Origin of the sequence: Roseivirga seohaensis, assembly GCF_001592945.1 — a bacterium.
Lineage (GTDB): Bacteria > Bacteroidota > Bacteroidia > Cytophagales > Cyclobacteriaceae > Roseivirga > Roseivirga seohaensis.
This window is the reverse complement of sequence record NZ_LRPB01000006.1, coordinates 1-57,671: the sequence shown is the minus strand read 5'-3', so window position 1 is coordinate 57,671 and position 57,671 is coordinate 1. Positions and strand designations below refer to the sequence as shown.

Sequence of the window (57,671 nt, the reverse complement as noted above, 5' to 3'; positions counted from 1 at the left end):
GAAAAGGTCTATCGGGTTTCTTGATTTAATTTTGCGCATTTTTATAGACTATAGTACGATGAGGGAACGGGATTTCTATGCCCTCTTTATCGAAGCGAGCTTTAATCGACTTATAAATATCGCATTTTAAATCGAATGCTTTTGAAGGGTCTGCAGACCAAACCTGTGCCCTGAGGTTAATGCTTGAGTCGCCAAACTCAACCAAACGAACTAAAACTGCTGACTGCCCTGACTCTAACTCTTCATTAGTTCTATTGTCAAGAAAATAAGGGTGCTTCATGGCTTCTTCCTGAATAATTCTGATGGCCAAGTCTAGGTTTGAATCATAGCTTATTCCGAACATGATAAAATTCTTAATCTTAGAATCTACAATGTTAAAGTTCTGGATGGTTTCATTTCCAATGACTGAGTTTGGAATAATTAGCCTTCGGTTTTCAAAGTCCCGGATTACCGTGTGTCGTAGGTTAATATCTTCCACTGTTCCGTGGTAAATGTTATTTACTTTAATAATATCATCTACCCTAAAAGGTTTGAAAATCACTAAAAAAATACCGCTAATGATATTGGAAAACGCTGCCTGAGAAGCAAAACCAAGAATAGCCGCAAATACACCCGCACTGGCAAACAAACCTAAACCAATGTCTTCTAATTCGGGAATAGAAAGAAATATAATAATGAGGGCTCCCATGTACACCAAGAAATTCATGGCGTTTTTCAAGAATTTGTACTTGGTGGGGTCCACACGTAAATCCTCACTGGATTTATTAATGAACTTATTCATGATTACCCTAATCATGCGCAATAAAGCATGGGCAATTACAAACACCGTAGCCGCCAATATTAAATTGTTTAAAAGCGGGTGTTCAGTAATGTTGGAGAATAAGTCGTGAAAACTTTTCATTAGGGTTTACTTAAATTTAAAGTAAGTACTGGTAGCTTCGATTTGGTGATTAAGTACTCTGTAATGTTTCCCACCAACAAGGTTTTTATGTTCTCTGTATGGTATGAAAAAAGAGCAATCATATCGCTGTTGAAAAATTCGGCAGCATATAAAATGCCTCTATTTACCGATTTCGCATTAAATATTTCTACTGTATGGTTGTCTAACCCATGCTTTTCTAAGAACTCTACTTTTAGTTTGTTGGCTTGCAGAGTCGTTTTAAAATGCGCTTGGGTGTTTACATAAACCAAGGTGAGTTTAGCATTATATGAGTCTGCAAATTTCAATAAATCAGGCATTGCGGCTGTGTAGTCGTCAGTAAGGTTAGTTGGAATTAAAATGTTTCTAACCTCAAATTTTTCAAGTTCACTATTGATGGTCAATACTGGGTTTTTAGCCATCGCAGCTATTTTTTCTGGATGCGTCCTTCTAAATACCTCATCGAACCTTTCATGCTCATAGTTACCCACAACGGTTAAGTCAAAAGCTTCTTCGGCTACTAGTTTTGCTATTTCATTAGGTGTGTTATGCACCTTTAATTTAGAATGAATGGTAATTCCTCGGTCTTCATATTTCTGTATGAGCCGCCTCATTTTTTCTTCATTTATAGCTAAAATGTCGTCAAGAAATTGTTGCCCCGTTGGTATTTTGCTTTTGTACTCTCCCAGTTCATCTAAATAAACCGAAAGCGCAGCCTTTACAATGTGCATTATGTACACTTCGCTATTCAGCTTTTTTGCAATCTGACAGGCAACGTCTAATGCACGGTGTGATTTTTCTGTAAAATCTATTGGGACGAGAATTTTGCTATACATGACTTTTAGATTTGGAGCAACGATTTATCAAATCTTATATAATCTTCCAAAAAATGAAATTGGAAAACAAGCGATACCATCGGATAGTAAAGTTAATGTAGCTAAAATCTTAATTCCTTTTTATCGTTCCCTTTGAAGCCGTACTTTTGACAAAATTTTCAGCTTTGTATAAATCAATCATTCGTCCCTTTCTTTTTGCCAAATCGGCAGAAGATGCTCATTATTTTACTTTTGGGTGGCTTAAGCGCTTATTTAAAATCCCCGGAGTTTCGGCTATTGCCAAATCGCTTTACGATTTTGAAGACAGTAGATTAGAGGTAGAGGCCTTTGGCCTTAAGTTTAAAAACCCTGTTGGGCTTGCAGCTGGTTTCGATAAGGATGCAAAACTTTATGATGAGCTTTCTGCTTTTGGCTTCGGCTTTATCGAAATAGGTACGCTAACGCCTAAAGGGCAAGAAGGAAACCCAAAGCCTAGGCTTTTTAGGTTGCCCAAAGATCAGAGCTTGATTAATCGTATGGGCTTTAATAATCAGGGCGTTGACGCTGCGGTTGAACGATTAAAAAGAAAAAAGACCACTGTACTGATTGGGGGTAATATTGGAAAGAACAAAATAACACCTAATGAAGCTGCCGTAAATGACTATGTGTTGAGCTTCGAAACGCTATTTCCACACGTAGATTATTTTGTGGTCAATGTAAGTTCTCCAAACACGCCAAATTTAAGAGAGCTGCAAGAAAAGGAACCGCTCAAGCTGTTGCTTATGGCTTTGCAGGCGGCTAATAGGTTAAAACAAATTAGCAAACCTATATTGTTGAAAATTGCTCCAGACCTTACGTTAGATCAACTCAATGACATTGTTGAGATTGTTGAAGAAACGAAAATTGATGGAGTAATTGCTACCAACACAACAATTTCAAGAGAAGGCTTAGCAACAGAAAAGAGCGAAATTGAAAAAATAGGTGCAGGTGGTTTAAGCGGAAAATCAGTGAGAGCTCGTTCTACTGAAGTGATCCGTTATCTTCATCAAAAATCTGGAGGCTCGTTTCCGATTATCGGAGTAGGAGGGATTAATACTGGTGAAGATGCCATTGAAAAATTAAAAGCAGGAGCAACTTTGGTACAGGTATACACCGGATTTATTTATGAAGGTCCGGCAATGATTAAAAAAATCAACAAAGCCATCCTGAAATGGAAGTTTGGCAAGTGATCTTAAGATGTTTTAATCAATCCGTCTAAAGGATTCATAAAATTCATTTATTTTCGTAATTAAAGGGAAGCACTTTTTCATGGCCAAAAACACCTACAAGTCCAATACATTTAAAAACACCAAACAAGATAAGAAGCAGTCCAAAGGATTTAGCCTAAAGGGAAAACTCCGCTTGGGCTTTATAAAGGACCGAAGGGTTCAGCTTACCTTGGGCTTGTTTTTGTTGCTTACCTCCATTTTTATTTTTGTGGCTTGCGTAAGCTACCTTTTTACAGGCAAGGCCGATCAAAGTGTGGTGGAGTCGGTTGGCGAAACAGGATTGATAGCTTCTGGCAGAGAAGCAGCCAACTGGATGAAGCTTTGGGGGGCTTACGCATCGCATTACCTTATTTTTAAATGGTTTGGTATAGCAGCCTTCCTTATTCCTCCATTTTTATTTGTTGGAGGCTATAAAATCGTTTTTGGAAAAGCACTTGTTAATATTCAGCGCGCCTTCATTTTTGTCGTTTTCTTCCTTTTGTGGATCAGCCTTTTGATGGGTTCTATGATCAAAGGTGGTTCTGGTGTGTCTGAGTGGAGTTTCTATAGTGGTGGTTTAGGATATGAACTTGCGGTTATTTTCGATAACCTAATGGGTTTTGGAACAATTTTATTGCTCGTATTTACTTTTTTGGTGTTCGTAATTTTCTTCTTCGACATCAAACAGATTTTCTCTACCAAAAACACTTTGACTAATTTGGATAATGCTGAAGAAGCTGAAAAAGAAACAATCATTACAGAAACTAGAGAAACCGTGAAAGCGGAAGATTTAGATGATGAGTTAGACGAAGACGAGTTAGAGCTGTCAAGTGAGGAAGAGCTAGAGAGTTGGGTGCTTGAAATGAAAGAAGATAAAAAAGCCCCTACTACGGATAATTCAATAGAGCTCGAATTGTCAGATGAAGGTGTAATGGAGGAAGAAGAGGAAACCGAAGAGTTAATCGTTGAAAAACCTTTTGTCGAAAATCGCCCGATTCCTCAAACAGAAAAGAAAGACGAGCCTTCTTTTGAAGTAGAAATAAAAGAGTCGTCAGAAGCATTGGTTGAAAAGGTAGGAAACTATGATCCAACTTTAGATTTGGCCAAATATCAATACCCAAGTATTGAGCTTTTGAAAGAATATGGCCCTGCCAAAATTCAAGTAACAAAAGAAGAGTTACAAGCCAATAAGGATAGGATTGTTGAAACACTAACCAATTTCAAAATTGGAATTTCCAGTATTAAGGCTACCATTGGGCCAACGGTTACGCTGTATGAAATCATTCCTGAAGCAGGGGTTAAGATTTCAAAAATTAAAAATCTAGAAGACGATATTGCCTTAAGTTTGGCTGCTTTGGGTATTCGTATTATTGCGCCAATTCCGGGAAAGGGAACTATTGGTATTGAGGTGCCGAATAAGAACAAAGAAATGGTCTCTATGCGTTCTGTAGTGGCCACGGATAAGTTCATGAACAGTGATAAGGCACTTCCGGTGGTATTAGGGAAAACCATTTCAAATGAGGTTTTTGTAACCGATTTAGCCAAAATGCCTCACTTGCTTATGGCAGGAGCAACTGGCCAAGGTAAGTCTGTGGGATTGAACGCTATTCTCACCAGCTTACTTTATAAGAAACATCCTTCGCAACTAAAGTTTGTATTGGTAGATCCTAAAAAGGTGGAACTAACCATTTACAATAAAATTGAAAGACACTTTTTGGCGATGTTGCCAGATGGCGAAGAAGCCATTATTACCGATACCAAGAAAGTTATCAATACACTGAATTCACTGTGTATTGAAATGGATCAGCGTTATGATTTATTAAAGGATGCTGCTTGCCGTAATATCAAAGAGTACAATCAGAAGTTTGTAGATCGAAGATTGAATCCGGAAAAAGGTCATCGTTATTTGCCATATATTGTGCTTGTTATTGATGAGTTGGCAGATTTGATGATGACAGCTGGTAAAGAGGTAGAAACTCCAATCGCACGTTTAGCGCAGTTGGCTAGGGCTATTGGAATTCACTTGGTAGTAGCAACACAGCGTCCATCGGTAAACGTAATTACAGGTATAATTAAGGCCAACTTCCCGGCAAGGCTTTCATTTAGAGTGACTTCAAAAATAGATTCACGAACCATTCTCGATACTGGTGGAGCAGACCAACTAATTGGACAAGGGGATATGCTCCTTTCTATGGGCTCTGAAATTACTAGAATTCAGTGTGCATTTGTAGATACGCCAGAAGTAGACGACATTTGTGACTTCATTGGAGGTCAACAAGGTTACTCTTCTGCTTATATGCTTCCAGAATTTACGGGAGATGATGCAGATAGCAGTACAAGTACGGTAGATTTATCAGACCGAGACACGATGTTTAATGAAGCGGCTCGACTAATTGTTTCACATCAGCAGGGAAGTACCTCTCTGATTCAGCGTAAATTGAAGTTGGGTTATAACAGGGCTGGAAGGATTATTGACCAATTGGAAGCAGCTGGAATTGTGGGGCCTTTTGAAGGCAGTAAAGCGAGAGAAGTTTTAATTTCAGATGAATATAGTTTGGAACAGTTATTGAACAGCTTGGACGATAACTAATTCCTTAGAATAAGATACAATGAGAAGAATACTAGGATTTTTGATGGTGATGATGGTCAGCAGTATGCTGAATGTGGCGCAAGCGCAAGATCCAAAAGCCGTGTTAGACAAAATGAGTGCAACCTATAAGGCCATGCCCGGTTTTGAAATAGAGTTTGTGCAAAAAGTGATGAGTGAGGCTGAAGTTTTAGATAGATTTTCTGGAAGCGCGGCAGTTTCAAAAGAGAAGTTTATGATCAAATTCAGAGATCAACACATTTACTGTAACGGACCAGTGCTTTGGACATATTTGGTAGAGGCACAAGAACTGACCATTACCAATTTTGAACCTGAAGAAACGTTCATCAACCCAACCAATATTTATGATATTTATAAAAAGGGTTTTACGTATACCTACAAACGCTCCGAGAATTTAGGAGGTGCTTTGGTTGATGTAATTGAGTTGGTTTCTACAGATGAAGACAGTGATTTCACAAATATCATCATGTACATCGACAAAAAGACCAGCTACCTTAAAGCTTGGGATTTGATTGATTATGATGGCATCAAGACCTCTTTTGAAGTAGCTAACTTTAAGCCAAATCAAACTTATGCTGCCGGATTTTTCGAATTCGATTCAAAGAAAAACCCGGTGCAACACACCGAAGACTATAGGAACTAAATGACCAGAGCAGAGCTTTTTGGCCAAATTCAGAAAAAGAACTCCTTTTTATGTGTTGGTTTAGATACCGACCTGAATAAAATACCCAAGCATTTACTAAATACCGAAGACCCGATCTTCGAGTTTAACAAAAGAATTATAGATGCTACGGCTCAATATGCAGTGGCCTATAAGCCTAATATTGCTTTTTACGAGGCATATGGCGTTAAGGGCTGGCAAAGTTTAGAGAAAACAATCGCATACATTCCTAAAGATATCTTCATTTTGGCCGATGCCAAACGTGGTGATATTGGCAATACCTCAAAAATGTATGCCAAGGCTTTCTTCGAAAACATGAATTGTGATGCCATTACGGTAGCTCCTTACATGGGAGAAGATTCGGTAAAGCCTTTCCTTGAATTCGACAATAAATGGGTGATTCTATTGGCACTCACTTCGAATGCTGGTGGAAAAGACTTTCAGAATTTAGAACTTACCCAAGGTGGAGAACTTTACGAAGAAGTACTGAGGAAAAGCCAAGAATGGGGAACTACCGATCAGTTGATGTATGTGGTAGGAGCTACTAGAGCTGAAGCTTTAACAAACATCCGCAAAATTGTTCCTGATCACTTTTTGCTCGTTCCAGGAGTAGGTGCGCAGGGCGGAAGCTTGAAAGATGTAGCCCAATATGGGATGAATAACCAGTGTGGCCTTTTAGTAAATTCTAGCCGAGGAATAATTTATGCTTCTCAAGAGGAAGATTTTGCCGAGGTGGCTGAAGAGAAGGCACGCGAGTTACAGCTAGAAATGCAACAGTATTTATCTGAATTTTTGTAATTTAAGAAGCTAAAAGGCTTTTTAATGTTACCAGAATCCTTTCTACATTTCGTTTGGCGATATCAATACTTTAATACTTCCACTCTTGAGTTGGTTTCTGGAGAGAGGCTGAACATTACAAAGACTGGGAATCTCAACCATTTGGCGGGTCCTGATTTCAAAGAGGCTCAGGTTGATATTGAAGGCATGCAATGGTATGGCTCAGTCGAAATACATGTAAAAGCTTCTGATTGGTATACCCATAAACATCAAGATGACCCCAACTATGACAATGTGATTCTCCATGTAGTTTGGGAAAATGACAAACAGGTACTAAACAGTGAAGGTAACCCAATTCCTACTTTAGAATTGAAAGGCTTAGTAAAGCCAATGGTGTTAGAGCGCTATCAAAGTTTAATAGATAATGAGGATCCAATTCCATGTGCTAGACATCTAAATAATACGAAATCCATCACCAGACTTTCAATGCTGGAAAGGGCTTTGGTAGAAAGGGTAGAAGAGAAGTCGAATGGTTTTGATTCTATTTTGGAAGCAAATGCGCATAACTGGGAAGAGTCGGCTTATCAATGGCTGGCCAAGGGCTTTGGCTTTAAAACTAACGCAAACAATATGTTACGTTTGGCGCAAAGCGTTCCGTTAAAAGTACTTACAAAACATTCTAACCAACTTTTTCAGATTGAGGCCCTGCTTTTTGGTCAAGCAGGTTTTTTAGATGTTGATGTGTCAGACGAATATGCTTATCAACTTCAAAAAGAGTATCGATTTCTAAAAGCCAAATACGAGTTGAAACAAAAAATAGGCTACAATGAATGGCATTTCTCTAAAGTAAGGCCAGCCAATTATCCTACTATAAGAATTGCTCAATTAGCAGCCTTGGTAATTACCTATCCACATATTTTTTCATTCTTTTCAGAAATTGAAAATAGAAAGGAAGCCCTAGACAAATTAGATGTTCTTCAGTCAGATTACTGGTGTACGCATTATGCTATAGATAAGAAGTTGAGCAAGCGTTTGGGTGGGCTGACAAAGAAATCGAAGGAGAATATAATTGTAAATACAGCTATTCCTTTTTTAGCAGCTTTGGCTAAATATAAAGATGATAGCGCTTATTTAGATAGGGCTTTAAACTTGCTTTCCGCTATGAAAGCGGAAAGCAACCACATTACTGAATTATGGAAGAGTTTAGGATGGAATGTGTCTTCTGCTTTTGATAGTCAAGGCTTGATTCAATTACATAACGCTTATTGCCTACCAAAGAAGTGTATAGAATGTAATATTGGAATATCATTAGTGCGGAACCCTGTTACGGATCATGCTTAGAATTTCATTCAAAAAAAGCTAAATTGCCGCCCGAAAAAAGGGATAATTATGGATAATCCAGTAATCATATTTGGTGCGAATGAAATGGGTAAAGCTACCCTCGAAATATTTGAGAGTAACGGAGTTGTAGTATATGGTTTCTTGGATGACGATGTGTCGAAACATGGCCAAGAGATGAGCGGAGTTTCTGTTTTAGGAAAAACCGATGATGATGGCTTTCTAAAGCTGATTGGTAAAAAATGCGAAGGCTTTATAGCAGTAGACGACCGTGACCTTAGAAAGGGTTTGGTAAAACTGATGGTAGAGCGCAGAAAGAAAATGCCTGTAAACGCCATTCATCGCAATGCAGAAATTGCTACTTCGGCACACATCGGCCACGGGAATTTTGTAAACAACGGAGTGGTTATTGGTTCGAATGCTAAAATTGGCAATCACTGTCTATTGAACACCAATTCAACCATTGATTTTAGTGCGAAATTGGGTGATTTAGTTCAAGTGGGTGCAGGTAGCGTAATTGGTAACGAGGCCGAAATTGAAGACAATGTGTTCATTGGCTCTGGCGTTACGATTGTTTCGGGAGTTAAGGTAGGTAAAGGAGCACGAATTGGTGCAGGCTCTGTGGTAATAGCCGAAGTAAAAGCTAATGCTACTGTATTTGGTAACCCAGCCAAGGAAGTTTAGTGAGCTACGATTTTAGAGGTTTGATTTACTAGTTAACCCAGTGAAGCCTAAAACCCAACATTTATAAATAAAACAATTAATTCACCCTACTTGAAATAGGGCACGAGCTATGGAAAAACAATATTCAATTTTACTGTATTACTGCTATGCCGACATCCAGGATTACGAGGCATACAGAGAAGAGCATCACTTATTTTGTGTTGAAAACAATTTGCGTGGCAGAATAATTATTTCACCCGAAGGCCTTAATGGTACCGTTTCTGGTCTGAAAGAAGATTGTGAAAAGTACATGGCTTATGTGCATTCAGATACCCGCTTTGCAGACACCGAATTTAAAGTGGAAGCCCACGATAAAATGGCTTTTGCCAAGCTCCATGTTAGAGTGAAGCCTGAAATTGTACATTCTAGCCTAAGGCACATCAACCCTCGGCAAAAAACGGGTACTTATGTAGAACCCAACGAGTTCAAAGAAATTCTTAAAAACCAGCCAGAAGACACGGTAATTCTCGATGTGCGTAGCGACTATGAACATAGTGTAGGTAGATTTAAGAATGCACTTACCTTAGATATTGAAAATTTTAGAGACTTCCCTGAAAAGGTAAAGGAGATTGAAGGGTTAAAAAACAAGAAGGTAATCACTTACTGCACAGGAGGTATTAAGTGCGAAAAGGCTAGCGCGTATTTATTAGAACAAGGTTTTGAGAATGTATACCAACTTCATGGTGGTATTATTAAGTATGGAATTGAAGCAGGGGGCGAAGATTTTGAAGGGAAATGTTACGTGTTCGATAATCGAATTACGGCTGATGTAAACTCGGTTAATCCTTCCGTTATTTCAAAATGCTATGTCACAGGTGTCCTTACTGATAGAATGGTAAACTGTGCTAACCCAACTTGCAATGCGCACATTCCTATGTCAGAAGAAGCTGGTTGGTTAATGGATGGATGCTGCTCAGAAGAGTGTCGTCAGAGCCCTGAAAGAAGACCATATGATGGAACAGGCTACTATCAGAAGAACACTAATCATTATAACCCATTGAAAGGGGTGAAAAGAGAGCCTGCTAAAATCGACTGATGTGAAGAAAAGGACTATTCCAGAATCAGAGCTTATTTTAACAGGTGAAGGTGCAATTTATCATTTGGGCCTGCATCCAGAAATGGTAGCCGATACCGTCATCGTTGTAGGCGACCCTGCACGAGTAGCTAAAATCAGTAAGTTTTTTGATAGAATAGACTTTCAAATCACCAACAGAGAACTTGTAACGCATACAGGAGAATTAAACGGAAAGCGTATTTCTGTAATCAGTTCAGGAATGGGGACAGATAATGTTGAAATTCTTATGACTGAACTCGATGCGTTAGTCAATGTAGATTTGAAGAAACGTCAGGTTAAGGATAAGTTAAAGCGCCTTAAGATTATCAGAATAGGAACTTCAGGTTGTATGCAGCCAGATATTCCTTTGGACTCATTTTTAGTATCAAAGGCTGCCTTAGGAATGGATTCTTTGATGTCCTTTTATCCTTGGGTGGAATCGGAAGAAGGGCAGGTAATCGGAAACAAAGTGCAAAGGACATTGGATTTATCCATTCGGCCATATCTTTCAGAAGCTTCTACCTTATTGTTAAAAGAGTTCCAAGGGCCTCAAATGTATAGTGGAGTAACCGTAACCGCTCCTGGGTTCTATGCGCCTCAAGGTAGGGAAATAAGGCTTAGGCCATTCCTTCCAGATTATTTGGATAGACTTTCTAAAATCAATACCTCTTTTGGACAAATCACCAATTTTGAAATGGAAACCGCTGGCTATTATGCCATGGCCAAAATGTTGGGCCATGAAATGATTAGCTTCAACGCTTTAATCGCTAACAGGCCTAATCATCAGTTTTCACCTAATGCGGAAAAAACGGTCAACGGCTTGATTGAGTGGGTGATTGAGAGGCTTTAGAAAAACTACTTTTTTGGCTTTAGTTTACCCTGAAGTAAAAGGTTGAACTCTTCACATGTCAAAACCCCGTTAGTAGAATAGGGACACTTTTTGTAAAGGTTATCACCTAGTCTATCCTTTGTTGTAATGATGTCGTCCCCTTTGCAGACAGGACAAATAATACTTTCATGCCCTGAACAACTGATAGTGTTTAAGTAGAAAAATTTGGTATTCGTCTCTACGGTTTCTCCTGTACTTCTATTGGCTCTAAACTCCTTTTCCGACTTATCTAACAAAGCAATTGCCTCTTCTGAATATTGGCCAGAAGAGCCTTTCAGTTCAAGGTATTTACTGAGCCAATCTATACTCTGGCTATAATATTTTAGGTAGAAAGAGTTTTTGCCAAAATAGTAGCAGAAATCAGCAGAAAGCACGGTGATTTGATCTAACGCTACCATAAAGTATTTATCCGCTTCCAAATACTTCTCTTGGTTCATATAAGTAACGGCCGTATCTATATACCTTCTAGGATCTTGAAATAGGTGGCTTTCTTTTTCTTGCCCAACTACGTTTTGTATTAGAATAAAAAGAAAGACTGTAGAAATGAAGAGTTGCCTCATAATGAATGTTTAAACGCCTAAATTAATAAAGTTTAGACACTAAAAAGCCTCGGAATTACCGAGGCCATATGTTTTAACAGTTTTTGTGAACTGTTAGAATTCATTTTTGAATTCTACTTCGTGCTTTTCTTCAACTTTGGTAAAGCAAATTTTTTGCTGGCCAATGTCGCGATGCCAATTCCTGTGGCAACAAGTGCGGCTGTGAATAATAATGTTTTTGTTCTCATTTTCCTTCGTTTGGGGTACTTGTACTCCTAAGACAACCTTTGTGCCAATAATGTTCCTACGCTAAGAATATTATTTTTTTGCCTTTCGTTTACATACTGTTAACAATCTTCAACGCCCAGTCCCTTACTTGAAAGCGACTTATTTTTTATTTGATCACTTTTTTGTGCATAATTCGGAGTACAATAAAAAATAGTTTTCCATTGATCAAGTATCGCTTTTTATCACAGTTAAATGATGTCTATATTTCAATAATCAACCTGTTGACTTATGAAAATTAGAAATTACTTATTTGCGCTGTTGAGTTTTGGCTTCTTTTTGAATCCATTGGCGGCTCAACAAACCGCTCCTCCTCAAACCGATGCTCGATTCTATGATATTATCGAATCGGCTTCGCCAGAAAGAATTGAAGCAGACATCCGTAAGCTGATCAGCTTTGGAACCCGAAATACGTTTTCAGACACTGTTTCTCAAACCCGTGGAATCGGAGCGGCCAGAAGATGGATATTCTCTGAATTTCAGAAAATATCAAAAGAATGTGGAGGCTGTTTGGAAGTTTTCTATCAGAAAGATTTTGTGGAAAAAACGGAAGGAAGTCGTGTTCCTCATTCTGCTTGGGTAGTGAATGTAGTGGCCGTTTTAAGAGGTACTGATTATCCAAATAGTTATGCACTGATGTCGGGTGATATTGATTCTCGTGCATCTAATACCATGAATTTTGAAATTGATGCGCCTGGTGCCAACGATAATGCATCGGGTATGGCTGGAACAATAGAGGCTGCACGTATACTTTCTAAATATAAATTTAAGCACAGTATCGCCTTTGTTGGTCTTTCTGGAGAAGAACAAGGCTTGTTTGGTGGTGCTGGTTTAGCAAAATATGCGCAAGAGAATAACTGGGAAATTGTTGGGGTACTGAACAACGACATGATCGGGAATATTGAAGGAGTTGATGGCGTAATCAGTAATCGTGATTTCAGAATTTTTTCTGAACCAACACCAGCCAATGAAAGCGAAGGTTTGAGACGCGCCAGAAGAACCGTTGGTGGAGAAGTAGATGGTAATTCTAGACAATTAGCCAGATATATTTATAAGCAAGTACAAACCTATATGCCTGAAATGAATCCGATGATGATTTACAGGTTAGATAGATTTGGTCGTGGAGGGCATCACCGTCCGTTCAACGATTTGGGATTTGCCGGGGTGCGTATTATGGAAGCTCATGAAAACTATGTGCGTCAACATCAAGATATAAGAACTGAAAATGGAATTAAGTATGGTGATGTAATTGAGGGCGTAAACTTTGAGTACGCGGCAAAACTGACAGCCGTAAATGCGATTTCGTTGGCTGGCTTGGCTTGGGGGCCAAAACTGCCTGAGGATGTAAGAATTGGTGGCGCTGTTCAGCCTTCTACTACTTTGCAATGGAAAGAATCTAACGATCCGAATACTATTGGATATAAGCTTTATTGGAGATTAACCACTTCACCAACTTGGGATAATTCTAGATTCGTTTCTGGGGTGAATGAATTCACTTTGGAAGGTATAGTGATTGACAATTATTACTTTGGAGTGGCAGCTGTAGCGAAGAACGGAAGCGAATCGCCAGTGGTATTTCCTTACCAGCAGATAAGAAGGAGGTAGAAGAAGTAATTACCTAAATGAATACAGATAGAAAAGCGGCATTGTGCCGCTTTTCTTATGATTCAGTAATTGTGAAACTCGCAGTTAAGCCCACACTGAAGTTTCTGGGAAGTGATTGAACACCAAAAATTGCTCGACTATGGGTGCCTTTTTCTTCTAAAATTTTGACAAACAGATCAGATGCCCCATTCGCAACTTTGGGTGATTCGTCCCAGTTCTTACTTGCTTGAAAGTAAATGTCAATATGGTTTAAACCCACTAACTTATCGAAGCCTACTTTGCTATTGATTTGAGCCAAGACATTCAGGGTGCATAATTCCATAGCATGGTAACCATCTTCCGTGCTGAGTTCGTCTCCTAACCGCCCTTGATATAGATACTCTTCATTTAGAATTGGAAACTGTATAGCCACATAGGCAATATTTGCTCGGATATTAACCGATACATAGTTGCCGCCAGGAGTAGATACCTCTGGAAGCCTAAGCTTGAGTTTTTGTAAGTTTTCTAGTGGGTTCATAGTTCTTTAACCATCTTATAATTGCTGATGCTAACTCCTTCTATCTCTATCCAGTTTTCTTTTACTACTTGGAATCCTCTCTTTTCAAAGAAAGGCCTGGCGGTTTTACTGACATTGGAATAGAGTTCTTTTAAGGGGTATGAACTTGCTTTTTTCTCTAACGCATCTATGAGTAGATTGGCAATTCCCCTTCTCAGGTGGTCATGATGTACGTACATCATATCGATGTAGTTTCCGTTTTCCAAAGAAGCGAATCCGACTATTGCCTGAGCAATGATTGCAACTATAAAATACTGTCCCTCAATTCGTTTTTTCCAGCGTTCCTTGTTTTGTGCAGAAGCTGCCCAAACTCTAATTTGTTCGGGAGTGTAATCATTGATGCAGCTCAGTTCAATTGTACTTTTATAAAGTGCTTGAAGTGCTGGGATGTCGGCTGTTTGGGCTAGCCTTAGGATAAGGTTCATTTCATCAGAAGTCTTAACTAAGTTCTCAAAAATCTATCCGCTTGAGTTTTCCTTCAGAAAAGAATAGAAGTAAGGTGGCATCGACCAAATTCCCTTTACTATCGGCAAAAGGGATGCCGCATACAGTATATGAAGTAGGGTCTTTATAGATTGAGATGGGGCGAGTAGAGGCACAGTCTTCTGGAAAATATGCTTTTGCGTCATCAATGGTAGTTTCTTTTGTAAAGGTCATATCTCCAAGCACTACCTTTGTAATTCGGTTATCGAGCCTAATGACACTCAAATCACAAATATTTGTGCTTGCGTAATATTCATAATAAGTGCCACCTATATACACAAGTGAATCAGCCTCAGACATGTCCATTATTTCTGGAACCGGAATAATGCTGTCTATTGGTATTCCTGATGATTTGATCTCGTCAAGGGTCATTTTTGACTTTAAAACCCCATTCATTTCGAAGAAGCCAAACTTAATGGCTTGAGCATTCAGAAGAGAGGTGAATCCAGTTAAGAATATTATAAGGAGAGCTTTTTTCATTTTTGAGATTAATAGCTATGAATGGGGTGTAAGTAAATTTAGGATGCTGGTTTATAGAAATCGCTTTAAGAATACCGATCCATATCCTTCATAAAGCGTCTTCTGTCTTTACGTTGATTTCTGTTTATAATAAAGAATAGGAGTGGACCTATTAAAAAAGCTGTGAATAAAGGAAGTTGAAATACCCTGGATTGGTTGCTTTTACGGGCTGATCGCTGTTTTAAAAATTGAAGAAAACTAATGGTGTAAACCACCATAATCAGAACGCAAATAAGAATCCATGCCGTAGTGCTCATATTCAAAAATACAAACTTATTGTATTTGCGGCTACACCAAAACTGTCGGATTTACATACTCTAAAGAATAGACCTTATGGCTTCCTTTCTTGCCTTTTACTTCAATTTCATATTCCCCGTTTACTACGCAGCAGGTCTCAAATTTTTTAAATAGCGCTTCGGAAATGAGGAAATCCGTATTGAGCGTTTTGTTCGCTTGTTCAATTCTTGATGCAAAATTTACAGTGTCGCCAATGGCCGCTTCTTTTTGCATGCCTTCTATGCCAATCGTGCCCCAAATTACTTTGCCCGTATGTGCACCTAAACGAATTTTAAAAGAAGAGTTCACCAAGTCATGAACTTCAGTATCAAATTTTTTAATGGCTTTTTGAAGTTCAAAACCCGCATTGATTGCATTTTTTGCATGGCCGGGTTGATGATCTAAACCGAAAATGGCCAAGAAACCATCGCCATAGTAGTCTAATATTCTGCCGTTATTTTTTTTAATAATATTGCCGGCAATGTAGAAATAGCGGTTGAGCACATGAACTACATCATAGGCGGGTGTACGTTCGCTAAATGCGGTGTAATCAGCAATATCTACAAAGAGTACCGAGGCATCAATTACTTCGCCCAAGCTTCGAGGTGCAATAGGATTGCCTGAACTTAAAATGATGTTTTCATCAATTTTGTCTAGAACTAGTCTTCTTGCTTCTACCGGTCCGCATACAGTAGTTTGGCATGCTAATCGGATTTCCAGGCCTAGTTTGAGTGAATTCGCTAGTTGCTTCTCTTTCTCATTTCTAGGGCTTACATTTTCCAAACCTTTGTCGATATAAACTCTACAGGTAGAGCATTTGGCATTGCCACCGCAGGCATGAGCATGGTTAATGCCTTTCTTAAGTGAAGCTTCTAGAATTGTTTCACCATGTTCACAATCAACCGTTAGATTATCAGAATTAAGAATTAGTTCAGCCATAAATAAGATTACATGTATTCAGAAAGCTCAAGCCAGCGCATTTCCTTCTCTTCTAAATCGTTATTTATTCTTTCTAGTTCCGTTGCCCAAGCAGTTAATTCTTCATGATTAGTAGAACCGCCTATTATTTTTTCATTCAGAACCGCTTTTTGCGCTTCTAATTGAGCCATTTCTTTTTCTAACGTATCGAATTCTAGCTTTTCCTTATACGATATTTTTCGCTGTTCTTTTTTAGGCGCTGGTGCTGCGGGCTTCTCAACAACTTTTGGCTTTGGAGCTTCTTTGGCTGCCACTTCTTCTAAACGCCAATCGGTGTAATTTCCGTTATAATCTCTGATGTCGCCTTGGCCATCAAAAACGAAAAGGTGATCGACTAATTTATCAACAAAATACCTATCGTGAGATACAAGCACTAAGCAACCTTCAAAATTTTCAAGGAAGTTTTCTAGCGTGTTTAGTGTAATCAAATCAAGATCATTGGTAGGTTCATCCAGAATCAAGAAATTCGGACTTTTGATTAAGATTTTAAGCAATTGAAGCCTACGCTTTTCTCCGCCACTCAATTTGCCAATGGGTTTGTATTGCACTTCTGGCGGAAAGAGAAAACGAGTCAGGAACTGAGAAACAGGAATACTTTGTCCTTTTCCATATTCCACAAACTCGGCAATTTCTTTGGCGAACTCAATGACGGTTTGAGCATCGTTAAACCTTAATTCTTGCTGACGGTAGTAGCCAATTTTAGTGGTTTGGCCTAAATCAATTGATCCTTCATTGGCTTCTAAATCGCCTACAAGTAAACGAAGGAAAGTTGTTTTTCCACTTCCATTTGCTCCAACAATTCCTACACGGTCCTTTCTTGGAAAAACGTATGAGAAATTGTTGATCAGCTTTTTGTCGCCAAAACCGTGGCTAATTTTTTCGATTTCTAATACCTTTTTACCCTGACGTGACGCTGTTGCACCTAGTTCCATTCCAGTAGCTTTAGCTCCAGAGAAGGCTTTTGATTTGGTTTCTTCAAAGGCATCAACCCTGTATTTGGCTTTTGTGCCTCGGGCCTTGGGTTGCCTTCTAATCCAGTCCAGCTCTTTTCTGTAAAGGTTCTGCGCTTTTTCTATAGAGGATGCTTCAGATTCATGTCGTTCCGCTTTCTTTTCTAAGAAATGACCATAATCGCCTTTATACCGGTATAACTTTCCGTGGTCTAATTCTACAATTTCGTTGGTTACTTTTTCTAAGAAATACCTATCGTGAGTTACTAGAATCAAAGCCATGTTCGCTTGGCTCAAATACCCCTCTAACCATTCAATACTGTCAATGTCCAAGTGGTTGGTAGGCTCATCCAAAATCAATAAGTCAGGTCTTTGAATAAGCACTTGTGCCATGGCCACTCTTTTCTGCTGACCACCCGATAGCTTGCTCACATCGGCTTCCAAATCCTTCAAACCTAGTTTACCTAAAACCTGCTTTACCTGGCTTTCTTGGTCCCAAGCATTCAGCGCATCAATTCGTTCGATAACAGTTTGCATTTCTTTGTCATCGTAGTCGCCACGTTCGGCTTGCAGCATTACTTTCTGATAACGACTTAAAAGCCTAAGGGCTTCGTCATCGCTATCGAATACAGCATCAAGTACGGTTTGGTTGGTTTCAAACTTTGGGTTTTGTACCAATGAGCGCACCACAATGTCGTTTCGGAATACCACGTCTCCGGCATCTTGTTTTTCAACACCAGTAATGATTTTAAGCAGGGTAGATTTTCCTGAGCCGTTAACGCCCACGAGGGCAATCTTTTGGCCTTGGTCGACACCAATTGAAATGGCATCGAGTATTTTTCTGTCACCAAATGTCTTGGTGATATTTTCTAACGAAAGGTAGTTCATTCTTGAATGGAATTCTTAGTGGGCAAAAGTAACTAAAGAAATGGGTAACGATGCTCTTTTAGATTTATCATGAAGAATAAAGTGGGTGGTTTGAGTATTGCACGATCATTAAAGTAAGGCAACCTTCACTGTCAGTGAAAAGGAAAAGCCTATGTAGAACAATTTGATCTATCAACTCATCCTAATATCATAAGGTGCATTCTAGCCTAACGATGCAATGAATGGATGTTCGTTTCATTTTTATTTGATATTCTAAAGTTATGAATTGTGTAATTCAGAAAGTATTAGGAAAAATTAACATTTGAAAAGTAATAATAAAGACTATATTTATAGTTCATAAGGTCAGTCAAAATAACAACAAAATGAAAAAACGTAATCTGATAATCGTTATCGGCATTTTTGTCGCGGTGCTTATTTTTTTTATCACCAAAGTAAATAAAGGCTCCACTGAGTCAGCAGAGGTCTTTGCCAAAGTGCAACGAGGTCAGTTCAGATCTGAAATAACCGCATCGGGTGAGTTATTTGCCAAAAGCTCGGTAGAAATCATGGGGCCAGGAGGTATGCAAGGTGCGGGTATTTATCAAACCACTTTAGAACATATTATTCCTGAAGGAACCGTAGTAAATGCGGGCGATTATGTGGCGCGTTTGGATCAAACGGAATTGGGCACTCGACTTCAACAGAGGAGAAGTGATTTTACCGTTAGTAAATCTGAATTCACTCAAGCTAAATTAGATACAGCTATGGAGCTTCGTAAAGCCAGAGATGTAATGGATAATCTGCTTTATGAAATTGAAAGAAAGAAATTGGTTTTGAAGAATTCTCAGTACGAGCCTCCTGCAGTAGTGCAAGAGAAACAAATGGAACTTGATAGGGCTGAGAAACAATATTTGGTTGAAATGGAGAATTACGAGCTTCAGCGACAAAAATCTGTTGCCAGAATGGCTGGAGCTGAAGCCAAAATGCAGGATGATAAAGCCAAACTCGATGCCTTGCTTGATTTACAAAAGCAATTTACAATTATGGCTCCTGAACCAGGTATGCTGATTTATAAACGTGATTGGCGAGGTAATAAAATGGGGGTAGGTGCACAAATAAATGCTTGGGAACCCGTTGTTGCTACCCTTCCAGATTTAACCCATATGGTTTCAAAAACTTTTGTGAACGAGGTAGATATTAATAATATAAAGAAAGGACAGAAGGTTGAAATAGGATTGGATGCCTTTCCAGATAAGAGACTAACAGGACAAATATTTGAAGTGGCCAATATGGGGCAGCAGCGCCCTAATTCAGATGCCAAGGTATTTGAAATCATGGTGGTGGTAAATGAGTCGGATACTACTTTGAGACCGGGTATGACCACGAGCAATAAAGTAATTGCTGAAGTGCTAGACGATGTTCTTTTCATTCCTGTGGAAGCAGTTCATAGCCAAGGTGACTCTATCACATACGTGATTGCTAAAGACGGCTTGAGTGCAGTGAAGCAAGAGGTGCAATTGGGTAAGTCTAATGCTGATCAAGTTGTAGTAATTGGAGGCATCACTGAAGGTCTTACTCTCTACCTTTCAGATCCTAGCGATATGGACGATAAACCTATTAAGCGTATTTCGGAAGGGGTCAAAGCTATCGCTAAAAAGGATTGATATGCTCCGGAAAATCCTTTCAAATTTGTCAATCGCTTCAGAAGCAGTATTGTCAAATAAAATCCGTAGTGTACTTACTGCCTTAGGAATCATATTTGGTGTGGCTGCGGTAATTGCTATGATGGCCATTGGTTCTGGTGCTCAACAGGAGATTTTAGAGCAAATTGAATTGGTTGGAGTAAACAATATTGTAATCACTCCTATTGTTGAACAAAGCGAGGGAGAATTGGACGAAACCGCTGGAGCAGTAGGTACTCAAAAAGGTAAAAAGAACCTTTCATTGGGGCTCAATTTTATGGACGTTGAGAGTATAAAAAACATGATTCCTGGTATTGATATGGTAAGCCCAGAGATTGTTCTAGAAACCGAGGTATCAAGGCAGGGTTTTAGGCGTACTGCAAAGCTGGTAGGTGTAGAGAATACTTATTTTGAAATCTCAGGCTTTGAGCTCAATGAAGGAGAATATTTCAATAAGGAGCATTTAAAAAAGGGAGTTCCTGTTTGTATTATAGGAAAGGCCATCAAATCGAAATTTTTTAGTAGGGAAGAGCCAATTGGTAAATATATAAAAGTAGGTAGACATTGGCTCAAAGTTATTGGCGTGCTAGAGGAGCGGATCATTTCAGATAAAAGTATGTCCAACCTAGGTATTCGTGATTACAATATGGATATCTATACACCTTTGAGTACTGCTTTAGTGAGGTATGAAAATAGAGCCATGGTGACCAATTCATTAATTCAACAGGCAAGAATGAGTGGTAATCAAGAAAAATCAAATGTCAATTATCATCAGCTCGATAGATTGGTACTTAAGGTGTCTAATACAGCGCAAATGAATTCTATAGCGCAGGTCGTCTCAAAGATGCTAAAGCGTAAGCACAGTCAGGTGGTAGATTATGAAATTAGTATACCAGAACTGCTCTTGAAACAGCAACAACGCACCAAAAATATCTTCAATTTTGTATTGGGTGGAATTGCAGGTATTTCCCTTCTTGTTGGAGGTATTGGTATTATGAACATTATGCTGGCTTCTGTAATGGAACGAATTAAGGAAATCGGTTTACGAATGTCACTAGGTGCTACCAGACTTGATATTGTGTGTCAGTTTCTCTTGGAAGCCATAATGATTAGTTTCTCAGGTGGAGCTATTGGCGTGCTTTTAGGTTTAATCGCTGCCTTTGGTATTGCCGAATTGGCTGAAATCCCAACCATAGTAAGTCCCTTTTCTATTTTACTTTCATTTGGTGTGGCCGTTACAGTCGGAATTATTTTTGGAATTGCACCAGCCAAACGAGCCGCAAATCAAGATCCAATTACCTCCTTGAGGTATGAGTAATCAATAGAAAGAACCAGCCTACAAAAAAAGGCTACCCGAAACGGTAGCCTTTCTTTTAATATTTATTGAGTCAAATACTAAAATTTAATCTTCTGAGCCATTAATTGTTATCATGATTTCTCTGAAACTATTTAAGCCAGACTCTAAATTCTCAATAATTTCATTCGCTAAAATATCTGGGTCTGGCAGGTTGTCTAAGTCGGTTAGACTTTTATCTTTAATCCAAAATATGTCGAGACTGGTTTTATCTCTTGCCACGATTTCATCATAAGAAAACTTACGCCATCTCCCTTCTTCGTTGTCCGAACTCCATGTTTCCGTTCTCTTATTTCGGTTTTCTGGTTTGTACAGTTGAATGAACTCCTCCAAATGCTGCATTGTCATGGGCGACTTCTTTGGCGTATGGTGGATATTGGTTCTATAATCATAAAACCAAACCTCCTTTGTCCAAGCTTCTTTACTGGCTGGTTTATTGGTAAAGAACAACACATTGGCCTTCACTCCCGGTGCATAGAATATCCCTGTGGGTAAACGAAGGATTGTATGTAGTTCTGTTGTCTTTAGCAGTTGGTTGCGCACTTCTTCTCCTGCACCACCTTCAAAGAGAACGTTGTCAGGTAAAACCACAGCTGCCTCTCCATTAATCTTTAGCATGGTTTTAATATGCTGTAAGAAGTTTAACTGTTTGTTAGAAGTCGTTTCCCAAAAATCCTGACGGTTGTAGCTCATGTCTTGCTTTTCCGCCTCACCTTCTTCGTTGGTGATGGTCATGCTGCTTTTCTTACCAAAAGGAGGGTTAGCGAGTACATAATCAACACGGAAGCCATCATCAGAAACCAATGCATCGGTAGACTTAATAGGCGTGTCGCCAATAATGTCTCCAATATTATGGAGGTACATATTCATAAGGCACATTCTACGCGTGTTGGCTACAATCTCATTGCCATAGAAGGTTTTATTCTTCAAGAACTCCTTTTCTTCTCTATCCAGCGAATTGTTTGCAATCACCCAGTCATAGGCCGCTAAGAAGAAACCACCTGTACCACAAGCTGGATCTGCTATGGTTTTGAGTGGTTTTGGTTGAACACAGGCAACAATGGCTTTGATCAAGGCTCTTGGTGTAAAGTATTGACCTGCTCCAGAACTGCCGCTACTGTCCATGGCGTTCTTTTCCAGCAGTCCTTCGTAGATGGTTCCTTTAATGTCGGCTCCCATCATATTCCAATTCTCTTTATCGATCAAATCAATGACTTTTAAGAGTTTGGAAGGGTCTTGAATTTTGTTTTGGCTTTTGGTGAAAATCTGACCCAACATGCCTTTTTCAGTAGATAAACTACGGAGCAATTGGCTGTAAAATGATTCTAGCTCAGCGCCTCTTTTGCCTGTAAGGGTTTCCCAATCGCAAGTCTCTCCCTCTGGAATTTCATTGCCATCAACATCTTTCAGTTTAGGGAAAACCAAGCCTTTGCTGTAGGGTGGCTTATTGAGCTCATCTGCCATTTTAAGGAAAAGCAAATAGGTGATTTGTTCCAAGTAATCACCATAGCCCACGCCATCATCGCGCAATACGCCAGCAAGATTCCAGATTTTTGATATTATAGTTGAGTCGGTCATGTTAATTGTTTACAATGTTTAGAAGTCTGCGAAAGGCATAAATAGTAGGCCTTCTGCCAGCTCCCTTTTGGGCTATATCTAATACCTTGTTTTCAACCAAGGTATTTAATAACCTGGCCACACTAGACCTAGGTATTTGAGAATTTTTCTCAAAATTTCTTGACGAAAATATGGGCTGAACAAAAAGGGAGTCTAAGCACTGAATTGAGAACTGAGAGTGTGTACTGTTGGCAATTTCTAGTTTTACCGTCTCATATAAACTAATTATTTCACGGGTTTTGCGAATATTTTTTTCGGCTTGAACTATAATGGCGTTTAAAAAGAACCTAATCCAGTTGGTCCAGCTTCCGCTGTCTGTTATTTCTTTTAGTGCATCATAATAATCAGATCGATTACTTTCTAGGTAATCACTCAGGTAAAAAACAGGCTCTTGAATAATTTCTTTGTGGTACAGAAATAAGGGAATCAGTATTCTGCCCATTCTGCCGTTACCATCTAAAAATGGGTGAATGATTTCAAACTGCGCGTGAATGATGGCCAATTGTACCAATACATCTTTGTCATCAACATGGATGTATTTTTCCCAGTTGTACAGGGCTTCGAGCATTACTGGTATTGAAGGAGGCACAAATCGAGCATTTTCTATATTTGAGCCAGGGCTACCAATATAGTTTTGTATTCTTCTAAAGTTACCTGGGTCTTTGCTGTCTCCTCTTACACCCTGCATAAGCGCCTCATGCATTCGTTTTATAGAATTGAGAGACAAGGGTCTTTCTTTCATACTATCTCGGCCTTGTTTTAAGGCCACACGGTAATTGATTACTTCCCAAATATCGCCTTTAAGGTGGTCGCTGGCTTTTTCATCTGCTTCAAACTCCAAAACTTCCTCTAAGGTGGCTTGTGTACCTTCAATTTTTGAAGAGAGTACTGCTTCTTGGGTACGAAGTGGTGCCAATAGCACATCGGGGTTAATTACCGATTGCAACAGGCCATCATAACGGGCAACGTACCTGTTGGCTTTACCCATAAGGTCGATAAATTGCCCCCATTCTATGGTTTTTAGCGGCAATTCCTCAGGTTGATAGGGCTTCATATTTTGTGTCTTATGGAAGTAACATAAACTGTTTTGTGTCTCAAATATTGAGGCATGTAAGATACAAAAGGTTTTGTGTCTTACGCATGAGTTATAAATTTTTCATTCTTCGAAGGTCGAATTTTAACGAATGAACTTCCCTTAGGAGGCCGAAACTTTAGTGGAGGAATTCTTAATCCTTTCCAGCAAAACACTTGCTGGCTCATAGTCTTTTGCTTGTTTGCATTTTTCTATTTCTGCTGTGGAAAGCAATGTGCCTTCAAAGGCCTTTTTTAGAATACTTTGGCGCAGGGCTTTGGCTTTCTCTAAACTCTCGGTAATACTTTGCTCTACCTTATCGCAAACGGATAGGCGAGTTTCGATTTCTCGGACGATTTGGTGTTGTTCTTCAATTGAACATATAGGGATGGGGTAATTAGAGAGCTTATCTCCGTTGATATTTGATTGATTAACTCCATCTGTTTTTACAAATGAGCCATAGACTTTTGCAGGATGCGAATTTAGAAAATGATTTAAATACGCTCCTGAAATAATATTTTCAATCTGATTTAAGCGTATTAAGTAACCAGCAAAGATTGCGGGTCTTTCACCCTTGTATTGTACTGTTTTTCCAACCAGCTCAGGACTATTTGTTCGATTAAATAATACATCACCTTCTTTTAATAGGTATTGATTTATTTCTTCTGAATCAGATGAGTATTTTAAATCTTTCCAATCAATCTTCCCATCTTGCATATTCCCCATTCTTAATACAGGTATTTTCCCAGATATATTTGATTTTGAAGATGAACCATATTCTGTTTTTGAACATGTATTTCCAATACAGTCAAAAAACCAAGTTGATGGGAGGTTTAAATTTAAAGTCTTCACGGGGGAATCAAATAGCTTATAGATTGCTGGCTTCCCTGGCTTTTTCCCTTCTTTACCATTCTTCTCCCAATCTTTTACCGCTTGCTTCCAATTCTCAAGCTGTTGTTCATAGTGTTTTTGGCGTTCTTCTTTGATTTGCTCTAACAACTGATCTGCGGTTGGGAGATTGGTTTGTTGTTCTCTCCATTCCCTTGTCAACTCACCCTCAAAAGCCTTTTTCAATACAGCTTGGCGATAGATTTTTAATTGGTCTTGTGCTTTTTTGAGGTCGGCAATGCCTTTGTCTAAATCGGAAAAGAGTTCTTCTATTTTGGATACAATGGCTCGTTGTTCGGGGAGGGGGCAAATCCTAAAAATTAGCTTAGAGAATCTCCCTTTGTTTAGAATAGGAAGTGTAGTTGAGGATGCAGCATTTTTAATTGCCCTCTGAAATGAGGAAGAGATTATTTGGTAATAAATGAACTCACTTGACAAAGGTTTATTAGGGACAATAGCATTGATCTGCTGGTTAAACGCGCCTTCTTTGCGAATAATCCCTGTTTTACCTATCGTTGCGCCAATACAAGTCACCAAAACTGAGCCAGCCTTGGCACTTCTAGATTGTTGAAAACCTAAATCAGATAAATAATCAGAAGATTCCCTGACATAATATCCTTTATTTAAATCAGTGGGTTTATAAAACGGGAAGTCGTAAGAGGAATAGTACTCTGAATTCTTTTTACTCGGTGTTCCGCCAGTAATTACCTTACCCAATTCACTCACTTCAACTTCTACCCAATCTTGTCTCATCCTGCTGTCGTCTTAACTGTGATGTATTTGATTTTTGTGATGGCCTTGATTGTGTTTTATCCTGTTTTCATAATTATCAAAGCGATCACAGTTAAGAATGATGGTGTTTAATTTTAGTAAAATCATGATTAGGCTTTGAATTTCTTGTTTTCGAGTCTGTGAAATTTCAGTTTCGTTTCTCCAAAATTGATCAGTAAGCCTATTTGCAAATTGTAGGCTTCTAAATAATTAATGGCCTGTGCTAAATGCACGTTTTCGAGTTGTGTTAATGCTTTGATTTCTACACTAATTTTATCGGCTATTAAAAAGTCCACTCTGCGTTGGCCCACCAGAATATCTTTGTACATCACATCCATTTCAACTTCACGAGTATGCAATATATTCCTTAAATCAAGTTCGTGCGACAAAGCACGTTGATAAATAACCTCCTGAAAACCGTTGCCCAAAAAGGAATGTAACTCCATGGCCGCTCCAATAATTTGACCTGTCAGTTCTGAATATTTATACTTCTCATTTATCATGTTTTCCTATTTATCATAGTAATCACAGTTCAAGACAATTAGGCGGCCAATACCTCATTTAGCTCATCAATAATATCATTCATTTCGTTTCCGAAAAGCTGATACATTTTGCCTCTACCGCCCTTACTATCAAAAGGTGTATAATCTAGGTCATCCAACTCAATATGGTAACTGCTTACCACATGATCTTTGATCATCTTGAGCCAGTCGAGTTGTTCTTGCGTAAAGCGTTTATGTTGACCTGTATGTTGCTTAAATAACCAATCGTTATAATTTTTTTCAATGGTTTTATCAAAAGATTTTAGTTCGCTATCAATTCCGCAGGCTTTACGAATCAAAGAAACTAATGCGGTGAGTTCATCTTTGGGTTGTTCACTTTTAATATTATCTAAAGTAGCATAAGCATTCCACACATAGTCAGGGGCTAATAATGGTTGCTCTAAACTCAATTTATCAAACACTTCCTTGATCATTTTAAAAGTGATCTCTCTGCGGTTGTAAGGCTGATTATAGAAAATACTTAAGGCTTTTATTTCGTCTTTATTGGCTTCAAGGTAAGCACTAAAGTCTTTTACTACTTCATTGGCTTTGTCTACCGAAGTGGTGTCCCACTCTGATTTAGTAACGGTGTCAATGTTAATACTGTCAATGATCTGGTCATGTTCTCTTCGCACGTTTTCCAGGTAAGTATTCAATTCTCCATTAAAGGTAGATGTGGCCTGTTTAATAAGCTCAGCCTGTGTGGCTTGTTTTGTCTTTTCAATGAGGTCAGGTGTTCTATCTTCAATAGGGATGCTATCAATTTCAATCTGGGCCTTGCTATCTATTTCATCCGAGTCGTAAGCAGTAAGCAATTCTTTGGTGATTTGCTTTAGGTTTTTGCCTCCCGAAAATTCCAACAGCTTCTCTTTCTCCTTTTCAGTGATTTGTTTTTCTAATCGGATTAAGCGGTTGGCCAATGACAAGAACAAATCTTCATCTGCAATACCCATAGCCACAGCACCTAATAAATCCTTCAAGGCCATGGTAGGCTTTCTTTCTAAGGGTCTGCTGTCTGTCTTTTTAGATTTTATAGCACCAACGGCATCCACAATTACAAAGTGGGTTTTACTTTTGGCGGTACGGGAAACCATCTGTAAAGAGTCGCTATTAATGGTTCGGGTTCCTCTGCCTTTCATTTGCTCAAAGTAGTTTACACTTTTTACATCGCGCATAAAGAGCAACACCTCCAAAGGTTTTACATCTGTTCCAGTAGCAATCATATCTACTGTTACGGCAATACGGGGGTAATAAGAATTTCGAAACCTATTCAGCACTGATTTTGGGTCTTCTTCAATCTTATAGGTTACTTTTTTACAGAAGTCGTTGCCTTCGTCAAATTCCTCTCGGATGATTTTTATAATGTCATCGGCATGGCTATCGGTTTTGGCAAAGACCAACGTTTTTGGCACTTCGTATTCTCCGTCTTTGTCCACGCGGTTGGGGTAAATTTCGGTTTTCAGCGCTCGTTTATATTCCTTTATAATATTTCGGATTTGGCTTGGGTTGACCACTTTTCTGTCCAAGTCGTTGCGCTTGTATTCAGTGTCTTCATCCTCTTGCTGCCACCTTTTTTTTCTAGTCAGTTTATCTCGTCTGTCAATAAACCAGCCCGCTTTTATTAAACCTCCTTTTTTAGATATCTCAGTTTCAATGGTGTAAACATCATAAGGCACGTTCACTCCATCAGTCACCGACTCTTCATAAGTGTATTCACTCACCACATTTTCATTGAAGAAACCAAAAGTGCGTTTATCGGGAGTGGCTGTTAAGCCTATCAGAAAAGCATCGAAGTAATCGAGGACTTGTTTCCACAGATTGTAAATAGACCTGTGGCATTCATCAATTACAATAAAGTCGAATTGCTCAATCGGTACTTTAGGCGTGTACTCTACAGGAACTGCCTGCTTTTTATTTAACTGCTGTTTAACCCATGAGTTTTCTTCTGGGTTAACGAGTTCTGCGCTTTCATCCAATTCCTCGCCTTTCAGAATGGAGTAAAGGCGCTGAATTGTGGAAATACAAACTTGACTATCAGAAGCGATGTAGCTAGATGTTAGGCGCTGTACATTGTAAAGCTCCGTAAATTTTCTGTTGTCATCATTGGGCTGAAAAGTCATAAACTCTTGCTCTGCCTGTTCGCCCAAGTTTTTGGTGTCCACTAGAAATAAGATGCGCTTGGCGTCTACATGCTTTAAAAGTCGGTAAATAAAAGTGGCGGCTGTAAATGTCTTTCCTGCACCAGTGGCCATTTGAATCAAGGCTTTTGGGCGATTCTTTTTAAAGGAGTGCTCTAGGTTGTTCACTGCTTTAATCTGAGCAGGCCTTAGCCCTGTGGGGTCTAAAGGGGGAGTTGCTAAAAACCTTTCTCTAAGGCTTTTTCCTTGCTTAATCCATTCGGCCAGAGTTTCGGGTTTATGGAAACTAAAAACGTTTCTGCCTCTTGGTTTTGGGTCTCTGTAGTCGGTAAATCTTGTAATTGTTCCAGTACTTTCATAAACGAATGGCTTTTCACTTTCTAGAATGAACTTGCCAATCTTAATGGCGTCCTTGGCATACCTGGCCGATTGATCTTCAACTTGTAATAGCTTATAGCCCAAATCTTCGGCCTTTGCTTCTATTACCCCAACGGCTTTAGAATTCACAAAGAGTATGTAATCCGCAGAACCAGACTCGGTGTTGGTCTCTCTGAGTGCTATGCCAATTCCCGCAGATAAATTGACAGTATCTTTCGACTGAACGAGCCATCCTGCCTCTTTGAGCATTTGGTCAATTCGATCTCTCGCAATTTGTTCAGGGTTTTGGTTAGTGTAATCTGGCATTTAATGAGCGCTATTCATTTGGCAAATCATTCATGAGAATTTACTGCCAGTCTTGTTAATGTTCTGATTGTCGTTAGAACACCTATCGACCACCCAATCTACTATTTTTTCCTTTAATTAGTCTAGTACTTTTTACGAGTGAAATGAGGGTACAAAAAAAAGGCTACCGTTTCGGGTAGCCTTTCAATTTTATGTTTTGTTGAATCTTAGTTCAACTCAGTCACTACTTCAGTAATTTCTACTGCTGGTTCTTCAATAATAATTTCTTTTACTTCAGCTTTAGTGTCGTCAGCAGACTCTGAATGACCAGCACCCAATAGAGGGGCAATCACCAAACCAACCAAACAAGTAAGCTTAATCAAAATGTTCATTGATGGACCAGAAGTATCTTTGAATGGATCACCCACAGTATCTCCAGTTACAGCAGCTTTGTGAGCGTCAGAACCTTTGTAAGTCATTTCTCCATCAATCATAACACCAGCTTCGAAAGATTTCTTAGCGTTGTCCCAAGCACCACCAGCGTTGTTTTGGAAGATCGCCCAAAGTACACCTGATACTGCAACACCTGCCATATAAGCTCCTAGTGCTTCTGGTCCCATGATAAACCCTACAAGAATAGGGAAGATGATGGTAATAGCTCCTGGCAACATCATTTCTTTAATAGCTGCTTTGGTAGAAATTTCAACACACTTACCGTACTCTGGAGTGGCAGTGCCTTCCATAATGCCTGGAATTTCTTTGAACTGTCTTCTTACTTCTTTTACCATTTCCATGGCCGCTTTACCTACAGATTCCATAGCCAAAGCAGAGAAAATTACAGGAATCATACCTCCAATAAACAAGGCAGCGAGTACATCGGCTTTGAAAATATTGATACCATCAATACCAGTGAAAGTAACGTATGCAGCAAAAAGTGCTAGAGCTGTTAATGCTGCAGAAGCAATGGCAAACCCTTTTCCAATAGCAGCAGTTGTATTTCCTACTGAATCCAAAATATCTGTTTTCTCACGTACTTCAGAAGGAAGCTCACTCATTTCGGCAATACCACCTGCGTTATCCGCAATAGGACCGAAAGCGTCAATGGCTAATTGCATTGCAGTGGTTGCCATCATAGCAGAAGCAGCAATACCTACACCGTAGAAACCAGCCAATTCGTAAGCACCCCAAATGGCACCCGCAAAAAGAATAATTGGTCCGAAGGTAGACTTCATACCTACAGATAAACCTGCAATAATGTTTGTAGCAGCACCAGTAGATGAGTTTTGAATAATGCTCATTACAGGTTTTTTTCCAATGGCAGTGTAGAATTCAGTTAGGTAAGAAATTAAACCACCAACTACTAAACCTACCAACACAGCTCCGAATACACGGATAGAAGTAATTTCTAAAATACCTTCGCCAAAGAACTTCATTTGCATAGTTTCAGGCAAAAGAAGGTCGATAAGGAAATAACAACCGATAGCGGTTAATATGATTGAAATCCAGTTACCACGGTTCAAAGCGGCCTGAACTTCTGCTTCTTTAGCGTTGTTATTTTTGATTTTGATAAACATAGTACCGATCAACGAGAAGATGATCCCGGCACCTGCAATTACCAATGGGAGCAAGATTGGACCGATACCACTGAATTGGTCATCAACTGATCCGCCCATATCTCTAATGATGTAGTTACCCAACACCATTGAAGCCAATACTGTAGCCACATAAGAACCAAAAAGATCGGCACCCATACCGGCTACATCACCTACGTTATCACCTACGTTGTCAGCAATAGTAGCAGGGTTTCTTGGATCATCTTCAGGAATACCTGCCTCTACTTTACCTACAAGGTCAGCGCCAACATCGGCTGCTTTAGTGTAGATACCACCGCCTACACGAGCGAAAAGGGCAATTGACTCAGCCCCTAGAGAGAAACCAGCAAGGGCTTCTAATACGATTGTCATTTGATACACACCGCCATTCGCCATGTCGCTATCCATAAAGAAAGCAAACAATAGAATGAAGAGCATACTTAGTCCAAATACGGCTAAACCAGCAACACCAAGTCCCATTACAGTACCGCCAGTAAAGGCAACTTTTAAGGCTTGACCTAAACTGGTTCTAGCAGCTTGGGTAGTTCTTACATTGGCAGCAGTTGCGATTCTCATACCGATGTTTCCGGCCAATGCAGAGAAAAATGCACCAATGATAAAAGCAAAAATTATGAAGTAGTGTGTGGTTTCAACCAAGGTAGAGATTACTCCTAAAAGTATACCTGCAACCACTACAAATATGGCGAGTACTCTGTACTCAGCGCTGAGGAAAGCCAAAGCTCCTTCGCGGATGTACTTGGCAAGGTTTTGCATTTTTTCATCCCCTGCATCTTGCTTGTTTACCCAGTTCGATTTAACGATCATTACTAACAAGCCGACTAGCCCGAGAATTGGGACTAAATAAATCAGATTTGACATTTTTAATTATCAGTTTTATAAAAGACGTGCAAAGATAGTAGATGCCTTTACAAAAAGAAAAACTATGTGAATTAAAGAATAGCGATCATAACATGGCTTTAAAGCCTTCAATAAGCAATTTAAAGATGCCATTCGGGATAAAGCTCAAAATGAAACTGGTAATTTGAAGACCAACAATTAAAAAAAGTGGCAGGTGATGTTTTTAATCAAGTCTTTTTGGAGGGATATCTGGTTTAGCGTATGCCAACCTATTAATGGAATTGGTATCATGGTAGCTGTCCAAGCCTGTCATGGCCAACGTGTTGGCGGCTTCAATATTTAAAAAGCCATCAGATGTAATGAGTTCCTCTTCTATAATTAACTCTTTAATTTCTCCGATTACCAAAATAGTTTTATTGGCTGTTATTAAGTGTTGTTCTTTAAACTCCAAGCCTATTTTTATTTTGCTTTCAGCTACAAATGGTGCAAAATGGTTGCTTGAATAATGTTCTGTTAGGCCCGTGGCCTCAAACTCACTTTTTTCCCAACGGGCGCTAGTCCAGTGAGCTTGTTCCATCATAGCTTTATGAACAAGGTTTATAGTATATTCTTTCGTTTCTAGAATGTTTTCTAAAGTATGACGAGGGACAGAATGAGGTCGAAAGAGTACGCCCATTAAAGGAGGGTTAGCCCCTACATGCATTACCTGAGTAAATAAACCCAAATTAGTAATTCCTAATTTAGACTTTGTGCCTATTAAATGCGGGGTTTTAAAACCCGAAAGACAATTGATCAGGTTGGTTCTAAAACGCTGTTCTAACTTAAGAATATCTGAAGAAGAAAGTTGCATTTAAGTTCTTAAAGTTGACATTCCTCCATCTACTCCAATGATTTGGCCTGTTATCCAACTTCCTTCATCTGAAAGAAGTAAAGTGGTTAAATGGCCTAAGTCAGCCGGTTGCCCAAACCGACCAATAGGATGTCTTTTATTAGAAGCTTCTTTCTTGTCGTCTGTTGCCAATAACCGTTCTGCTAGAGGGGTATCGGTTAATGAAGGTGCCAACACATTCACCCTAATATTCATTCCGGCCCATTCTGCAGCAAGTGATTTGGCCAATCCTTCTACCGCCCCTTTTGCAGCAGCAATAGAGGAGTGAAAGTTCATGCCTATGTTTACCGCTACTGTGCTATATAGAATTACCGAAGCTCCTTCGGCTTTCTTAAGCCGCCCCATGCAAGCTTGTAATACTTTTATGGCGCCAAAGAGATTGATATTCATGTCTGCTTGAAAGTCTTCAAGCCTAATTCTATGAAATGGCTTTAAGTTGATAGACCCTGGTGCATATACTACTCCGTGTAAAACTTCCGGAAGTTCGTCAAGCTCAGTGCTCATTTGGTTAACATCCAAAGAAATATAATTAGCGCCTTGAAGCTTTGGGTCATTTCTGCCAGCCACAAAAACATTAGCACTTTTTTGTAAGCTCAGTTCCGCAACGCTTTTACCAATGCCCGAACTAGCACCTACTACAAGTATATTCTTGCCTGATAGACTCATTAAGATTTAGTGTTTATGTAGCTCATCAACTCTTTCTTCGTAGAGTTTTCTTGGAATTTACCGTGAAACTGAGCTGTTACAGTGCTGCTGTTTACATCTTTCACACCTCTTGACTGAACGCAAAGGTGATCGGCATCGATGATTACCGCCACATCTTCTGTTTCAAGCAAAGTTTTGAGCTCGTTTGCTATTTGCACGGTGAGCCTTTCTTGAACTTGCGGACGCTTTGCGTAATACTCCACAATACGATTGATCTTCGATAGGCCAATTACTTTTCCGCTTGAAATATAGGCTACATGCGCTTTTCCAATAATGGGCACAAAATGGTGTTCACAATTAGAATAGAAAGTGATATTCTTTTCTACCAGCATCTCATTGTACTGATACTTATTCTCGAAAAGCGTCACTTTAGGTTTATTAGCGGGGCTTAGTCCGCTAAAAATTTCTTTGATATACATTTTGGCTACGCGTTTAGGCGTACCCGAAAGACTGTCATCACTTAAGTCAAGCCCCATGATTTCCATGATCTCCTTAAATTTCTTTTCAATGAGCTCTTGTTTTAAGTCATCGTCCATATCGAAAGCATTCGGAACCATTGGCGTTTCATAAGAAGTACCTACGTGCTCATCTCCAATTTCTTCAATTCTACTAAGTACGTTAAGCGGGGTACTCGACAAAGTTCCGTTCTGTTTCATAGAGTCTTATTTTCAATTCTAATTTTTGGTCAATTTCTGGGCGCAATAAGTTGTAGATTACCAGTGCGATGTTTTCTGCTGTTGGATTCAGGTTTTTGAATTCGGTTACATCTAAGTTTAAGTTTTTGTGATCGAATTTATCTGTAACATGAGTTTTGATAATATCCTTTAGAATTTTCATGTCGCATACATAACCTGTTTCTGGGTCTTGCTCGCCTACAACTTTTACAATGAGCTCATAATTATGGCCATGGAAAGAGGGGTTGTTACATTTCCCGAAAACCTCATCATTCTTCTCTTCACTCCATTTGGGATTATAAAGTCGATGAGCAGCATTAAAATGCTCTTTACGATAAACAGCTATTTTCATTTTGGTAATTTAAAAATGAGTAAGAAGTGTGCTTACTACTTTTTTGTTTCGGGATGCCAACATTGGGTTCACCGATTTTGTTCAAAGAACGATATAAAATAATTGAACAAAAAATCTAAAATCTAATAAATGAGTTAGTTAATGAGGTAAGAGGCTTTGTGTACATTAAATCTTCAGCTTTAACTCTGGAGCCAATTGTTTGCTGTCAGACCGTTTAGCATGATTCTTTCGCTGAATATTCCCAACCATGTTAGTCACTCTATTTCGGCTCAGAAGTCTAGGTAAAAAAGCACTTAATTTATTCCATACGCCAGGAACAGCCACAGGCTGACCTTTAATCATGCATGAAAACGCAAAGAGCGCTACGTCTTCGGCAGAAGCAATGTTGAATTTAATGTTCGGGTCATCATTACCGTTGGCTTTGGCAAAACCCGTTTTTGTCATGCCAGGACATAATACCGTGGCGGAAACGCCAGTTCCTCTCAGCTCATTGGCCAATGCTTGAGTGAATGAAAGTAAATATGCTTTTGAAGCATGGTAAGTAGACATCAGTGGACCTGGTACAAAGGCAGCTACGGAAGCATTATTTAAAATGTAGCCTTTTTTTCTCTGTATCATGCCAGGAAGCAGCAGCTTGGTAAGGTGAGTGGTCGTTACCATGTGTACGTTGAGCATGGCTTCATCCTTTGCCCAGTCGGTTTCCAGAAAGTGCCCAAAATTACCAAAGCCGGCATTGTTGAAAAGGATTTCAATAAGCAGTTTCTGTTCAATAATGTATTGATGAATTTTCTCTGCAATGCCCTTCTCTGCCAAATTACAAACCAGTAGGTGAATGTCCGTTTGAGGGAACATGATAGAAAGCTCTGCTTTTTTTTCTGCCAATAATATTTCATTCACATCAATAAGGAGTAATGAATAATTGGCTTGGGAGGCGATTTTGGCAAATTCAAATCCAATACCACCGGCAGCTCCGGTAATTAAAGCAGTAGTTTTCATACGGTCAATCCTTTGCCAAACGGCATGGGTTAGCGAGAATAATAGTCAGCAAGAATAACCATTTTCTTTTTTTAAGTCTAAAATCCTGCTGTTAAATTGTTAGGGTGGAAACCTTATCCCTCCTCATTTTTATTAAAAAGTAGTTTCTCGATTTGAATATCTCTCCCACATTTAAAATGGCCTTTCGGACATTCTTTGAAGCCATGCAGTCCGCAAGGTCGGCAGTCTAGCTTTTCTGAAACTTCAGCAATTCTAGCGTTTTCGGCCAAAGGCCCAAAACCAAATTCAGGAACAGTAGAACAGTAAATAGCTATGGTTTTGGCATTCATGGCAGAAGCCAAATGCATGGGGGCGGAGTCGTTTACATAGTTCATTACCGCATCTTTAATCAGTGCAGCCGACTGAAGTAAATTCATTTTTCCGCAAAGGTTCTGCGCCTTTGGGTTTCCGCCTTGCGCAATGATTTCATCACAAAGAGCCTCATCATTAGGCGCTCCAATCAAATAGATATTGCCAGAGAATTCAAGTGATTGAATCAATTCCACCCATTTCTCTTTTGGGAATTGTTTGGTAAACCAAACCGAGGCTGGTGCCATGCAGACAAAAGGTTCGGTTTTATAAGCGGCTACTTTTTTAAAGTCGGAAGGTGATGGATAAAGTACCGGACGCTGAAGTTGGCCATCGGTAATGGCTTTGATTAGCTCATTGTTGCGTTCCACCTCGTGCGTTCCTTCTTCAATTTTATGAGTTACCTTTTTAGTAAAAGCCCAAGCAAAAGGGTTTTTATCGAAGCCGATTTTCTCCTTCGCGCCACTAAAAGCAGTAAGCATCCCTGAATTGGCAAAACGCTGAACGTTCACCACCAAGTCGTAGTTGCCCTTTCTAATTCTGCCAAGGAGCTTAAAGAGGTTACGGTATTTCCTTCCTTTTTTATCCCAAACCAGCACCTCTCCAAGTTTCGGGTGATTGTTCAACAGGGCTTCATTGCCCTTGCGTAACAGAAAGTCTATTTTGGCTTTTGGATAATATTGGTGCAGTTTTTCGATCAGCGAAGTCGCCAGAATTACATCACCAATAAAGGCCGTTTGAATGATAAGGATCTTTCCGTAGGTCATAAGCTGGCAAATATAGTGCTTTCTTCAACTCTCCAAGGATTTTGAACCCTTGGAGAGTTGGGGGGCTTACGGGCTACACCAGAAACTTAAGGTACTCTTTTCTGTTAAAACTTATACCTTTGTGGTTTTAAGGAGATGCTGCGATGGTCGATTATAATGTTTTTACTTTACCCAATGGCATTCGTGTAGTGCACAAAGAGGTGAGCAATACCAAGATTGTCCACTGCGGATTTGTGTTGGATATTGGTAGCCGCGATGAGCGAAAAGACCAATTGGGGATTGCCCATTTTTGGGAGCATATGGCTTTTAAAGGCACCAAAAAACGAAAGGCCTACCATATTCTAAATAAGCTCGATGCTGTTGGCGGAGAGTTGAATGCTTACACCACCAAAGAGAAAATCTGCTTCTATGCTTCTGTGTTAGATAAGCACATGGAGTCGGCTTTTGAGTTGCTACAAGACATCACTTTCGATTCTATTTTTCCTGAAAAACAAATTGAAAAGGAACGAGGAGTGATTTTAGAAGAAATGTCCTTGTACCACGATAGCCCAGAGGACGCCATTCAAGATGAATTCGATCGTGTTGTTTTTGGAGATCATCCGTTGGGTAAAAATATTTTAGGCACTTCTGATAGCGTAAAATCTTTTCAGAGAGAAGATTTCAAGACTTTCTTGAAAACCAATCTCAATACAGAACGAATCGTTTTTTCTTGCGTAGGCAATGTGTCATTAAAGAAAATTCAGAAACTAGCCACCAAATACTTCGAACCAATACCACATCACATAGGGCAGAGAGAACGTGTGCTTTTTGGTGACTATGTTCCCAATACCGAAGTCATTACTAGGAATATTACTCAAGCCCAATGTGCCATTGGTTGCACAGCTTACCCCATTGGTCACCCCAAACGACTTCCTTTTTATATGTTGATGAATATTTTGGGCGGTCCGGGCATGAATTCTAGGTTGAACTTGGCGCTTCGCGAAAAATACGGCTTTGTATACAGTATAGATGCCAGTTATCATCCTTTTTCAGATACAGGTCTCTTTTCCATTTTCTTCGGTACAGAAACAGGCCAAGTGGAAAGGGGACGAAAGTTGGTATTAAAAGAATTACAGAAATTAAGAGAAGTCCCTTTAGGTACGATGCAACTGCATATGGCCAAAGAGCAAATACTTGGTCAATTGGCCATGAGCGAAGAAAATAATACAGGCTTAATGCTGATGATGGGCAAAAGTATTTTGGATAAAAACCGAATTGACAGCCTAGAGTCAATCTTCGAAAAAATTAGAGCGGTGTCTTCATCTGATCTTATTGAAGTAGCCAATGAGCAGCTAAATGAAAATCAATTGAGCCATTTAACCTTTTTACCAGAGAACTAATGGAGTTTATTCCCGAAGATATTCAGAAATACGTTGAAGCTCACACCGATCCCGAATCAGAGCTTTTGATGGATTTGAACCGCGAAACCCACGCCAAAGTGATGATGCCACGTATGCTTTCGGGGCACTTACAAGGCAGGGCTTTGTCGATGATCAGCCATATGATCAAGCCATCTCGAATTTTAGAAATCGGCACCTATACTGGCTATTCTGCGCTTTGTATGGCTGAAGGCTTGGCAGAGGGAGGAAAGCTAATTACGCTCGATAAAAATGAAGAGTTGGAAGAAATGGTGCGCGGCTATTTCGAAAAAGCGGGTTATACAAATACCATAGATTTTAGAATAGGGAATGCTATTGAACTGATTCCTGAAATTGAAGGGCCGTTCGACCTAGTTTTTATTGATGCCGATAAAGCTAATTACTACAATTACTTTAAATTAGTGTTTGAAAAAGTTCGCTCCGGAGGCTTTATAATTGCTGACAATGTGCTTTGGAGTGGAAAAGTTGTTCAAACGGAAAAGAAAATCGACAAGGATACGCAAGCAATCTTAGATTTTAACCGTTTGACCCATGAAGATGATCGTGTTGAAAATGTACTTTTGCCGATCAGAGATGGGTTAATGGTTTTAAGGAAAAAATAAACGTGGTAAAATACATAGCGTCAATCATCATCTTTTTGATGGCTTCGTTGAGCATATTCGCGCAAGCCCCAATGGTTGTCCCTTCTGAAATGGAGTTTGCAGGCGTTAAACTCAAAATTACCAACAGCGCAAAAAAGGAAATTGAGGAAACACTCGATTTGCTTACGCGAAGTCAATATCACTTTCAGTTATTGGTAGATCGCTCTAACCTCTATATGGGAATGGTGGAAGAAGTTCTGAAAAAAGAAGGAATTCCTGACGACTTCAAGTATTTGGCCATTCAAGAAGGTCAGTTTATATCCGATGCTGTGTCTACTTCAAATGCGGTAGGTTTTTGGCAGTTCAAAAAAGCTTCGGCACAAGAACTCGGGCTTAGGGTAGATGGGGTAGTGGATGAACGCAAGCATATTATTGCATCAACTGTAGGTGCTACCAAGTATTTCAAAAGAAGTAATTTCGTTTTCGACAACTGGCTGTGGACAATGCAGTCGTATTTACAAGGCTTGGGCGGGGCACAAAGAAGTATTCCCGAGAAAGATTACGGAGCAAAAAAGGTTGAAATTGATGGTAAAACACATTGGTATTTAAAAAAATACATTGCCCATAAACTGGCTTTTCAAGATTATGTAGGACGAGGAAGAAAGAACCCTGAATTACAATTGGCTACTTATGAAGGGCGAGGTAAAACTTTGCGCGATGTAAGTAGAGAAGTAAATGTTGATTTAGAAGAATTAAAAAATCTGAACAAATGGTTGGTGGGTTCAAGAATTCCAGATGAGAAATCGTACAAAGTAATTTATCCTGTTAAGTCAGGTAGCCGCCCCATAGCCCAAAATACAGAAGAACCTAAACGTGAAGAGGTGAAAAAGACCACTCAATCTTCCCAAGCAGGTGTAACAAAACAACCCACTAAAGAGAGTAATAGTAATCGAAGTACATATTCTGGTGTTCGACCAGTTGAAGGAAATATCGGTATTTTTCCTCGTATAACAGGAAATATAGCAAGCGCATATGAACCCGATCAAATCGAAATGAACGGAATTGATGCTATTCGTGCACGATCAAACGATAATGTAAAAACACTGGCAAGTAGGGTAGGAAAGAGTGAATCGAAAATAAGAAAATACAACGATCTAGGCGATAACAGCAGGCTGAAAAGCGGAGCTTATTATTACGTTAAGAATAAGAAAAATAGGGGTAAAGTGCATTACCATATTGTACAGCCAGGCGAAACCCTTTGGAGTATTTCTCAAGATTACGGGATAAAATATAAAAAACTTCTTCAGAAAAACAGAATGAGAGAGGCCGAACAGCTTAAAGTGGGCAGAGTACTTTGGCTGAGATTTATTCGTCCTGCCAATATCCCAATAGAGTATACAGATGTGATTCTTCCTAAAGACGATCCTACCCCTGAAGATAAAATGATCAAAGAGGTGACTCCGCCAGAGCAACCGATTAAAAAGCAGACTCAAATTATTCCTGAGAAAAAAGTGAAAGTAGAAGAGGAAGAAACGGTGGAGGAAATTGAAATGGCGATTACAAAGAAGGCCCTAATTGCTACTTCATCTGATACTATAATTACGCATGTAGTTCAACCAAAGGAATCCTTTTTTGCTATTTCTCAAAAGTATGGCATTGAATTGGATGACATCATCGACTGGAATGGACTCAACGTAATGGATGGACTTCAGATAAACCAAGAGCTTAGACTTGTAGTACCTAAAGCTTATTTTTTGAAAAAGACGGATTTAAAACCAACAGCAACGGTTAGGGAAATTTATCATGAGGTTGAAAAAGGAGAGACGCTCTGGGGGATATCAAGAAAATATGGAGTAACCATTGAGAATATTCTTAAATGGAATAATAAAACAGACAATAACCTTGATTTGGGTGAGCGTCTGAAAATTCTACAAGACAACTGAGGACTACTTAAAATCATTGAATAGTTTTGGGCGGATTTTGGAGATGAAGAGAAGAATGAATCGTTACCTACTAGTTATATTTATTTTACTTACCTCAATTTCGATTGTTAATGGGCAAGACGAGATTGAGTTTTTGTTGCCTCCTGACTCTGAACCACCACCAGCTGATACCATCAATTACTGGAAAAGTGGAGGAACCTTCAATTTTAACTTACAACAAGTAGCCTTAACCAACTGGGCTGCTGGTGGTGAGTCTTCAATTGCGATTGGTACTAAGTTCGAGACCTTTGCTAATTACGAGAAAGAGGGGGCAGTTTGGCAAAACCGATTTAAAGTTAGTTATGGTTTAATTAGAAATGGAGATGCGAGAAATCGCTTTGTTAAAACCGATGACCAAATTATTATAAATTCTAAATACAGTCAGAAATTTACCGAAAAGGTGCTTTTGACTACTTCGATAAACTTCCAGACCCAGATGGACGAAGGATATAAGAATAAAAAAGTAGCAGGTACAGATCAGATTGAGCGGACGTTGATATCTAACTTTATGGCGCCAGGTTATTTACAGGCCTCTTTGGGACTTTCATATAGAGATGAAAAAACTGTAACCGCTACTTTGGCTCCTTTTACTGGTCGTTTTACCTTCGTATTGAATGATTCTTTGTCTAACGCAGGAGCATTTGGGATTAACCCAGGAGATCAAATTAGACCAGAAGCAGGTATTAGTTTAACAGGTACTTATAAAAAAGATGTAGTCGAAAATGTTTCTTTTTTAGGGAATTTCAATCTGTTTTCTAATTATGAAAAATTCCCCAATACAGTAGTAAACCTCGAGGCTTCGTTTAGGCTAAAGGTGAATAATTATCTTTCTACCAATATTAGTTCTCAGTTGATTTACGATGACGACATTACGCTCACTAGAAATGATGGCACCAAAGGGCGCGATATTCAAATAAAGAATGTAATCAACGTAGGAGTTACGCTAGGTTTCTAGCTAAAACTCCGGATCTAAACCCAGTCGTTCTTGTAAATCTTTTAAAGCAGGGTACTTCTTTTTAAGATGTTCAAACTTCTCTTTATCAGTATATAGCATTTTTTCTCTTGCCACATCAACAATTTCTGATTTGAGAAGAATGCTGTCGTTTTCAAGGCCATCTCTCAAAGTCATTAAAAGGTCACCTCTAAATTTTTCAAAACTAGCCTCTGAAGCTCCGTTGGATATTTTAATGGTAACAATGTTGCCTTCCAGTTCATAGGGTTCTTGCAAAAGTAATAACTCTAACTTGTTATCTTCTGCCTCTCTTTTAGCTTTAAAAGCATTCCAAACTTTATCTAAATCATCAAGAGTAAAGCTCTTATTTCGGTTCGAAACTGGTTCTGTAGGAGTTTCACCTGCTGTTGGTTCTTCTTTTTTATTAAGTTGATTTTTTAAATCGGAAAGAGAAGGAATACTAATCGTTTTTGAAGGCGCCCTTTTTGGAGCGGGAGCTACAGGAGGTTGCTCCGAATTTGTTTGAGCAGCAGGTGTTTCTGCTCGAACATCCTTTTTAATAGGTTCGGCTTGTGGTGTTTTAACAACAGGAGTCGATACGCTGTCTACTTGTTTTGGAGCATACTCACCTTTTTTATCAGCAACCTCTTCAGTTAGGATTTTTTTTTTGAAGCGTCTTCTGGAGTGACGTGTGCCAAACGAATAGCAGATGTTAAGTGCGCCATTTTAACCAGAGCCAGTTCAACATGAAGCCTCTGATTTTTGCTTCCTTTATAACTCAAGTCGCATTGGTTTGCAATGTTGAGTGCCGTGAGTAAGAATGAAAGCGGTGTAGCATCAGCTTGTGCTTTATAGCGCTGCTTAATATTGTCAGAAACCTGAAGTAGCTGAATGGTGGCATTGTCTTTACACACCATCAAATCTCTTAAATGGCTAGCGAGCCCCACAATAAAATGATGGCCATCAAACCCATTTTTCAGAATCTCATCAAAAGTCAGTAATACATTAGAAGTGTCTTCTTTAAATAAGTAGTCTGTCATTCTGAAGTAATAATCGTAATCCAGAATGTGCAGGTTTGAAATTGTATTTTGATAGGTTACTTTCTGCCCGTGCGAGAAAGTGACAATCAGGTCGAAAAGAGAAAGAGCATCGCGCATAGCACCATCTGCCTTTTGAGCAATCAGATGCAAAGCCTCGTCTTCCGTGTCAATTCCCTCTTTATCAGCAATCATTTTTAGCTGGGTAGAAATATCACTGACTTCAATTCTATTAAAATCGAAAATCTGACAACGAGAAAGAATCGTAGGGATTACCTTATGTTTTTCAGTAGTCGCCAAAATGAAAATGGCGTATGATGGTGGCTCTTCCAAGGTTTTCAAAAAAGCATTGAATGCTTGATTAGAAAGCATGTGAACCTCATCTATAATATATACCTTGAATTTTCCTTGTTGCGGAGGGTAGCGTACCTGATCGATTAGATTTCTAATGTCATCTACCGAGTTGTTCGAAGCCGCATCAAGCTCATATATATTAAAGGTGTCGTTGCCTTCTAAAGGGTTGTCAATGTTTTGGTCATTGATCATTCGGGCAACAATTCGAGCACAAGTAGTTTTACCAACCCCTCTTGGTCCGCAAAAAAGCAAAGCTTGCGCTAACTGATTATTATCGATCGCATTTTTAAGTGTAGTGGTAATGTGCCCTTGGCCAACTACTTCTTCAAAGCCAACAGGTCTATACTTACGTGCGGAGACAACAAAATTTTCCATCGCTGCAAGATATAAATCTTCGTTAAGATGTTTCAAAAAATGACTTCAAAGATTTCTCGACTTTTCCATTAAATTTGCGCCCGGATAAATAAGAGGTAGTTAAGTCTCTTTTTTTCTTTCAACAGAAAATGTTTCAATAGTTAATCCCAGTGCCTAATTCATGAGCAAATATTGGGAAGAGATGAGCTAAGGAATTAAAAACTGCTAATTTATTTACAGGGCAACGTTGGAATTAAAAAAGCAAACTTCTATCTTTGTGTCCCTTTTCAAGCTAAGGAAGAGGTAAAGTATTAAAAGTCAATTAAATATACCGAAGTGGATACACTAAGTTATAAGACGGTTTCGGCTAATAAAGCTACTGTAGAGAAGAATTGGGTAATCGTGGATGCGAGCCAAATGTCGCTAGGTAGATTATCAAGTGAAGTTGCAAAAATGATCAGGGGAAAACACAAACCTGGTTATACCCCAAATGTAGATTGCGGTGATAACGTGATTGTAATCAATGCCGACAATGTAAAGTTGACAGGTAAAAAATGGGATGACAGAGTGTATCTGCGATATACTGGTTACCCAGGTGGTCAAAGAGAAACAACTCCAAGACAACTAAAGGCCAAGTCATCTAGATTGTTAGTGGAAAGAGCAGTTCGCGGCATGTTGCCAAAAACAAGATTGGGAAGAGCCCTTTTCAACAACCTATATGTTTATGAAGGTGCTGAGCATTTACATGAGGCTCAAAAGCCACAGGAAGTTAAATTATCAATAAGCTAGTTAATGGAAATAGTTAACAAAATTGGAAGAAGAAAGACCTCTGTTGCAAGATTGTACATGGAGTCTGGAAAAGGTGAATTCAATATCAACGGAAAATCATTGGAGAGTTATTTTCCTTCTGATGTTCTTCAGATTATTGTAAAGCAGCCTTTGATGCTCGTGGAGCAAAATGGGAATTTCGATTTCAAAGTAAACGTTAATGGTGGCGGACCAAAAGGTCAGGCTGAAGCAATTAGACTTGCCATTTCTAGAGCGCTTTGTGAAATTGATGCTGAAAACAGACCTTCTTTGAAGAAGGAAGGTTTCCTTACTAGAGACCCAAGAATGGTTGAACGTAAGAAGCCAGGAAGAAGAAAAGCGAGAAGAGCATTCCAGTTCAGCAAGCGTTAATAAGAATTATTATACAAACTTATATATGTCTAACAAATTAGAGTACAAAGACTTACTTGATGCTGGTGTCCACTTTGGTCACTTAACGAGAAAGTGGGATCCGCGTATGGCGCCATACATCTTCATGGAGAGGAATGGTATCCATATTATCGATCTTAATAAAACTCTTAATTGCCTCGAAGAAGCATCATCTGCAATTAAGAACATTGTCCGCTCAGGAAGAAAGGTAATGTTTGTAGCTACTAAGAAACAAGCCCAAGGGATTGTTGCTGAAGAAGCCGCAAGATTGAATATGCCTTACGTAACCGAAAGATGGTTAGGTGGTATGTTGACCAACTTCGCAACGATTAGAAAGTCGTTGAAGAAACTTCAGGGTATCGATAAAATGATGAAAGAAGAGTCTTATAAAAACCTTGCGAAAAGAGAAAGGTTGATGAAGACTCGTGAAAAAGAAAAGCTAGAAAGAGTATTGGGCGGTATTACCGATCTTACTAGACTTCCTGCTGCCTTATTCATCGTTGATATCAAAAGAGAGCACATTGCAGTAAACGAAGCTAAAAAGCTTAATATCCCTGTATTTGCTTTGGTTGATACTAACTCTGATCCTAACAAAGTAGATTTCCCAATCCCTGGTAATGATGATGCCTACAAGTCTGTAGAAACTATCACTAAGGCTATTGGTAGAGCTATTGAAGAAGGATTGCAAGAGCGTAAGACTGAGAAAGAGGAGAGAGATAGAGAGAAAGCAGAGCAAGAGAAAATAGCTGCTGACAAGGCAGAGACTAAAAAAGAAGAAGCTTAAATCGATTAAGATTAACTCATATAAAAAATTGAACATTGAAGCTTTTTCGGTGTTCAATTTTTGTTTTAAACCGATAAGTTTGAGTAGCTTAAATAACTCAGATTTTAGGGTGCTAACTGATTTTAGGAATAATATTTAAAATATATACAAATGGCTATCACAGCAAAAGAGGTTAACCAATTAAGACAAATGACCGGTGCCGGCATGATGGATTGTAAAAAGGCATTAGTTGAATCTGAAGGAGATTTCGATAAAGCAATTGAAATTCTTCGTAAGAAGGGTCAAAAATTATCTGAAAAAAGAGCAGACAGAGAAACTTCTGAAGGTTCTGTATATGTAAGATCTAGCGAAGATGGCTCTGAAGCTATCCTTATTGCTTTTACATGTGAGACTGACTTTGTGGCAAAAAATGCTGATTTCCAAGCTTTAGGAAATGAGATTGCTGATGCTGCAATGGCCAACAAACCAGCCGACCTTGAGGCTTTAAGAGCACTTAGCTTAGGTAACTTAACTGTTCAAGATAAAGTAACTGAGCTTTTGGGTAAAATAGGTGAGAAGCTTGAAGTTTCAGTTTACGAAAAGCTTTCTGCTGACCAAGTGGTTTCATACATCCACTCAACAGGTAAATTGGGTGTTTTAGTAGCTTTAACTGGTGTTGGTAGTGCTGATGTATCTGAAGCTGGTAAAGACGTTGGAATGCAAATCGCAGCTATGAATCCAGTTGCTGTTGATAAGGATGGTGTCGATTCTTCGATCATTGAGAAGGAAATTGAGATTGGTAAGGATGTAGCAAGACAAGAAGGTAAGCCTGAGGCGATGCTCGATAAGATTGCTGAAGGTAAATTGAACAAGTTCTTCAAAGAAAACACTTTGTTGAGCCAAGCTTTTGTTAAAGATCCAAAGGTGAATGTTCAGGAGTACCTAAATTCAGTAAACAAAGGTTTAACTGTGTCTGCTTTCAAAAGAGTTGCTATAGGTTAATTCCTATTACTCATATAGAATTAGGAAAGCCCATCTATGATGGGTTTTTTGTTTTTATAGGTGTTCTTTCTACGGTCTATTTGTTTAAGTGTGCCTCGACAGTCTCTAATAATTCTGTCAGGTCAAAGGGCTTACATATATATGCATCAGCTCCAAATTGAAGTCCATGAACTAACTCCTGACCATGGTTTTTAACCGAAAGGAATATGATGGGGGTTTTTTGTATTGCTACATCGTTTCTTATTTCATTTAGCATTTCATAGCCATTCATTAATGGCATATCAATATCGCTTAAAATAAGATCTGGTTTTTCTGATTTTGCAAGAGAAAGCCCCTCAATGCCATCTTTGGCTGTTATCGTTTGATAACCCTCCAATTCCAGTATCTCACTGACATTGTCTAGAATTATAGCGTTATCCTCAACTAGTAGTATCTTTTTCATATTTTGGCTTCTTGAATTTAAGCCTTTTGGCGTTAAAACCTTTAGGTTTTAGAAACTTCAATTAGGTATTTTTTTATTGTAATGAAATGTGATAACGTTTACTGATTTTTGTACAAAGAGAACCACGCATCTACTTGAAATGGATTGAACGATTTAGTTCTTAACTGAAAGTGTATACTGAAATCAAAAGCTTAATCATTCTCGTTTCCCTAGAGCCTGGAATTTCTTATTAAATGAATCTTTTTATTAATATTGCAGCTTCTTGGGGTATTAGCTCAGTTGGTTTAGAGCGCTGCCTTGACAGGGCAGAGGTCACTGGTTCGAATCCAGTATGCCCCACTTAAATGTGACTAATATAAATGTCACTGGTTCGCCCCGAAGTTTAGGGGCAGTATGTCCCACTTAAAAAAAACCAGTCATTCGAAAGAGTGACTGGTTTTCTGTTTTTAAAGTCTAGCAAGTCCTTATTCACTCCGTAAAGCATCTACTGGGTTTGAGGTTGCTGCTTTAATAGACCTGATAAATACTGTGAGTGATGCGAGTAAAAAAGTGCCAATCACAATAGATATTGTTGCGAGAAAAGACACTTCAACATGGTAAGCAAAGTTGTTAAGCCATTTGTTCATCACAAAGTAGGCGAGAGGCACGGCAACTAAACTAGCAAAAACTATCAGCCTATATATTTGCTTGTTGAAAAGGTGAATTATTTGGAGAGCGCTCGCGCCAAGTACTTTTCTTACGCCAACTTCTTTGGTTTTGGATTGTACTATAAATGTAACTAAGCCATAAAGCCCTAAGCACGAAATAAGGATAGCGATGGTGGTGAATACTCCAAAAATTTTCCCTAGTCTAATTTCCGAGGAGTAGAGGTTGTTGAATCGAGTATCTAAAAATTGATACCCAAAGGGGTTGTCTGGAATATGTTTTTCCCAGACTTTTTCAATGTCATCGATGGTTTGTTGAATATTATCAGTTTTCAGTTTTATTAAAGCGTAACCTCCATTTAAACCATTAAAAGACTCGTAAGCAAACAACATAGGTTTTATGGTTTCATGAAGCGATTGAAGATGGAGGTCTTTTACTACACCCTTGATTTTTACATTCTCAATGGTAAATAAATATGAGCCCTTCAAGGGGTCTTCCAAGTTGAGAGGGTTAGTTGTTTCGATGAGTTTCGCCAAACTTTCATTGATGATTACTTGCCCTTCATTTTCGGAAGGTTTTTCTAGGTTGAAATTTTCTCCACTTAGAAACTCTAAACCAAGCATTTGAGCATAGTTATCATCCACATTGTGTTGGTAAATAATCTCCCCGAGGTGGGAGTCTGCACTACTCACTCTGTAGTCATTCCCTCCTGGTGGGCTTGTGGTAATGGAGGTATTAATGACTTCTGGTAATGCTTTTAGTTCTGTTTTGAAAAGGTTGAATTTGGAAGTGAACGCACGATCAATGACCAAGATTTGGTCAGGTTCATAGCTTAATTTTTGATTGGTCATAAAGTTGACTTGATTGCGTACTACGGTCGCACAAACAATCATAGCAATGGCTATAACAAATTGAAAAACAACTAGACCTTTTCTTAGACTAGCGCCCTTGGTTGAGTTGGCAATGTTGCCCTTGATAAACTCGGTAAATTTGAAACGTGAAACCAAAAACGCTGGATAAAGCCCCGCAACTATAGCTATTAGGAGTGTTGTGGCTAAAATGGAAACCCAAAACCATGGATCTGACCAATAGTTGAAGATCAATTGGTGGGCAATGGTTTGTTCGAAATAAGGGGTACATAATGCTGTAACGAGTAGTGAAAGAAGAAGGGATGAAAAACAGAAGAGGAATGACTCAGCTACAAATTGATAAATGAAACTCAGCTTTCCTGCTCCGATTATTTTTCGTATACCCGCCTCTTGCCCTCTCTGTAATGCTCTAGCTGCAGAAAGATTAGTATAATTAATGATGGCCAAGGCAAGAATAAAGACGGCTACAATGGTAAAAATGATGTACATCTGCTTGTCCGAAGGTTTGATAATGTTATCGGTTACCTTTCTGTCATATTTAGCTTGCTGAAATGAAGAAAGCCGAAAAGTGGTAGTCTTCATCCAGTCCCCTTGAACCAGCGGAATTATGGTTGTATTGATGATTCTCGCTACGGATTCTGCCTTTTCATTAGGGGCTAATTTGATATAAGTAGTAGATAGCGTGGATAATGGGTTTCGAATATTGTCTCTACTTCCATCTTTGTAATTAAGAAAACTAAATTGAATACTTGAATGTGGGGGAGGGTCTTTTACCACTGCAGTAACTATAAACTTATTGTCGTAATTGCTGGTAGTTACGATTTCATTCCCAATGGCAGATGTCGTTCCAAATAACTTAAGGGCAGTCCTTTCAGTAATGATAATATCTGTAAGCTGTTTCAAAGCCCCTTTCTGTACCCCCTCAATGAAAACTTGTGGAAAGAAATCGAAAAATGTTGAGTCAGTACTAATACGTTCTTCCTCATAGAAGTTGCGCTTTTTTCCATCATCGATAATTACGTCTATGGGTAGTTTGTTCATTCGGACCTGATTGGTCACTTGCGGGATGAGTTCGACCAGTGCTGGCCCCAAACCAGAGTGAACCCTACCATTAAAGCCTTCACTGGCTCTGGTTTCAGAGAAACTTTCTACTCGGTAGATGAGTTCTTTGTCCTTTAGGTCGAAATCTTTTTTTAACTCATCTACAACAAATAAACCCAGAATTAGACCACTAGAAAGACCAATACAAAGCCCAACAATGTTAATGATGGAAAATGATTTATGTCTGACCATACCCCTAAATGCTGTTTTTAAATAATGTCGAATCATGGTAATAAAGCTTAAAGGGTGAGTAGAATTGCTTTGGTAATCAAAAAGGTAACTTCGAAATGAACGGATGACAGTCCAGTAGTAAAGTCTCTTGGCCTTGTTATAGCCATACGTTTGAATCTGGTCTTGGAATTCCTCAAATAAGTCACCTTCAATTTCTTCTAGCCTGTGTTCGGCACAAAAGAACCGGAGGATTTTCAATGGTAGTTTTGGTGGCTGCTGCATGGCTCAAGAATTTTGAAAAAGCGTTTGAGGCATATTGTTCCAAAGCGACTCCCGTATTTCTTTGATTTGCTGTACAGCCTGAAGCCCATAAGGAGTAGGTTTGAATATACGTTTGCGTTTTCCGCCTCTTTTTTGACTTGCTTCGCCCAGCTCGGACGATAGAAACCCTTTTTTTTCCAGCCTATATAATGAAGAGTGAATAGCGCTTAGGTTGATGTTGCGCTCTGTGTGTTTTTCTACTTCGTCTTTCACCAAATTTGCATAAGCATTTTCGTTTAGCACACAGGTGGCTAATAATACCACTTCTTCAAATTCGCCTAAAAAAGTACCTTTCATGGTTATAAGATATTATTTATATGAATGTAAGGAAAATAAATTCCCTGTGCTAATTAAATATATAAATGTAAGGAATATAAGGTTTGATTCTTAAGTAATATGGGAGAGAAGTGTTTAAACTCATCGTACTTAGAGTGGATATTACCTTGAGTCAGCTCTGTTTTTATTGCGCGTTTTTTTAAAATTTGAGCAATCTCACTCTTTCTGTCTTCTCTAAAAATATTTTTTCAACGGTCATGTTACTTTTTGAAAATGTTGCGTCTCATGATCAAAACTAAAACCATGTATGCCTTCGGGCAACAATCAACAATTAAAAAGAGAGAATAAACAATTATGAAAATTACAAACAAATTAATCGGTGCGTTAATCATTGGTATGGTGGCTGTGACTTCTTGTGCAGATGTGCCTCAAACTGAAATTGATGCTGCTACTGCTGCTATCGAAAATGCTAAAGCTGCTGGTGCAGAGGTGTATGTAACCGAACAATACAATGCTTTGAATGACTCTATGGCGGTAGCTATGGCTAGCTTGGAAGAGCAAAAATCTAAGTTTTTCAAAAAGTACACTAAAACAGTTGAGAAACTGACTCAAGTAACTGCTATGGCGAACGAAGTTTCTGCTAACACTGAAGCCACTAAAGAAGCTGTGAAAGCTGAAATTTTAGCTTCAATGGAAGAGGTTCAAACTTTGGTGGCTCAAGGTAGACAGTTGATTACTGAAGCGCCTAAAGGCAAAGAAGGAACAACTGCTTTAGAGGCTATTAAAACTGAATTAGACGTTGTTGAAGCTTCTATTACTGAGTCAAACACAATGTTTCAGAATGGTGAGTTGAAACCGTCATTAGAAAAAGTGAAAGTTGCTAAAGAAAAAGCGAGCTCAATCAATACTGAACTAACTGAGGTGATCAGCAAATACAAGGCTGCTCCAAGAAGAAAATAATTTTAGTAAAACGATAAAGGCAAAATCCCCTGAAGGTACCAAAGCCTGAAGGGGATTTTCATTTTCAGAATAGATATGAAATTTAAATGGCTGGCCATTGCGCTGCTTACCGTACTAACTCTCATAGTATTACTATTTCCTTCTTTTATTTTTCCTCAGCCTCCTTTGTCTGAATTGATTGAGGCACGAGAAAGGCTATCGGAAGCGGAGAAAAATCAGGCGTCTGAATATTCCCCAGATTTATATAAAAAGGCAATGTCTCTTTACGATTCTGCCATGGTGGCTTGGGCCAATGAAAATGATCGTATTTTCTTTATGAAGGACTTTTCATCCACAAAACAACTTGCTTCTAAAGCATCTGAAACGGCAATTCTAGCCAAAAGTACAGCTCAAAATATGAGTAAAAAAGTATGGTCGAATTACAGCAAACGACTCGATTTAATTGATGATCAGTTTGAACGCTTCGATCTAAAGTATAAAAATATTCCACTGAACGAAGTTTCGGTGAAACAGCTGGCGCAAACTCGCTTGCTTTATCATGAAGTATCTGCTGCGTATGAAAAGGAAAATGCAGGATACCTTAAAGAAAACCTCAGCACACTAGAAGCTAATTTGACACAACTTATTAGTCATGCTGAAACTACTATGATAGATTTTTTCAAAGATTATCCGCTATGGAAACAGTGGGCGGCCGCTGGAATTGAAAGGTCAAAAAAGAGTAATGAAACCGTTTTCATTATCGACAAAATGGAGAGGCTTTGCTATGTATACGCAAAGGGCAAGCTGACACATACTTTCAATATGGAGCTTGGCGCAAACTGGATGGGCGATAAGATGCTTTCTGGAGATAAAACTACACCTGAAGGCGTATATAAAGTGGTGAAGAAAAAAGGGAATGGGCAGACCAAATATTACAAAGCTTTACTGCTAAACTACCCGAACGCTGATGATCAGAAGCGCTTTAAAGAGAACAAAGCCAAAGGCATTATTCCTAAAAATGCTTCCATTGGCAACTTAATCGAAATTCATGGCGATGGTGGAAAAGGATTGGACTGGACCGATGGCTGTGTTGCGCTGAACAATAACGATATGGACAAACTTTTTGCTTTGGCCTCTGAAAACACACAAGTAATTATAGTGGGATCGCTCAAACCGCTTCCGACAAAATAATGGAAAAGAAAAGGAACCTAAGAAAATGGATAATACTAGAGAGTACACCTGTGCTTCTGTTTTTAGTATTGGCCAAAATACAGACCATCATGGTAAGTATTTCCACCCAAGAGAATGTGACAAAAGTAGATAAGGAAACCGAAGTCACTTTGCTGACCGACATGCAGAATCAATTAGCAGTTTTAGATAAAGAGCTATCGGCCAATATCCCTAGAAACAACTATTTAGTAGTGAACAGTACGGTTAATGAATTCTACTTGTACAAGGGAACGAACCTGATCAAGAGCGATATCTGCTCAACAGGAAGTTATATTCTCTTAAAAGGCAACGATAATAAAAAGCAATGGATGTTTAAAACGCCAAAGGGTGAATTTAAAATACTGAATAAGACCAAGGACCCAGTATGGAAAAAACCCGATTGGGCTTTTGTTGAAGAGGGTTTACCTGTTCCTTCTCCAAATCATTCGTCCCGTTTTGAATATGGAGTTTTGGGCGACTATTCGTTGAGCATTGGAGATGGTTACTTAATTCATGGCACATTGTATCAGCGATTTTTGGGATTGCCGGTAACGCATGGCTGTATTCGTTTGGATGACGCCAACTTAGAGTTGGTGTATAAGTCGCTGCCCATCGGCTCAAAGGTTTTTATTTTCTAATTGAATGGAAGCGCAAGAAAGAAGCCTGAACAAAGGTAGGAAGCCAATTTTGTTATACATCGCTTTAGTGATGATGCTAATCGTCATAATTTTTGGCCTGGTAAAATACGCCATGGCTCCAGTACATAAACTGGCAGAGTGGAAACAAACTCAAGAAACAATAGCGGTTTATGATGACGCCAAATTGGACTCAATTCAACGCTTGATTGCTTTTAGAAATGCCTTGTTAAGTCTTCCTAAAAAGGATTCTATTCATTTAATCGTTAATGTGCCCGACAGCAGCCTGGGCTTGTTTATCAATGGCGTATTGATTTACAATGTGAAAATGACCCGAATGAAGCTAGACCCAGTGCTCAGAAAATTACCTCAGAGTATGTATGTACAAACCTTTTCGAAACCGCTGTCTGTAGCCGCGTCAGAAGCTAGTATTGTAAAGGAGCCTATTATAGAAAAAGTAGCACCTAAAACCCCAGAAGAACTAACGGCTTCTGTTACTTCGCCCGACACTTTGGTGCACCAACCTGTTTTCATCAAGTTAATTACCGACAACGGAATTCATTTTCTTATTACGCAAAATGAGAACCTGACTTCAGTAGATAAAAAGGCCAATCGTAGCTTTTGGCGGGGTAGAAGAACGGAAAGAGCGAAGTCCTTTTTCGCTGCGATGGTTAAATTTCAACCCTATGAATATCAACCTACGGTAATTTTAGAAGCCAATGATAAAGCATTGACAGCCATTTATAGAGCTTTACCAGAACAGCCTAAAGTGGTGGTTTATTATGAGTAGAAACTAGCAATTATTATTTCATGCGCTAAGGTAACTCAGGTCGACAAGTTCACCCTTTCTTCAATACTCTTCTTACCAATGGTCCTAAGGTTAAACCTTGACCAATAATAGAGAAGACCACAATGATATAGGTAACCGTAAGAAAAAGCTCGCGTTCCATGTTGGGTTCCAATGAAAGTGCCAAAGCAATTGAAATCCCGCCACGAATTCCGCCCCAAGTCATAATTAGGTTGGTTTTTGGAATAAAATCTAGTTTCTTTTTAAATAACATTACCGGACCCGCCAATGCCAAATACCTAGCAATTAATGTAACAGGAATAGCGATTAAGCCGAAGGTAATGTATTCACCATTGATGGTAATGATCAATAATTCTAAGCCAATTAGTACAAATAGGATTGCGTTGAGCAAAACATCGAGCAGTTCCCAAAACTTATCTACATAGTTTTGAGTAGTTTCTGACCAAGCAATTTTAGGCGACTTATTCCCTATAAAAATACCAGCTACTACTACCGCCAAAGGCCCTGAAACGTGAATTAAATGCGCCAATGAAGAAAGTCCCATCACAAGGGCCAGAGTAATCATTACTTCGGTTTCGTAATGGTCAATCACTCTCATTAATTGAAAAACCAACCAACCAGCTAACAAGCCGAGGGCAATTCCGCCCACTACTTCTTCAAAGAAGAGCAAGCCTACTTCACTGGCTTCAATAGCGCCTACTCCTTGTTGTGCAATTTTAAATATTACCAAAAAAATGACCACGCCAACCCCATCATTAAACAGTGATTCGCCAACAATTTTAGTCTCTAATTTCTTTGGCGCATTGGCGTCTTTCAGAATTCCTAAAACTGCAATAGGGTCGGTAGGGGAGATAAGTGCACCAAAAAGTAGGCAATAGATATAGTCGATTTGATGCCCTAATGCCTGCACAATGTAATACATGAGCGTACCGACAATGAAAGTTGAAACCAACACACCCATTGTGGCAAATAATGCAATTGGCATTCTTTGCTTCTTTAGTCCATCAATTTTGGTGTGCAGTGCTCCCGCGAAAAGCAAAAAGCTTAGCATAATATCCAGCAAAGCGGTTTCAAAATCTATGGAGTCAATAATTAAATTGGCTTCTTCTAAAATGAATGGGTTGAAATTGCCAGCAATGGTAATCACCAATGTAAAACAAATGGCAATAATCATTAAGCCAATGGTGAAGGGCAGTTTTAGAAATTTTGTATTGATAAAGGCAAAAGCAGCCGAAAGAACTGTGAGAATGGTAATAACGGTAAATATGCTCATTGACTTGATGTATGTTTTGTCTACAATGGCAAAATAAAACCTTTAATCGAATTGTGTGATAAAGAAGTGGAATTATCGAAACGATTATTGTGACATTACGAGATTATAAACCGACTTAGGAAGAATACTTAAAGCGAAACCTTCTATTAAACCACCTGCGTACAGAGTAAGGTGGTCTTTGTAGGGTGGTCGTTCAAACACGTATTCAACTGAGTCTGTTGAATTATCACTGCTTCCTCTATTATTTTTTCTTGCAATAAGATTACCTAAACCAGACTGTAACCAACGTTCATTATTTTGACTGTCTGTAACTTTTAATTTTAACCCCTCAAAATCTGATCGCATGATTCCCCAGTTTTTTAATTGGTTACCTGTCCCTTCAAAATCAAGTTTATTGATTCGGCCCTCTGCTAACTTTACTCTTGTAAGGTTGGCAATTAGGGGATTAAGGCTAGTGAGTTTCATTGCTCCTATATGTCCATTGTAAGTATGGTTATTAGGGTCGTTTAAAGGTAGCTTCGCCTGAAAGGTAAATGGGGCATCCTCCATGAATACACCTTTAAAACTAGCTGTGACTACATCTCTTTTACTCTTTTCTGTGTATAGGTTCACGATTGTGGCATTCAATTGGGTAAGCATTAAATTCCCTGGTTGTAGTTCCTTATCACTGTGTATTTTATAATCAATACTGCCGTTCTTCAAATACACACTGTCTATTTCAACCGGTATGGAAAGGTTTAATAATGACTTATGAAATAATTCCTTGTACTGCGTTTCATCCAATGGAATACTCTTGTTTCTCACAAGGTCCAAGTTCAGGTTAACCAAATGCAAGGCACTACCTTTAATGGAAGAAAGGTCTTTCAATTCCTTGAAATTTCCCGACTGATAATTGAGGGTGTCTAAGGATATATTGAAAATGGTTTTTCGAAACGGACTCTCTAAGGTCATTTTATAAGGATCCCTTTTTGCAGTTATTTCTACACCGAAACACTGAAGTAATTCGTCACGGTAGTTAAAATTGATGCCGCCAATTCTGTAGTCGTAGTCAGAGTCTTTTGGGCTCAATAAAATCTCATTTAAGGAAAAAGCTACCTGTTCAACTTTTGATGTTTTAACGATGTTTTCAGTAGAGTTAAGATCAATCATTAAGTCCTCCATTTTTAGGTTAACATTCTTTCCAGCATAGAGTGTGTCGGCTAAATTTCTATTGAAAACGAAGGAGGCATTTCCATCGCTGAGTTCGAAGTTTGCTACTTGAATGTTTTTAATTGTGTTCTCTCCAGACTCTTCACTATTGTTTTCTGTCAAATTTTCTTTTTCCGGTATAAAGAAAAGTAGCTCAGGTTTGTCAATAGCTACTTTTTTTAGGTCAATCACAGAGTCGAAGAATAGGTTACTTATATTGATGTTGTCTATCTTAAATGAGTTGGTTTTGAAGAAAACAGCAGGGTATCTCATCATCATGAATTTGTTCGCTGTATCCGTTTCAAATTCTACTTTCTCAAACTCTATATTAAAGCCATTCCACGATAAAGAGGTGTAGCTGTTTTCAAACGATAGGGTATAAAAATCCCCAAATGTATCATTGATTTCCTTTTTTAAACGGTTGTTTATGATGCCTTTTAAGAAGAATGAAACGAAGATTGACAGTAGGAAAACCACTGTCAATACAGTGATTCCCGTAATCTTAAATATTCTAAGCCAAGTTTTTGATGGTTTTTCCATAGTAGATACCCTTTTAAATTACACAAAGCGTTCCAGAATGTTTTGGTGAGGGGGATGAGTTTCTTTCTATTCTGAAACAGATGCTTACAGCATGACTTAACTTTAGTGTTTGTAGGATGAGAAGGGGCTGAACCAAAGCCTAGCTTGCTCAACTGTTAAACTCAATACTTAAACACTAAAAAGAAACTGGCGCCTTGGCCTGATTCTGATTTGACGGTGAGGTCGCCTTTATGCTTTTTCATGATTTGTTTAGAAAGGCTCAGGCCAATTCCTGAGCCCTGTTCTTTGGTAGAAAAGAAAGGGATGAAAATTTGATCAATCTTGCTTTCGTCAATTCCCATTCCGTTATCGGTCACTTCAATTACTTTTTCTGATTCTCGCAAATAAGTTTTTAAAGTGATTAGAGGGTTTTCAGTATCCTTCAAAGCATGCTTTGCATTGGTGATCAGGTTAATCAGTACCTGTTCAATTAATTTTCTATCAATGGAAAGTTCGAAGGTACTTTTGAGGTGGAGCTCCATTGTGATATTCTCCTTCTGAAGCTCTGGCTTCATGAGCTGCGCCATGTTTTCAAGTAATTCTGTCGCGTCAACACGTTCTTTATCTAAGTTTTTCACGCGGGTGAGTTTGCGGTAGTCGTCCACAAAATGGAGTAAACCCTCACTTCGCCTCTGAATGGTTTCTAGGGAAAAGCGAATATCGGCCAAATCTCCTTCAGAAATTTCATCAATTGATTTTTCTAAGTTTTCGCCTTTGTGCAGCATCATTTGCATGGTTTCCGTAAGCGAAGTAATCGGAGTGACGGAATTCATTATTTCGTGCGTGAGAATACGGATAAGCTTATGCCAAGCCTCAATTTCTTTTTGTTCAATCTCCGACTTAATGTTCTGGAAAGTGATAATGGAATATCTGAAATTTAGAATTTTCAATCGAGTGACATGGGCCGAAATTTGAAGTTTATCGCCTTTCACATTCAGTTCAACTAACTTTCTTTCATTATCATCCATTTCGGAGAATTCACGAGAAAATTGGGGGGAAAGCTGTTGCAGTTGTTTCCAGTAATTGGGAACACCAACCCCCAAAAGGTTTTGAGCAGTTTTGTTCATCAGCTCAATTTGATGTTCCTCTTTTATGGTAATTATTCCCACGTTTACATTGTCGACAATCACTTTTAGAAACCTGAATTGTGCTTCCTTTTCAACCGAAACCTTTTTAAAGGCCTCAATAATTTCCACAAAAGCATCCTGTAATTCCTGAAAAGATTTGCCGTGTTTTTTTCCTTTAAATGAAATTGAAAAATCAGAATAGCGAATGGCCAATAGAAGTTTTGCCAATTCTCTATTGGTGAAGGTGATGAAGCGTATCAACTCAGCCACCTGAATAATTACGATAGAAAGCAGAATGATTTGGTTGAAGAACAATTCAGTTTTGGCGAAAATAAAAGCCAAACCCGTTAGCGTTAGCATCAGTAACGTAATCCGAACTATAACAAGAAGGCTGAATCGCTTTGAAACCATCTTTTTTAGTTAAGAGTATATTGGTTATTAGTTAAGAGTGAATTGGTCATTGTTTTTTTATTTACTGATTGCTGATTCCCGTTTTCTGATAACTGATAAC

At 38.9% G+C, this 57,671-nt stretch carries 52 protein-coding genes and 1 tRNA gene (1 of these 53 running past the window's edge); 24 read left to right on the top strand and 29 right to left on the bottom strand.

Translation table 11 applies throughout. The features are described from left to right. The 3 genes in view from corA to AWW67_RS03980 are tightly spaced (each overlapping or abutting the next) and all read right to left on the bottom strand, a layout consistent with a single transcriptional unit that may run on beyond the window. Positions 1–39 carry the beginning of a magnesium/cobalt transporter CorA gene (corA, locus tag AWW67_RS03990; protein WP_062300409.1) on the bottom strand. It extends 1,077 nt beyond the left edge of the window, so the window shows 39 of its 1,116 coding nt (coding positions 1–39); its start codon is at positions 37–39; its stop codon lies off the left edge, out of view. Then, positions 26–901 (bottom strand): mechanosensitive ion channel family protein, encoded by an 876-nt coding sequence (locus AWW67_RS03985; RefSeq protein WP_062300408.1) that lies wholly within the window; start codon positions 899–901, stop codon positions 26–28. Before AWW67_RS03985 ends, corA begins: the two co-directional genes overlap by 14 nt. Continuing rightward, the gene (locus AWW67_RS03980; RefSeq protein WP_062300407.1) at positions 901–1,755 is read right to left on the bottom strand and encodes a universal stress protein; all 855 of its coding nucleotides are present in this window, start codon (positions 1,753–1,755) and stop codon (positions 901–903) included. The genes AWW67_RS03985 and AWW67_RS03980 overlap by 1 nt, the downstream gene beginning before the upstream one ends. 164 nt (positions 1,756–1,919) lie before the next feature. On the opposite strand from AWW67_RS03980, the gene AWW67_RS03975 reads away from it, so the two are divergent. From AWW67_RS03975 to AWW67_RS03940, 8 genes are all read left to right on the top strand, one after another. Next, positions 1,920–2,963, top strand: a complete 1,044-nt coding sequence (locus tag AWW67_RS03975; RefSeq protein ID WP_062300533.1) for a quinone-dependent dihydroorotate dehydrogenase — start codon at positions 1,920–1,922, stop codon at positions 2,961–2,963. 79 nt (positions 2,964–3,042) lie between these two features. Beyond that, positions 3,043–5,571 carry an FtsK/SpoIIIE family DNA translocase gene (locus tag AWW67_RS03970; protein WP_062300406.1) on the top strand — a complete coding sequence of 843 codons (2,529 nt, stop codon included), beginning with the start codon at positions 3,043–3,045 and terminating at the stop codon, positions 5,569–5,571. Between the two features lie 19 nt (positions 5,572–5,590). Beyond that, a complete protein-coding gene (gene lolA1, locus AWW67_RS03965) occupies positions 5,591–6,232 on the top strand; it encodes an outer membrane lipoprotein periplasmic chaperone LolA1 (RefSeq protein ID WP_082793970.1) in 642 nt (213 codons plus the stop codon). Then, the gene (gene pyrF / locus AWW67_RS03960; RefSeq protein ID WP_062300404.1) at positions 6,233–7,048 is read left to right on the top strand and encodes an orotidine-5'-phosphate decarboxylase; all 816 of its coding nucleotides are present in this window, start codon (positions 6,233–6,235) and stop codon (positions 7,046–7,048) included. It begins immediately after the preceding gene. 24 nt (positions 7,049–7,072) lie between these two features. Continuing rightward, the gene (locus tag AWW67_RS03955) at positions 7,073–8,368 is read left to right on the top strand and encodes a DUF2851 family protein (protein WP_062300403.1); all 1,296 of its coding nucleotides are present in this window, start codon (positions 7,073–7,075) and stop codon (positions 8,366–8,368) included. A gap of 48 nt (positions 8,369–8,416) precedes the next feature. Beyond that, entirely contained in the window at positions 8,417–9,049 is a 633-nt protein-coding gene (locus AWW67_RS03950) for a NeuD/PglB/VioB family sugar acetyltransferase (RefSeq protein ID WP_062300402.1), read from the top strand. 109 nt (positions 9,050–9,158) lie between these two features. Further along, complete coding sequence (trhO, locus tag AWW67_RS03945) at positions 9,159–10,124, top strand: oxygen-dependent tRNA uridine(34) hydroxylase TrhO (RefSeq protein WP_062300401.1); 966 nt, start codon at positions 9,159–9,161, stop codon at positions 10,122–10,124. A 1-nt stretch (position 10,125) separates the two neighbouring features. Then, positions 10,126–10,992: a nucleoside phosphorylase gene (locus tag AWW67_RS03940; protein ID WP_053222778.1), complete on the top strand. Its 867-nt coding sequence runs from the start codon at positions 10,126–10,128 to the stop codon at positions 10,990–10,992. 5 nt (positions 10,993–10,997) lie between these two features. Here the strand turns inward: AWW67_RS03940 and AWW67_RS03935 are convergent, their stop codons facing one another. Next, positions 10,998–11,591: a hypothetical protein gene (locus tag AWW67_RS03935; RefSeq protein WP_062300400.1), complete on the bottom strand. Its 594-nt coding sequence runs from the start codon at positions 11,589–11,591 to the stop codon at positions 10,998–11,000. Between the two features lie 495 nt (positions 11,592–12,086). On the opposite strand from AWW67_RS03935, the gene AWW67_RS03930 reads away from it, so the two are divergent. Continuing rightward, on the top strand, positions 12,087–13,460 hold the full coding sequence (locus AWW67_RS03930) for a M28 family peptidase (protein ID WP_082793969.1): 1,374 nt from the start codon (positions 12,087–12,089) through the stop codon (positions 13,458–13,460). Between the two features lie 55 nt (positions 13,461–13,515). Here the strand turns inward: AWW67_RS03930 and AWW67_RS03925 are convergent, their stop codons facing one another. From AWW67_RS03925 to AWW67_RS03905, 5 genes are all read right to left on the bottom strand, one after another. After that, positions 13,516–13,977 carry a RidA family protein gene (locus tag AWW67_RS03925; protein WP_062300399.1) on the bottom strand — a complete coding sequence of 154 codons (462 nt, stop codon included), beginning with the start codon at positions 13,975–13,977 and terminating at the stop codon, positions 13,516–13,518. After that, entirely contained in the window at positions 13,974–14,441 is a 468-nt protein-coding gene (locus tag AWW67_RS03920) for a GNAT family N-acetyltransferase (RefSeq protein WP_062300398.1), read from the bottom strand. Before AWW67_RS03920 ends, AWW67_RS03925 begins: the two co-directional genes overlap by 4 nt. Positions 14,442–14,466: 25 nt before the next feature. After that, positions 14,467–14,979, bottom strand: a complete 513-nt coding sequence (locus AWW67_RS03915) for a hypothetical protein (protein ID WP_062300397.1) — start codon at positions 14,977–14,979, stop codon at positions 14,467–14,469. A 327-nt stretch (positions 14,980–15,306) separates the two neighbouring features. Beyond that, the gene (locus tag AWW67_RS03910; RefSeq protein ID WP_062300396.1) at positions 15,307–16,233 is read right to left on the bottom strand and encodes an adenylate/guanylate cyclase domain-containing protein; all 927 of its coding nucleotides are present in this window, start codon (positions 16,231–16,233) and stop codon (positions 15,307–15,309) included. 8 nt (positions 16,234–16,241) lie between these two features. Beyond that, positions 16,242–18,110, bottom strand: coding sequence for an ABC-F family ATP-binding cassette domain-containing protein (locus AWW67_RS03905; RefSeq protein WP_062300395.1), 1,869 nt, complete (start codon positions 18,108–18,110; stop codon positions 16,242–16,244). Positions 18,111–18,472: 362 nt separating this feature from the next. Between AWW67_RS03905 and AWW67_RS03900 the strand changes: the two genes are divergently transcribed. Together AWW67_RS03900 and AWW67_RS03895 are read left to right on the top strand one after the other, a co-directional pair. After that, complete coding sequence (locus AWW67_RS03900; RefSeq protein ID WP_062300394.1) at positions 18,473–19,753, top strand: efflux RND transporter periplasmic adaptor subunit; 1,281 nt, start codon at positions 18,473–18,475, stop codon at positions 19,751–19,753. Between the two features lies 1 nt (position 19,754). Then, positions 19,755–21,089, top strand: coding sequence for an ABC transporter permease (locus AWW67_RS03895; RefSeq protein ID WP_062300393.1), 1,335 nt, complete (start codon positions 19,755–19,757; stop codon positions 21,087–21,089). 84 nt (positions 21,090–21,173) lie between these two features. Here the strand turns inward: AWW67_RS03895 and AWW67_RS03890 are convergent, their stop codons facing one another. The 12 genes from AWW67_RS03890 to AWW67_RS03835 form a co-directional block, all read right to left on the bottom strand. Beyond that, positions 21,174–22,703: a class I SAM-dependent DNA methyltransferase gene (locus AWW67_RS03890; RefSeq protein WP_062300392.1), complete on the bottom strand. Its 1,530-nt coding sequence runs from the start codon at positions 22,701–22,703 to the stop codon at positions 21,174–21,176. A 1-nt stretch (position 22,704) separates the two neighbouring features. Beyond that, positions 22,705–23,796: a Fic family protein gene (locus AWW67_RS03885; RefSeq protein WP_062300391.1), complete on the bottom strand. Its 1,092-nt coding sequence runs from the start codon at positions 23,794–23,796 to the stop codon at positions 22,705–22,707. 141 nt (positions 23,797–23,937) lie between these two features. After that, positions 23,938–25,455, bottom strand: coding sequence for a restriction endonuclease subunit S (locus tag AWW67_RS03880; RefSeq protein WP_082793968.1), 1,518 nt, complete (start codon positions 25,453–25,455; stop codon positions 23,938–23,940). Positions 25,456–25,583: 128 nt separating this feature from the next. Then, complete coding sequence (locus tag AWW67_RS03875) at positions 25,584–25,976, bottom strand: GxxExxY protein (protein WP_062300390.1); 393 nt, start codon at positions 25,974–25,976, stop codon at positions 25,584–25,586. Positions 25,977–26,014: 38 nt separating this feature from the next. After that, the gene (locus AWW67_RS03870; RefSeq protein WP_062300389.1) at positions 26,015–28,837 is read right to left on the bottom strand and encodes a type I restriction endonuclease subunit R; all 2,823 of its coding nucleotides are present in this window, start codon (positions 28,835–28,837) and stop codon (positions 26,015–26,017) included. A gap of 206 nt (positions 28,838–29,043) precedes the next feature. After that, positions 29,044–31,287 carry a sodium-translocating pyrophosphatase gene (locus AWW67_RS03865; protein ID WP_062300388.1) on the bottom strand — a complete coding sequence of 748 codons (2,244 nt, stop codon included), beginning with the start codon at positions 31,285–31,287 and terminating at the stop codon, positions 29,044–29,046. A 202-nt stretch (positions 31,288–31,489) separates the two neighbouring features. Continuing rightward, entirely contained in the window at positions 31,490–32,116 is a 627-nt protein-coding gene (locus AWW67_RS03860; protein ID WP_062300387.1) for a flavin reductase family protein, read from the bottom strand. Next, positions 32,117–32,821 (bottom strand): SDR family NAD(P)-dependent oxidoreductase, encoded by a 705-nt coding sequence (locus AWW67_RS03855; RefSeq protein ID WP_062300386.1) that lies wholly within the window; start codon positions 32,819–32,821, stop codon positions 32,117–32,119. Next, positions 32,821–33,516 carry a GTP cyclohydrolase I FolE gene (gene folE, locus AWW67_RS03850; protein ID WP_053222770.1) on the bottom strand — a complete coding sequence of 232 codons (696 nt, stop codon included), beginning with the start codon at positions 33,514–33,516 and terminating at the stop codon, positions 32,821–32,823. Before folE ends, AWW67_RS03855 begins: the two co-directional genes overlap by 1 nt. Beyond that, positions 33,479–33,886 carry a 6-pyruvoyl trahydropterin synthase family protein gene (locus AWW67_RS03845; protein WP_062300385.1) on the bottom strand — a complete coding sequence of 136 codons (408 nt, stop codon included), beginning with the start codon at positions 33,884–33,886 and terminating at the stop codon, positions 33,479–33,481. The genes folE and AWW67_RS03845 overlap by 38 nt, the downstream gene beginning before the upstream one ends. Before the next feature lie 165 nt (positions 33,887–34,051). Further along, positions 34,052–34,882 (bottom strand): SDR family NAD(P)-dependent oxidoreductase, encoded by an 831-nt coding sequence (locus AWW67_RS03840; protein WP_062300384.1) that lies wholly within the window; start codon positions 34,880–34,882, stop codon positions 34,052–34,054. A gap of 113 nt (positions 34,883–34,995) precedes the next feature. Beyond that, positions 34,996–35,997, bottom strand: coding sequence for a glycosyltransferase family 9 protein (locus AWW67_RS03835; protein WP_062300383.1), 1,002 nt, complete (start codon positions 35,995–35,997; stop codon positions 34,996–34,998). A 143-nt stretch (positions 35,998–36,140) separates the two neighbouring features. On the opposite strand from AWW67_RS03835, the gene AWW67_RS03830 reads away from it, so the two are divergent. The 4 genes from AWW67_RS03830 to AWW67_RS03815 are packed head-to-tail and all read left to right on the top strand — an operon-like array spanning position 36,141 to position 40,933. Beyond that, positions 36,141–37,376, top strand: a complete 1,236-nt coding sequence (locus AWW67_RS03830) for a M16 family metallopeptidase (protein ID WP_062300382.1) — start codon at positions 36,141–36,143, stop codon at positions 37,374–37,376. Further along, positions 37,376–38,017: an O-methyltransferase gene (locus AWW67_RS03825; RefSeq protein ID WP_062300381.1), complete on the top strand. Its 642-nt coding sequence runs from the start codon at positions 37,376–37,378 to the stop codon at positions 38,015–38,017. Before AWW67_RS03830 ends, AWW67_RS03825 begins: the two co-directional genes overlap by 1 nt. A gap of 2 nt (positions 38,018–38,019) precedes the next feature. Further along, positions 38,020–39,939, top strand: coding sequence for a LysM peptidoglycan-binding domain-containing protein (locus AWW67_RS03820; protein ID WP_141655373.1), 1,920 nt, complete (start codon positions 38,020–38,022; stop codon positions 39,937–39,939). A gap of 43 nt (positions 39,940–39,982) precedes the next feature. Next, on the top strand, positions 39,983–40,933 hold the full coding sequence (locus tag AWW67_RS03815) for a DUF3078 domain-containing protein (RefSeq protein ID WP_062300379.1): 951 nt from the start codon (positions 39,983–39,985) through the stop codon (positions 40,931–40,933). Here the strand turns inward: AWW67_RS03815 and AWW67_RS19295 are convergent, their stop codons facing one another. Further along, positions 40,934–41,389 (bottom strand): DUF8439 domain-containing protein, encoded by a 456-nt coding sequence (locus AWW67_RS19295; protein WP_511474432.1) that lies wholly within the window; start codon positions 41,387–41,389, stop codon positions 40,934–40,936. Positions 41,390–41,583: 194 nt separating this feature from the next. After that, the gene (dnaX, locus tag AWW67_RS03805; RefSeq protein WP_053222757.1) at positions 41,584–42,696 is read right to left on the bottom strand and encodes a DNA polymerase III subunit gamma/tau; all 1,113 of its coding nucleotides are present in this window, start codon (positions 42,694–42,696) and stop codon (positions 41,584–41,586) included. Between the two features lie 315 nt (positions 42,697–43,011). Here dnaX and rplM point away from each other — a divergent pair, with 315 nt between their 5' ends. The 4 genes from rplM (at position 43,012) to tsf (ending at position 45,637) form a co-directional block, all read left to right on the top strand. Then, complete coding sequence (gene rplM, locus AWW67_RS03800) at positions 43,012–43,464, top strand: 50S ribosomal protein L13 (protein ID WP_053222756.1); 453 nt, start codon at positions 43,012–43,014, stop codon at positions 43,462–43,464. A gap of 3 nt (positions 43,465–43,467) precedes the next feature. Continuing rightward, on the top strand, positions 43,468–43,854 hold the full coding sequence (rpsI, locus tag AWW67_RS03795) for a 30S ribosomal protein S9 (protein WP_062300378.1): 387 nt from the start codon (positions 43,468–43,470) through the stop codon (positions 43,852–43,854). Between the two features lie 25 nt (positions 43,855–43,879). Continuing rightward, positions 43,880–44,656, top strand: a complete 777-nt coding sequence (gene rpsB, locus AWW67_RS03790; RefSeq protein ID WP_053222754.1) for a 30S ribosomal protein S2 — start codon at positions 43,880–43,882, stop codon at positions 44,654–44,656. Between the two features lie 150 nt (positions 44,657–44,806). Further along, a complete protein-coding gene (gene tsf, locus AWW67_RS03785; RefSeq protein ID WP_062300377.1) occupies positions 44,807–45,637 on the top strand; it encodes a translation elongation factor Ts in 831 nt (276 codons plus the stop codon). 76 nt (positions 45,638–45,713) lie between these two features. On the opposite strand, the gene AWW67_RS03780 is transcribed toward tsf, so the two are convergent. Then, the gene (locus tag AWW67_RS03780) at positions 45,714–46,079 is read right to left on the bottom strand and encodes a response regulator transcription factor (RefSeq protein WP_062300376.1); all 366 of its coding nucleotides are present in this window, start codon (positions 46,077–46,079) and stop codon (positions 45,714–45,716) included. A gap of 264 nt (positions 46,080–46,343) precedes the next feature. Here AWW67_RS03780 and AWW67_RS03775 point away from each other — a divergent pair. Next, positions 46,344–46,418 (top strand) — tRNA-Val (locus tag AWW67_RS03775). Between the two features lie 125 nt (positions 46,419–46,543). On the opposite strand, the gene AWW67_RS03770 is transcribed toward AWW67_RS03775, so the two are convergent. Together AWW67_RS03770 and AWW67_RS03765 are read right to left on the bottom strand one after the other, a co-directional pair. Then, entirely contained in the window at positions 46,544–49,147 is a 2,604-nt protein-coding gene (locus tag AWW67_RS03770) for an FtsX-like permease family protein (protein WP_062300375.1), read from the bottom strand. Between the two features lie 3 nt (positions 49,148–49,150). Then, positions 49,151–49,483 (bottom strand): PadR family transcriptional regulator, encoded by a 333-nt coding sequence (locus AWW67_RS03765; protein WP_062300374.1) that lies wholly within the window; start codon positions 49,481–49,483, stop codon positions 49,151–49,153. A gap of 333 nt (positions 49,484–49,816) precedes the next feature. On the opposite strand from AWW67_RS03765, the gene AWW67_RS03760 reads away from it, so the two are divergent. The 4 genes from AWW67_RS03760 (at position 49,817) to AWW67_RS03745 (ending at position 53,035) form a co-directional block, all read left to right on the top strand. Further along, positions 49,817–50,422 carry a hypothetical protein gene (locus AWW67_RS03760; RefSeq protein WP_062300372.1) on the top strand — a complete coding sequence of 202 codons (606 nt, stop codon included), beginning with the start codon at positions 49,817–49,819 and terminating at the stop codon, positions 50,420–50,422. A 75-nt stretch (positions 50,423–50,497) separates the two neighbouring features. Beyond that, a complete protein-coding gene (locus AWW67_RS03755; protein ID WP_062300370.1) occupies positions 50,498–51,592 on the top strand; it encodes a L,D-transpeptidase family protein in 1,095 nt (364 codons plus the stop codon). Continuing rightward, positions 51,592–52,248 (top strand): L,D-transpeptidase, encoded by a 657-nt coding sequence (locus tag AWW67_RS03750; protein ID WP_062300368.1) that lies wholly within the window; start codon positions 51,592–51,594, stop codon positions 52,246–52,248. The genes AWW67_RS03755 and AWW67_RS03750 overlap by 1 nt, the downstream gene beginning before the upstream one ends. A 4-nt stretch (positions 52,249–52,252) precedes the next feature. Beyond that, positions 52,253–53,035 carry a hypothetical protein gene (locus AWW67_RS03745; RefSeq protein ID WP_062300366.1) on the top strand — a complete coding sequence of 261 codons (783 nt, stop codon included), beginning with the start codon at positions 52,253–52,255 and terminating at the stop codon, positions 53,033–53,035. Between the two features lie 49 nt (positions 53,036–53,084). Here the strand turns inward: AWW67_RS03745 and AWW67_RS03740 are convergent, their stop codons facing one another. The 3 genes from AWW67_RS03740 to AWW67_RS03730 all read right to left on the bottom strand — a co-directional run bounded on the left by AWW67_RS03740 (position 53,085) and on the right by AWW67_RS03730 (position 57,520). Beyond that, positions 53,085–54,326 carry a cation:proton antiporter gene (locus AWW67_RS03740; protein ID WP_062300365.1) on the bottom strand — a complete coding sequence of 414 codons (1,242 nt, stop codon included), beginning with the start codon at positions 54,324–54,326 and terminating at the stop codon, positions 53,085–53,087. 84 nt (positions 54,327–54,410) lie between these two features. Then, entirely contained in the window at positions 54,411–56,054 is a 1,644-nt protein-coding gene (locus AWW67_RS03735) for a DUF748 domain-containing protein (protein WP_062300363.1), read from the bottom strand. 161 nt (positions 56,055–56,215) lie between these two features. Next, complete coding sequence (locus AWW67_RS03730) at positions 56,216–57,520, bottom strand: sensor histidine kinase (RefSeq protein WP_260311302.1); 1,305 nt, start codon at positions 57,518–57,520, stop codon at positions 56,216–56,218. Between the last annotated feature and the right edge of the window lie 151 nt (positions 57,521–57,671).

Coding starts and splice junctions, on each gene's coding strand:
- AWW67_RS03985 (WP_062300408.1), bottom strand. CDS start 901: ATGAAAAGTTTTCACGACTTATTCTCCAACATTACTGAACACCCGCTT.
- AWW67_RS03980 (WP_062300407.1), bottom strand. CDS start 1,755: ATGTATAGCAAAATTCTCGTCCCAATAGATTTTACAGAAAAATCACAC.
- AWW67_RS03970 (WP_062300406.1), top strand. CDS start 3,043: ATGGCCAAAAACACCTACAAGTCCAATACATTTAAAAACACCAAACAA.
- lolA1 (WP_082793970.1), top strand. CDS start 5,591: ATGAGAAGAATACTAGGATTTTTGATGGTGATGATGGTCAGCAGTATG.
- pyrF (WP_062300404.1), top strand. CDS start 6,233: ATGACCAGAGCAGAGCTTTTTGGCCAAATTCAGAAAAAGAACTCCTTT.
- AWW67_RS03955 (WP_062300403.1), top strand. CDS start 7,073: ATGTTACCAGAATCCTTTCTACATTTCGTTTGGCGATATCAATACTTT.
- AWW67_RS03950 (WP_062300402.1), top strand. CDS start 8,417: ATGGATAATCCAGTAATCATATTTGGTGCGAATGAAATGGGTAAAGCT.
- trhO (WP_062300401.1), top strand. CDS start 9,159: ATGGAAAAACAATATTCAATTTTACTGTATTACTGCTATGCCGACATC.
- AWW67_RS03935 (WP_062300400.1), bottom strand. CDS start 11,591: ATGAGGCAACTCTTCATTTCTACAGTCTTTCTTTTTATTCTAATACAA.
- AWW67_RS03930 (WP_082793969.1), top strand. CDS start 12,087: ATGAAAATTAGAAATTACTTATTTGCGCTGTTGAGTTTTGGCTTCTTT.
- AWW67_RS03925 (WP_062300399.1), bottom strand. CDS start 13,977: ATGAACCCACTAGAAAACTTACAAAAACTCAAGCTTAGGCTTCCAGAG.
- AWW67_RS03920 (WP_062300398.1), bottom strand. CDS start 14,441: ATGAACCTTATCCTAAGGCTAGCCCAAACAGCCGACATCCCAGCACTT.
- AWW67_RS03915 (WP_062300397.1), bottom strand. CDS start 14,979: ATGAAAAAAGCTCTCCTTATAATATTCTTAACTGGATTCACCTCTCTT.
- AWW67_RS03910 (WP_062300396.1), bottom strand. CDS start 16,233: ATGGCTGAACTAATTCTTAATTCTGATAATCTAACGGTTGATTGTGAA.
- AWW67_RS03905 (WP_062300395.1), bottom strand. CDS start 18,110: ATGAACTACCTTTCGTTAGAAAATATCACCAAGACATTTGGTGACAGA.
- AWW67_RS03900 (WP_062300394.1), top strand. CDS start 18,473: ATGAAAAAACGTAATCTGATAATCGTTATCGGCATTTTTGTCGCGGTG.
- AWW67_RS03895 (WP_062300393.1), top strand. CDS start 19,755: ATGCTCCGGAAAATCCTTTCAAATTTGTCAATCGCTTCAGAAGCAGTA.
- AWW67_RS03890 (WP_062300392.1), bottom strand. CDS start 22,703: ATGACCGACTCAACTATAATATCAAAAATCTGGAATCTTGCTGGCGTA.
- AWW67_RS03885 (WP_062300391.1), bottom strand. CDS start 23,796: ATGAAGCCCTATCAACCTGAGGAATTGCCGCTAAAAACCATAGAATGG.
- AWW67_RS03880 (WP_082793968.1), bottom strand. CDS start 25,455: ATGAGACAAGATTGGGTAGAAGTTGAAGTGAGTGAATTGGGTAAGGTA.
- AWW67_RS03875 (WP_062300390.1), bottom strand. CDS start 25,976: ATGATAAATGAGAAGTATAAATATTCAGAACTGACAGGTCAAATTATT.
- AWW67_RS03870 (WP_062300389.1), bottom strand. CDS start 28,837: ATGCCAGATTACACTAACCAAAACCCTGAACAAATTGCGAGAGATCGA.
- AWW67_RS03865 (WP_062300388.1), bottom strand. CDS start 31,287: ATGTCAAATCTGATTTATTTAGTCCCAATTCTCGGGCTAGTCGGCTTG.
- AWW67_RS03860 (WP_062300387.1), bottom strand. CDS start 32,116: ATGCAACTTTCTTCTTCAGATATTCTTAAGTTAGAACAGCGTTTTAGA.
- AWW67_RS03855 (WP_062300386.1), bottom strand. CDS start 32,821: ATGAGTCTATCAGGCAAGAATATACTTGTAGTAGGTGCTAGTTCGGGC.
- folE (WP_053222770.1), bottom strand. CDS start 33,516: ATGAAACAGAACGGAACTTTGTCGAGTACCCCGCTTAACGTACTTAGT.
- AWW67_RS03845 (WP_062300385.1), bottom strand. CDS start 33,886: ATGAAAATAGCTGTTTATCGTAAAGAGCATTTTAATGCTGCTCATCGA.
- AWW67_RS03840 (WP_062300384.1), bottom strand. CDS start 34,882: ATGAAAACTACTGCTTTAATTACCGGAGCTGCCGGTGGTATTGGATTT.
- AWW67_RS03835 (WP_062300383.1), bottom strand. CDS start 35,997: ATGACCTACGGAAAGATCCTTATCATTCAAACGGCCTTTATTGGTGAT.
- AWW67_RS03830 (WP_062300382.1), top strand. CDS start 36,141: ATGGTCGATTATAATGTTTTTACTTTACCCAATGGCATTCGTGTAGTG.
- AWW67_RS03825 (WP_062300381.1), top strand. CDS start 37,376: ATGGAGTTTATTCCCGAAGATATTCAGAAATACGTTGAAGCTCACACC.
- AWW67_RS03815 (WP_062300379.1), top strand. CDS start 39,983: ATGAAGAGAAGAATGAATCGTTACCTACTAGTTATATTTATTTTACTT.
- dnaX (WP_053222757.1), bottom strand. CDS start 42,696: ATGGAAAATTTTGTTGTCTCCGCACGTAAGTATAGACCTGTTGGCTTT.
- rpsI (WP_062300378.1), top strand. CDS start 43,468: ATGGAAATAGTTAACAAAATTGGAAGAAGAAAGACCTCTGTTGCAAGA.
- rpsB (WP_053222754.1), top strand. CDS start 43,880: ATGTCTAACAAATTAGAGTACAAAGACTTACTTGATGCTGGTGTCCAC.
- tsf (WP_062300377.1), top strand. CDS start 44,807: ATGGCTATCACAGCAAAAGAGGTTAACCAATTAAGACAAATGACCGGT.
- AWW67_RS03780 (WP_062300376.1), bottom strand. CDS start 46,079: ATGAAAAAGATACTACTAGTTGAGGATAACGCTATAATTCTAGACAAT.
- AWW67_RS03770 (WP_062300375.1), bottom strand. CDS start 49,147: ATGCAGCAGCCACCAAAACTACCATTGAAAATCCTCCGGTTCTTTTGT.
- AWW67_RS03765 (WP_062300374.1), bottom strand. CDS start 49,483: ATGAAAGGTACTTTTTTAGGCGAATTTGAAGAAGTGGTATTATTAGCC.
- AWW67_RS03760 (WP_062300372.1), top strand. CDS start 49,817: ATGAAAATTACAAACAAATTAATCGGTGCGTTAATCATTGGTATGGTG.
- AWW67_RS03755 (WP_062300370.1), top strand. CDS start 50,498: ATGAAATTTAAATGGCTGGCCATTGCGCTGCTTACCGTACTAACTCTC.
- AWW67_RS03750 (WP_062300368.1), top strand. CDS start 51,592: ATGGAAAAGAAAAGGAACCTAAGAAAATGGATAATACTAGAGAGTACA.
- AWW67_RS03745 (WP_062300366.1), top strand. CDS start 52,253: ATGGAAGCGCAAGAAAGAAGCCTGAACAAAGGTAGGAAGCCAATTTTG.
- AWW67_RS03740 (WP_062300365.1), bottom strand. CDS start 54,326: ATGAGCATATTTACCGTTATTACCATTCTCACAGTTCTTTCGGCTGCT.
- AWW67_RS03735 (WP_062300363.1), bottom strand. CDS start 56,054: ATGGAAAAACCATCAAAAACTTGGCTTAGAATATTTAAGATTACGGGA.
- AWW67_RS03730 (WP_260311302.1), bottom strand. CDS start 57,520: ATGCTAACGCTAACGGGTTTGGCTTTTATTTTCGCCAAAACTGAATTG.